A 56,465-nucleotide genomic window follows, 5' to 3' on the forward strand; every position below is an offset into this window, starting at 1 on the left:
AACGCGATGAAGCGCACATTTCAACCGAGCCGCCTGGTCCGTAAACGGCGCCATGGTTTCCGCGCCCGCAAAGCAACGGTCGGAGGCCGCAAAGTCTTGGCTGCCCGCCGTGCGCGTGGCCGCAACAAGCTCTCTGCCTAATATAGATAATCCGCTCACCCGGCCTTTTCCAAAAGGTGGATGGTGACGGAAAATGCAAATCTTCGCCCTGACGCTGAATATACGCGTCCGGTTACGGCTACCCGGCCTCCCCCTATCGAAGTGATTCGCAAGCGCCCGGACTTTCTGGCCGCGAATCGGGGCAAGCGATTCGTGACGCCGGGTTTCATTCTGCTCGCCCATAAACGCCGCGCGGAACACCCCGTCCCCTCCGACACCATTCGATATGGCATCACTGTCACCAAGAAAATCGGCAATGCCGTGACCCGCAACCGCATGAAGCGCCGGTTTCGCGCCTTGCTTGCCGAAATGCTTCCGCAATATGGTATAACCGGCGCGGACCACATCATGATTGGCCGCAAAGAGAACAAGGAACGGGATTTTTCTGCGATGAAAGCGGAACTTGAAAAAGCACTGAGACATCTGGCGAAAAAGCTCTGAAGCCCATGTTCAAAGCGGTTTTCATATTCTTTGTGCGCTGCTGGCAATGGGGGCCTTCGCGTATTTTGCCGCCCAGCTGCCGTTACAGCCCAAGCTGTTCCGCCTATGCGATCGAGGCGATCGAAAAATACGGTGTGATTAGGGGTAGCTGGCTTGGCACGAAACGGCTATTGCGCTGTCATCCGTGGGGGGGCTCTGGTTACGATCCGGTTCCTTGACCGAATCAGACGCCTGCTTACTTGGCCCGCTTATGTGGGTGTAGAAACGATTTTTAAGCCAGAATTTAGGAATTACAGTGGACGACAAGCGTAATATTATCATGGCGGTTTTGCTGACCGGCATCATCCTGTTTGGCTGGCCTGTCCTGATGGAAACATTTTTTCCTGACATGGCGAACAAGAATGAGGCGGTCGAGCAGGCAAAAACTTCCGACCAGGCTGAGGCACCGCTGGCAAATGGCGCTGCTGCCGATGGGTCCGGCCCTGCTGCATCCATGACGCCGGGGTCTGCCGCGTTTGGCGCCGATCGCGCCGCTGGCACCGTCCGCACGCTGCCGGTCGTTCTGGCCGAAACCCCGCGTGTGCCGATTGAAACGCCCCGCCTCAACGGAACGATCAACCTGAAAGGCGCGCGGATCGACGACCTGACGCTGACCGATCACCGCACAGGATTGGAAAAGGACAGCCCGCCTGTGCGCCTGTTCGCTCCGTCCGGTACGAAAAATGCCTATTTCAGCCGCTTTGGCTGGGCGGGTGACGGCGTTGCATTGCCGGATGACCAGACCGTATGGACAGCCGACAAGGCCAAGCTGACCCCGCAAAGCCCGGTCACGCTCAACTGGTCCAACGACAGCGGGCAGACTTTTGCGATCACCTTGTCGATTGACGAAAACTACCTGATTACCGCGGAGCAAAGCGTTACCAACCGCGGCGAAAATGCCATTGCGCTGAAACCCTATAGCCTTATCAACCGCACGCGCGACCTCAGCAACGTGCCCGCAGGAGAGGCGAGCAGCTGGACCATCCATATCGGTCCGGTCGGCGTTTTCGACGGCGCGGCCAATTATGATGTCGATTATGAAAATCTTGCCGGTGAAGACCCCGGATTTTTTACCAACATGTTCGGAACCTCGGCATCCGCCGGAACAAACAGCTTTGACAAGGATGTCAGCTGGCTTGGCTTCAGTGACAAATATTGGCTCGGCGCGATCATTCCGGTGAACAACCCCAAGGTTGTCGGCAAGTTCCGCAGCGGTTCGAACGACGTTTTCCAGGCAGAATTTGCCCGCGATAGCGCGCAGGTCATCGCTCCCGGTAAAGTACTGAAAACCACCACGCGCCTGTTCGCCGGTGCCAAGGAAACGGCGCTGCTCGACACTTACAAAGAACAATATGATATCACCCTGCTCGACCGTGCGATCGACTGGGGCTGGTTCTACTGGTTTGAAAAGCCTTTATTCTATCTGCTCAACTGGCTGTTCCAGCTTGTCGGCAATTTCGGCGTCGCGATCATCCTGATGACCTTTGTCGTGCGCGGCATCATGTTCCCGATTGCACAGAAGCAATTTGCCTCCATGGCACAAATGCGCGCTGTGCAGCCGAAAATGAAGAAGATCCAGGAAAAATATAAAGACGACAAGCAAAAGCAGCAGCAGGAAATCATGAAGCTGTACAAGGACGAGAAGGTCAATCCGCTCGCCGGTTGTTTGCCGATCTTCCTGCAAATCCCGATTTTCTTTGCGCTGTATAAAGTGTTGATGCTGTCGATCGAAATGCGGCACCAGCCGTTTATGTTGTGGATCCAGGATCTGTCTGCACCGGACCCGCTGACCCCGGTCAACCTGTTCGGATTGCTTCCGTTTGATCCGCCCAGCTTCCTTGCGGTTGGTATATTGCCAATCCTGATGGGTATTACGATGCACTTCCAGTTCAAGCTGAACCCGCAGCAGATGGACCCGATGCAGCAACAGATTTTCGGCCTGATGCCGTGGGTACTGGTGTTCATCATGGCGCCGTTTGCCGCCGGTCTGCAGCTCTATTGGACCGTGTCCAACGTCCTGACCATTATCCAGCAAAAGTGGCTCTATTCCCGCCATCCGCAGCTGAAGGAACAAATGGCCAAGGATGCCGAGGAAAAAGCCAAAAAGGCGGAAGAAGAAAAGGCGGCGAAAGCGAATTAGGGACGGGATTAACGGCACGGCTAGACAGGTCCTGCCGTTAGTCCTGAGCTTGTCGAGGGACGTTTCTCGTCCGATAGACGTGGTTCGACAGGCTCTCCACTAACGGGGCAAGACCCAAGGCAAGTTCAGGGCTAACGGCTTGGCTCTCCAGAGTGTATGCTGCCTTAGCTGCTGAATATACGGATCCATATTATGACACCACTGCACCCTAAAATATTCTCAGGCCCGATTTCTTTCCTGAAATCCGCGCCCCAGCTTCAATTCCTTCCGGAACCGACTGTGCCGGAAATTGCCTTTGCGGGCCGTTCCAATGTCGGGAAGTCCTCGCTCATCAATGCGCTGACCGGGCGCAACGGACTGGCGCGGACATCCAATACGCCGGGGCGGACACAGGAGCTGAATTTCTTTGATGTCGGCGACACGACCAATAGTCGACCGATTTTCCGGATTTGCGATATGCCCGGCTACGGCTTTGCCAAGGCCCCGGTTAAAACCGTTCAGAAATGGCGCTATCTGGTCAATGATTATTTGCGCGGACGGCAAGTATTAAAGCGCACATTCGTTCTGATCGACAGCCGTCACGGTATAAAGGATACCGATGAGGAAGTGTTGACCATGCTGGACAAGGCGGGCGTCAGCTATCGCATCGTCATGACAAAGGCCGACAAGGTAAAGGCCAGCGAACTGGAAGCGACCATGGAAAAAGTCCTCGCGGCCTCAAAAAAACATCCGGCGGCGCACCCCGATCTCATCATCACATCGTCCGAGAAGAAACAGGGAATTGACGAACTGCGCCTCGCGGTGCTGGAAGCGGTGCAGATTTAACCGCGCTCTCTTGCCTTTTATCGCCAATCCGGCAAAGGCTGGAATCTTCTGATTCCACGCGCTATCCGGAATGTTAAAATAACAAAAGGCCGAACATGAAACTGATAATCGGAAACAAAGCCTATTCCAGCTGGTCGATGCGCGGCTGGCTTGCCTGCAAACAATCCGGCCTCTCGTTCGAAGAACTCACTGTTCCACTCTATGGAGAAGATTGGGACGATATCCGGCTGGGTGAAAATTTTGCCCCCTCCGGCGGCAAGGTTCCGATCCTGTGGGACGGCGAGAGCGTGATCTGGGACAGCCTGGCCATTATCGACTGGCTTGCCGACAAAACCCACCGCGACCGTTTCTGGCCCAAGGATGAAACCGCGCGCGGCATGGCCCGGTCGATGGCGGCCGAAATGCACAGCGGATTTATGGCGCTGCGCAAACAATGCCCAATGAACACCCGCAAGCGGTATGAAGGCCTGCAATTCACGCCCGAAACTCTGCACGACGCCGCCCGGATCGTGCAGCTATGGGCACAGGCACGCGCGCGCTTTGGCAACGGAGGGCCGTTCCTGTTCGGCACTTTTGGCGCTGTCGATATCATGTATGCGCCCGTCATATCCCGCTTCCAGACTTATGGTCTGCACGTCCCCGGCTTTGCCGCGGCCTATATGGAAACCATGCTGCAACATGACTGGATGGTCCAGTGGATGGAATCCGCCCAGGAAGAACCATGGGTGATCGAGCGGCTGGAGCAGCCCTTTACGGAGTGAAGGTGCGTACATAATTGCAGCGTGACGAGTATAATGATGACCAAAAAATCCACCCTTGATCTGGCCAAAGAGCTGATCGCCTGTCCCAGTATCACGCCTGCAACCGGCTCCGTTTTTGACGTGATGGCGGCCATGCTGGAACCGCTGGGTTTTGAAGTGACACGCTTTATCGCCGGCGACAGGCCGGAGGATCAGGGGCCGGAAGATAGGGGAAGCGGCGGCGCAGTCGAAAATCTTTTCGCCATCCGGAAAGGGAAACCGGGTGCGCGCCATTTTGCCTTTGCCGGGCATCTGGACGTTGTTCCGCCGGGTGAAGGCTGGGCCAGCGATCCATTCGCGCCGGAAGTCAAAGGCGATCTGCTTTACGGGCGCGGCGCGGTGGACATGAAGGGCAGCATTGCCGCCTTTGTCAGCGCGCTTCATACTCTGCCCGATGATCTGGGCACGATCAGCCTTATCATCACCGGCGATGAGGAAGGCCCGGCCCGCTTTGGCACGGTCGCAATAATGGAGTTGATGAAAGAGCGCGGGATTACGCCGGACCTGTGCCTTGTCGGCGAACCCACCTCGGTCAACCGGCTGGGCGATATGATGAAAATCGGGCGGCGCGGCTCGGTCAATATGTGGATCACCGTCCGCGGCACACAGGGGCATGTCGCCTATCCCCACCTTGCCGATAATCCGATCACGAAACTGGGCAAGATTTTAAGCGAAATTGACGCGGTAGAGCTGGATCAGGGCACCGACTGGTTTCAGCCCAGCAATATCGAATTTACCGACATCCATGTCGGCAACCCCGCCCATAATGTCATCCCGGCCAAGGCGGAAGGTCGCTTGTCCATCCGGTTTAACGACCAGCATAGCGGCGATAGCCTGAGCGATATGGTGCGCGAAATTGTCGAGCGTAACGGCGGGGAACTGACCCCGATTATTTCCGGTGAGCCGTTTTTGACTCCGCCGGGCGAATTGTCGGAAATGGTTGTCGAAGCGATTACGCAGGTGACAGGCATCGCGCCGGAATTATCGACCACAGGCGGAACATCCGATGCGCGCTTCCTGTCGAGAATCATGCCGGTGGTGGAATTCGGCCTGTGCAATGCCACCATGCACAAGCTGGACGAGGCTGTTGCCATTGCCGACCTCGATCAGCTTTCGGACATTTACGCCAGGATATTACGCAAGGCGCTTGGGTAGTTTCCCCCTTATCACCGCCGACGACGCAGGATGATATAAAGCGCACCGGCTCCGCCATGACGGGGATGGGCGCGCCGGACTGCCGCTATATAGGGGGCATGGCGTGACGCCGCGAGCCAATCGGAAATCGCGGCCCGTATCGCACCCCGGCCCCCTTCGCGCCGCCGCTCGTCATCGCTCCGTGCCTTGCCGGTGATGAGCAGGATCGCGCGGTGGCCAGCGGCAATGCTGAGTTCCAGCGCGCTATCCAGCCGCCCGTGCGCCGATGTCAATGTATAGCCATGCAGGTCAATCGTCACATCCGGTTGCACCACGCCCTTGTTCAGGCGGCGGTCCCAATGACCATCAAGTCCGGCCTTTTCCGAAATAGCGCTTTGCTGATGAAGCGGAATGGCCTTGGCCGATGCTCCGCCGAAACTTTCCGCCGTGATTGGCCCGCGAACCTCTGGCAGCTTTTTCGCCACGGGTAAGGCTTTCACCCGGCTCACACGGGCCTGGTCGAGCGGTTTTACCGTCTCGATAACCTTTTGCCACAGTGCCTTTTCACCGGCGGTAAGAGGGCGATCAGCCATATAAGCACTCGTTCATTGTCTGGCCGGTCATTTCGGGGCAGATGCGGTCAATCTGGCGGCTGTGCCTTTGGGCAGGAAGAGCAGCGCCTGTCCGTTGGATGACATGCCGCCCGCAATCTGCGCCGCCTCTTCCCCCGCGCCCCAGAATGTATCGAAACGGTTTGCACCCTTTATCGCGCCGCCCGTGTCCTGCGCGATCCAAAGGCCGTCGGCAATATCATGCTCCATGTCGAGGAAGACCGGCGCGCCAAGCGGCACAAAATTACGGTCCACCGCCACCGATGTACGGCCCACAACCGGGTGGCCCATGGCACCTATCGGGCCGGGGCCGGTGAGTTCGCGAAAGAAGATATAGCTTTCATTTTCGCGCATGATTTTTTGCCCCTCTTCGGGGTTGGCGCGCAGCCATTCGTTAATGCCTTGCATATTGGCCTTGCCCTTTTCGAGCAGGCCGCGTTCGCGCATCACCCGGCCGATGGCGGTATAATCGCGGCCATTTTGCCCGTCATAGCCGATCCGCATAACCGAACCATCGGGCATGGCAATCCGGCCGCTGCCCTGAATCTGAAGAAAGAAGAAATCGATATAATCGGACGCCCAGGCCAGCTCCAGCCCCTTGCCCTGCAATGCGCCCTCGTCAATTTGGGCCCGATCTTCAAACGGGACCAGATTTTTGCCCTCGACCTTGCCGCGAATCTTTTTGTCCTTAAGCTCGTCAGAAAACTGGCCGAGATCCACGTCGACCAGATCGGGTGGCCGCCGGTAAACGGGAACCTGTGCTTCCGCCGTGCGGGTGCGTGAGCCGTTGATCTGGGGTTCGAAATAGCCGGTGGCAAAGGCTTTGCCATCGCCGATCCGCACCGATTCAAAATGGCTTTCAAAGAATCGCCGCGCATCATTGTCCGGCCAGCTTTGCGCCGCGTCACAGGCTGCCGCCCAATCAGCGCCCTGGGTAAGGCCGCTATTATCGGTGCGGCGGACGAGCGACGGACAACTGGTGCGAAAGGATTGCAGCCCGGCGGTTGCCTTGACACCATCTATAGCGAGCGACGCGATATCGGGGCCGGGCGCTATGCCTGCCTCTACTGCGCGTAGTGGTCCTGCCGGGGTTTCAGACGGGGTTTCCGCCGGTGCATCAGGAGAGCGGCTGCCAGCAGTTTCAACCGGATCAACCGATACAGCGCACGCACCCAGCAACAGCAGGGCACCCAATAGCCCTGCGGTTTTCGTTCCTGTTTTCGTTATTGCAGAGCCGCGCCACACCGTGCGGCTTACACTTCGTCAGTCTCGTCAAGGATCCAGTTCGGGTTGGAGCTGGAAAGGTCACGCACGAAGGTCCAGATATCATGCGTTTCCAACGCATCGGTGAGCGAGCCACCGATAAGCAGGCCATCCTTGTCCTTTACCACGGCCACGATATCCGCATCGAAGCGCATGGTGATCCGGCCGATCCGGCGGTCATAACTGGCGTCGACAATCCGCGCTTCCTCTATCCGGACGAGGCGGTTTTCCAGCATTTCGCCATTTTTCTCGCGCGCATCAATGGCCGCGACAAAGCTGTCATAGACATCATCGTCGCACAATTCTTTCAACTGTTCGCGATCGCCGGTCCAGAATGCTTCCAATATCATGCCATAGGCGGCTTTTGCGCCTTCCACGAATCGGCCCACATCGAAATTGCGGTCGGCATTGATAATCGCGCGCATGCCCGATTCGGCAGCGGCATCATAAACCATTGCCGGCTGTTGCACGGGAACGGATGACACAGGGGCGATGTCGGGAACGATATGGTCCCGGCTATCATCCCGTCCCGTATGGTCACGGGGGCGCTTATCCAAGCTATTCTCGGCATTTCGGGGCATATGCTCTTGTTCGTGGCCGGTGCGTTTTCCGAGCACGGAATAAAGGCGAAGGCCCAAAAAAGCCGCTACCATCGCTAGTAATACAATTTCGATAGTCACGATATCTCCAATATCTCAATTCTCTCATACATAGGGAGGAAACACGCCAGTTTCAAATGGCTTTCGGTATCTGGGTCAGGCTTTATCGCGCACCTGTCTGATATTCGGCCTGATATATGCCGGTATAGTGTGGCCAAGCCCTCTCCCCAGCCACGCTAAAGCTGGCTCAGGCAAGCGGAAAGACCATTGCCCTGCCCCCCATCCCCTGCTAGTCGCGCTGCAAACGGGGGCTGCAACGATTGTGGCATCTACCCTGACTTATGAACAGGTATAATTTTCCGAAAGGACGAGCCAAATGGTTGATGAAAACGGTAATGTCACAACTCCCGATCCGGCAGCAAATGGCGCGGATAACCAACCGCAAATTGGTATCATTTCGCAATATGTGAAAGATTTGTCGGTCGAAAACCCGAATGCCCCCGATGTTTACCAGTGGGAATCCCAGCCACAGATCGACGTGCAATTCAACATCGGCTCCAGCCCCGTTTCCGACGAAGTGCACGAGGTTGAACTGAAAATCAACGTGGTGGCCAAGGCGGACCAGGGCGTCGCGTTTCAGGTCGAGCTGCTCTATTGCGGCCTGATTGGCATGCGTAACGTCAACGATGAACAGGCCCATCCGTTCCTGTTTGCGGAAGCGCCGCGCATCTTATTCCCCTTTGCCCGTGCGATCATTTCCGACGCGGTTCGTGATGCCGGTTTCCAGCCATTGTTGCTGGAGCCGATCGATTTCACCGCGCTCTATATCCAGCAACGCGAGCAGCAGGCCGCAAGTGCCGCAGAACAGCCGGTTGGAAACGCCTGAGCCGCCATTCGTGGCAAGCCAGCCCGCGCGTTGTCCCGAAGCGCCGTTTGATAGATCAGGCGCGCGCGGGGCATCATGCGGGGATAGCGCAAGCGATCTTAATTTAACTCGTCCGAGGCAGGCATGAACCTGCTGAAATCCACCGGCACTATTGCGGGCCTGACTCTGGTCAGCCGCATATTCGGTTTTGTCCGTGACATCATGCTGGCACGTGTGCTGGGCGCGGGCGCGGCGGCGGACGCATGGCAACTGGCGTTCCAGCTTCCCAATATATTCCGCCGGCTCTTTGCCGAGGGCGCGTTTTCAGCCGCCTTCGTCCCGCTTTTCAATCGCAAGCTGGAAGAGGACGAAGGGCGGAGCGCGGCGCAGAATTTTGCCATTGATGTGCTGTCCGTGTTTGTGCCGATCCTGCTGGTGTTCACGGCTGTCATGATGCTTGCGATGCCGTGGATCGTCTGGTTCATCGATGATTTTGGCGAAGGGGGCCGGACAAGCGATTTTTCGATCAGTCTGGCGCGGATTACCTTTCCCTATCTCGGCCTGATCAGCGCGGCGACATTATTTGCGGCGATCCTGAACAGCGTCAGCCGCTTTGCCGCCGCTGCCGCCGCGCCGATCATGCTGAATATCTGTATGATCACCGCTCTTTTGATCGTGCTGGGGATTGACGGCGGCGCAGATCCGCAGCGGACGGCCTATTATATTGCCTTTGCCGTATCCATATCGGGTGTGCTGCAAATGCTGTGGCTTTATTTTTGGGCGCGCAAGGCTGGCTTCGCTTTCGCGATCAAAAAGCCGAAATTCACGCCCGATGTGAAAGAACTTGGTATCCTGATTCTGCCCGCGGTTTTCGGGGCAGGCATTTACCAGATCAGCCGTTTCATCGACCTGTTCTTCCTCGGCCGCCTGCCAGAGGGCAGCTTTGTTTACCTCGCCATGGGCGACCGGCTGAACCAGTTACCGCTGGGGATTATCGGCATCGCTTTGGGCACCGCGATCCTGCCCGCGCTCTCCCGCTTCATTGCCAAGGACGACCAGGGCGGCGCACAGCGCTTGCAAAGCAATGCCATCGAACTGGCGATGCTGCTGACTATCCCTGCGGCCATGGCCCTGTTTTTTGCCTCCGGGCCGCTGGTGACATCTTTTTATGTGGGCGGTAATTTTCATGCCCGTGACGGAGCGGCAACAGCAGGCGTGGTAAGCGCGCTTGTCATCGGCCTGCCCGCTTATGTTCTGGTCAAGGTCCTGATCCCCGGATTTTTCGCGCGCAAGGACACCAAAACGCCCGTTTATACGGCGGGTATATCGCTTATCATCAATATCATCCTCAACATCTTGCTGATCCCGATTTACGGCATAACCGGCCTTGCCTTTGCAGGCGCGATGGCGGCCTGGTCCAATTGCGCCATGCTTTATTTCATGCTCCACCGGCGCGGGCATTTTCATCTGGAATTATCGCTGCTGCTGCGTATGGGCCGCATCACCGTTTCAGCGGCTGGCATGGCGGTGGTGCTGGTTTACGGCGCACCTTTGGGCGAAGGATTTTATGACGGCAGCATCTGGCAGCGGATAGGCTCGATTACCGCTCTGGTCTGTGCTGGCGGTTTTGTGTATGCGGTGCTGGCATGGCTGACGGGCGCGATAGACCGCGACAAAATCGCCATGCTGACAAAGAAGAAAGCGGCCGAACAGGCGGCACAAGAAGGACAGTAAAACATGCGTATTGTTTCCGGCATCCAGCCGACGGGTAATCTCCACCTTGGCAATTATCTGGGCGCGATAAAGAACTGGGTGAAGTTGCAGCAGGAATCGGAATGCCTGTTCTTTCTGGCCGATCTGCACGCCATCACTGTGCACAATGATCCGGGTGAATTGTCTGCCAATTGCCGGAACATGGTTGCCGCCCTTGTCGCTGCGGGTGTGGACACGCAGAAATCCATCCTGTTCAACCAGGCCCGCGTGCCCGCTCATGCCGAGCTGGCATGGCTGCTGATCTGCAACACGCCGATGGGGTGGCTCGACCGGATGACCCAGTTCAAGGAGAAATCCGGCAAACACAAGCAGCGCTCGTCACTGGGGCTGCTTGCCTATCCGGTGCTGCAAGCGGCGGATGTGCTTATCTATCAGGCGACCCATGTGCCGGTGGGTGAGGATCAGAGACAGCATCTGGAACTGGCCCGCGATGTTGCTGCCAAGTTTAACAATGACACGGGGAGCGAGGTTTTTACCCAGCCCGAAGCATATTTTGGCGAAACCGCCGCGCGGATCATGTCTCTGCGCGATGGCACGGCGAAAATGTCGAAATCCGACCCGTCGGATCTCAGCCGCATCAACATGACCGATGATAATGACACTATCGCCAAGAAAATACAGAAGGCCCGCACCGATGCAGAGCCTTTGCCCGCCACGGTCGCAGAGCTGGAGGGCCGGGCAGAGGCCACCAATCTGGTCGGTATCTATGCCACGCTGGAAGACCGCTCGGTGCAATCCGTGCTCGACCAATATGCCGGACAGGGCTTTGGCAGCTTCAAACCGGAGCTGGCCGAGCTGGCCGTGGCGCATCTCTCCCCCATCCGGGACCGTTACGAGGCATTGCGCCAGGATACAGGCGCGATTGACGAGATTTTACGCGATGGCGGGGAACGTGCACGCAATCTGGCACAGCCGACTCTGGAAAAGGCTTATGCGGCTTTGGGCCTGCTGCGCGACTGATTTGTGAAGCCCGGTTAGCGGCGCCTATTCGCCAAAGGCGGCAAACACCTCTTGCAGCCAATACGGGTTCTCCATCGCGCGCAAGGCGTTTAGTGCGTTTTGCAGATCAAGACGGGAATAGACGACCGGGCCGTCGCTATGCGTGGACTTGGCCGTGAGCACGGAAACCAGATGCGCGCCCTTGGTATTTTCGCGCATCACCGCGATGTCCAGCTCCCGCATTCCGCGCCTGACACAGTTCAGGAACAAAGCGGCGACCAGTGCCCGCGCCACGCCCTTGCCATGATATTGATCGAGCACGGCTATCGCGAATTCGCCTGTCGTCTCATCCTCGCTTTGGCGGATCGCGTGGACAGCGCCCATTGCGGGTTGCCCCTCTATGCCAAGGTTGACCGCGCCCCAGCCGATATGGTTCACCCCGTCCACAGCGGTTAATTGCTCCACCAATGACTTCGGCGCCGCCTTGAAGCCCGAGAAAAAGCGCAAATAGCGCGACTGTTCGGACAATCCCATGATGCCGCGCTCTATCCGGTCATGATCGGACACGCTAAGCGGGCGCAGACAAAGCTGTATGGGGCGGCCATCCTCGATAATGTCCGTATCTATGACAATGGAATCGGGAACGCTCGTGCCGGGTGCGGTTTGCTGCGGAGATTCAGACATAGACTGGCCTTTCCAGTGGATGACGAATCGCCATGCTAGCCATATTTCCCCTGTGTTGACAGAGCTATTGCGGCTCTAATGACCGAACCGGATTCCGCACGGTGGCAAAGACACCGACACAAAAACCTGTTCCATGCCATCGAAACTATGCCACTATGCAACCAAAGGAACGTAATGATTCTGAGGAGAGAAGTTTATGGCCACCGCAATAAAAGAGTCCGGCAGCGCAGCACAGAGCGCCGCGGGCTTTACCAATCCCGACCCGGCAACGATTGACCGGCTGGAGGGCAAAGTCTCTGACGCCGAGTGGAAATTGCGCTGTGATCTGGCCGCGACCTACCGGCTGTGCGCCATGCATGCGTGGACCGATCTGGTCTTCACCCATATTTCCGTGCGCTTGCCGGACGAGGATGGGGAAGAACGTTTCCTCATCAACCCTTATGGTGTGATGTTTGACGAAATGACCGCATCCTCGCTGATCAAGATCGATATTCAGGGCAATATCAAACAGGATACGCCCTATTTCATCAATCCCGCCGGGTTTACCATCCACAGCGCCGTGCATAGCGCCCGCGAAGATGCTGGCTGCGTGATCCATGTCCACACGCCTTATGGCATCGCCGTGTCTGTCCAGAAAGAGGGCCTGCGCCGTTACACGCAATTTTCGATGCAGGTGCACGATGACCTTGCCTATCATGATTATGAAGGCATCGCGCTGGATCTTGATGAACGCGAGCGATTGATCGCCGATATTGGCGAGAAGAACCTCTTGATTCTGCGCAATCACGGCACGCTGACCATCGGCAAGAATTGCGCCGGGGCTTTCTTGCGGATGTATCTGCTGGAAAATGCCTGCAAGACCCAGATTCTGGCACAAGCCGTGGGCGACCAGGCCGCACTGCACGAAGAGCCGGAAACGATGGGCGCGCGGGTATTCCAGCAGGCATCGCCGCTGTTCATGCCCGGCATGGGGGACAATCTTGTCTGGCCCGGTTTGATGCGAAAATTGAAACGGACCAATCCCGGCCATGAACATTGATCGGGGTCATGGATAATAGCAGCGCCAGCTCCCGCCTTGCGTGATCTGACTTGCGCGCTGTCACATTTTCGCTAAACCGTCGCGATGGATATTATATCAATTCGCGGCGGCAAACGGCTGTCCGGCCCCATTCCGATTTCTGGTGCAAAAAACAGCGCTTTGACCTTGCTTCCCTGTGCGCTTTTGACTGACGAGCCGGTAACGCTGCGCAACCTTCCGCGGCTGGCCGATGTGGACAGTTTCGGTCATTTGCTCAACCAGCTTGGCGTATCGACGACGATCGAGGGCGCACGGCCCGAAGATTTCGGACGGGTGATGACGCTGAAAGCGGGCAAGATCACATCGACCGAAGCGCCTTATGACATTGTCCGCAAGATGCGCGCTTCTATCCTTGTGCTGGGGCCGCTGCTCGCCCGTGCGGGTGAGTGTCGGGTGTCGCTGCCGGGCGGCTGCGCGATTGGCAACCGTCCGATTGACCTGCACCTGAAAGCGATTGAAGCACTGGGCGCAACGATTGAAACCACCAGCGGTTATGTCACCGCGCGCCAGCCCGATGGCGGTCTTCCGGGCGGTGAGTTCACCTTCCCCGTCGTCTCTGTCGGTGCCACCGAAAACGCCCTGATGGCCGCCGTTCTGGCCAATGGCGACAGCCGCCTGAAAAACGCAGCGCGCGAGCCGGAGATTGTGGACCTGTGCAATATGCTGGTCGCGATGGGCGCAGAGATTGAGGGCATCGGAACGTCTGATCTTAGAATCCACGGTGTGCCCCGTCTGCACGGCTGCACCTACCGGGTAATGTCCGACCGGATCGAGGCGGGCAGCTATGCCTGCGCGGTGGGAATTACCGGCGGAGAGGTTGATCTGGTCAGCGCCAATGCCGACGAAATGGAAGCCACTTTGGCCGCATTGAAACAAGCTGGCCTGCATATCGAGCCTTATAACAAGGGCATCCGGGTCGCATCCGATGGCAAGCTGAAACCCCTGACGCTGGAAACCGCGCCCTATCCGGGGCTGGCCACCGACATGCAGGCGCAGTTCATGGCGATGCTGTGCATGGCCGATGGCGCCAGCGTGCTCACCGAAACGATTTTTGAAAACCGCTATATGCACGTTCCAGAGCTTAACCGCATGGGTGCGGATATCGAAACCAAGGGCCGCACCGCCGTCGTCCGCGGCGTCAAGAAATTGACGGGCGCGCCGGTCATGGCCACCGACCTGCGCGCTTCGATGAGCCTTGTGATAGCCGCGCTGGCCGCCGAAGGGGAAACCCAGTTGCAGCGCATCTATCATCTTGATCGAGGCTATGAACGGCTGGAAGAAAAACTGGCCGCCGTGGGCGCGGATATAGAACGCATCAGCGGCGATTAAGCGCCCAAGCTAACACTTATGGCAGCTTGCACATCCGGCATTTTTGCCGTGTAATCCATCCCATATAAGGGCCGGAATAACCGGCCATAAAATGGGAGAGTGCGTCTATGTTTTCAGGGCCGATAGAAGACCGTCTGGCTATCCGCGAATTACACGACAGCTATTGCGATGCTGTGCTGCGCACCGATCCCGATGACTGGGGCAGCTTGTGGACAGAGGATGCCGTCTGGTCTTTGATGGGCACGGAAGTCGTAGGCCGCGAGAATATCGTAAAGCTTTGGGTCGGCGCGATGGGCCAATTTGATTCCGTCAGCTTCCTTGGCATACCGGGCAGCCTGAACATCACAGGCGATACCGCTACGGGTCGCTATCAAACCCATGAAATACTGGTCGAAAATGGCGAACCGCGCGTTGCCGGTGGACGCTATGACGACGAGTTTGTCAAAATTGACGGCCATTGGTTCTATTCAAAACGGATATTCAATCTCGTGTCCCAAATGGGCGGGCAAAAGCTTTAGAAAGATATGAAATATGTCAAAAATACTGATTGCCGCGCATATTGATGTGGAACCGGCGCAGCGTGACGCCTGCCTGAAAACCGCGCAGCCATACATTGATGGCGCGCTGTCCCAGAACGGCTGTCTGCGTTATAGCTGGGCGGCGGATCTCAACCTGCCGGGCCGCATATTGGTGTTTGAGGAATGGACCGACGAAGACTCCCTTGCCCGGCATTTCAAGGGGGACCATTATTCCGGGATGCGGGATCATATCGCCGATTTCGGTTTGATAGATTCGACCAGCGCAAAATATCGCGTTGATGCCGAAAGCCCGGTTTATAATGCCGACGGCCTGCCCACACCCGCTTTTGGATGATGGCTAAACAGGATTTAAACAGATGAACAAACCGACCGCCCAATCCCTATTCCAGCCCGATATTTTGGCTGATCCATATGATTTTTACGAAGAACAGCGGGCGAAATCGCCGGTCTATCTGGATGAAGCCAGCGGGGCCTATATCGTCCTTGACTATGACTTGATTAGTGAAGCGGTGGGCCGTCTGGATGATTTTTCCAACAATTTCAACGCGCAGCTTTCTGGCGGTAAAAGCGCGGAAGAACTGGATAATGACGAAGAATTACAGGCCATCTTGTCAAAAGGCTATCCGCAGGTAGATACTTTGCTGACGGCGGACCCGCCGATCCATACCCGCTTTCGCAAGCTGGTAAATCTTGCCTTCTCGATGCCAAAGGTCAACAAGCTGGAAGACAGCATAAGGGATATGTCCAACGCCCTGATCGATGGCTTTATCGACAAGGGCGAATGCGAATTCATGGAGGAATATGCCGTCCCGATGCCGGTGCAGATCATTGCCGGGCAACTTGGGCTGGACCATGCCGATGCAGAGACCGTCAAACGATGGACCAACGCTTTTGTAGATCGCCTGTCCGGCATGATGACCCGTGAGCGGCAATTGGAAACCGCGTGCGAGGTGGTTGAATTTCAACTTGCCCTGAAAGCCAATATGGATGACCGCCGTAAAGAGGCGAAAAGCGACATTCTTTCCGATCTGGTCAATGCCCGGGTGGATGGTGAACGGCCGCTGGATGACGCGGAATCACTTTCCATTGTGCAACAGCTGATGGTGGCCGGAAACGAAACAACGACCGCCGCCCTGGGTGAGGGCGTGCGATTATTCGCCGAAAACCCGGACCAGTATAAAAAGATTCAGGATGACCCCTCGCTCATTCCCAATGCGGTCGAAGAAGTGCTGCGCATGTCGAGCGGATCTTCCGGCATCTGGCGAGTGATGCACCGTGATGCGGAGCTGGGCGGGGTCAAGCTGCCCAAGGGCGCGATGGTGATGATGCGCTATCATGCCGCCAACCGTGATCCGAAGCATTTTGAAAATCCCGACGAATTCCGCGTGGACCGCAAGAACGCGCGCACCCATCTGGCCTTTGGTAAAGGCATACATATGTGTGTCGGCAATATGTTGTCGCGCAAGGAAATGACCGTGTCATTCCAGCAATTTGCCAAACGGATGGATAATATCCGGATCAGGGAAGGCGCGGAGCTTGTCTATCCGCCCAACATGATGCTGCGCGGCCTGACAAGCCTTCCCATTCAATTTGATAAACGCTGAACACAGACAAGGGGGCCGATATATGGGCATGATGGACGGAAAGGTCGCGCTGATTTCCGGCGGAGCCGAAGGAATTGGCGGCACGGCGGGGCAACGCTTCGTCGAAGAGGGCGGCTCCGTCATGCTGGGCGATATCCAACTTGAAAAGGCGCAGGCCCATGCGGCGTCGCTGGGAGATCGTGCGGCGGCAGTGGAGCTTGATGTCCGTAATCTGGACCAGTGGGAAGCGGCGGTTGCGGCGACCAAGGCTAAATTCGGCAAGCTGACGACTTTGTTCAATGTTGCGGGCATCTCCGAACCGGGGCCGGTTGATACGGTGGATCTGGAAAGCTGGAACCGGACGATTGATATTAACCTGCACGGGACGTTTAACGGGTGCCGGGTGGGGCTTCCTGCTATCCTGGAAAGCGGTGAAGACGGCACCATCGTCAATATCGGTTCGATGCTGGCCATGCGTCCCGGATCGCAATTTGCGGCCTATAGCGCCAGCAAGGCCGCCGTCACGGCGCTCAGCAAATCCCTTGCCCTGCACTGCGCTGCGCAAAATTATCCGGTGCGCGTCAATACTGTCCATCCCGGCGCGATTGATACACCCATGTATCAGCGTTACCTTGCCGCCTATCCCGGCTCACACGAAGAAGCGGTGGAAGTGTTTAACCGCAACCATCCGATCAAGCGGGTCGGACTGGCCCGCGAAGTGGCCGATGCGATGCTGTGGCTCGCCAGTGACGCGAGCAGCTTCACGACTGCCAATGACATTACCGTCGATGGCGGGGGAAGTTACCGCGAATAGATTTGGGTCATTAACTACGCCCAGTTCCGTTAGTGCTGAGCCTGTCGAAGCACGTCTATAAGCTGGATGCCCCGCCTGAGAAACGCACTGCGACAAGCTCAGTGCTAACGGCTGTTCATTCAAATAAGTGAATCCGCCGGATAACTGCTGCTAATTTCCGTTGGTAGCGACAATATCGACAAGCGTGCCGCCGCCGGGATTCTTGCTAGCCGTGACCAGATAGACACCATCGTCGGACGCGCGTGTTCCGCCCAGCACATGCTTGTTGTCCTGCAACAGATATTCCGTGCTATAGCCGCTGCGCTTGGCCAGCGTGTAATAATAGTCCACGACATTCTTGATCGTGCCGCCGGTCGTAAAGCTGACCAGACGAATGTCACATGCGCCCGAATCGGCGCCTGCTGCTTCCCTGATATTGGCTTTGGGGTATATCGGGAATTCCGCCGGCATCCGGTTGGCCCAGCCCATGTCATAGCTGATTTTCCGGTCGCAAATGGCGTTTCCGCTTTGGGCATTCTGGGCCGCAGACTTGGCACCCAATGTAATGCCGTTCAATCCGGCGCAATTTTCACATTCATCATTGGCGGTCATCAGGCGCGGTTTCGGCGCGCTTAGCAACTTGCCCTTTATCTGGCCTGCCTGATTTACGACGGGCGGGACCATGCCGTTAACCGGACCGTTGGCGCGGCGAATCGCATTGCTGTTGGACTGGTCCGTCAGGTCGGGATCAACCATGATCGGCCCTTCCAGCGCTTCCCGCATCGCCGGATCCACGGTCAGGTTGTCATCCAGTTCCGCCAGCTCAGCGTCATTGTCCTTGTTGCTGCCACATGCGGCAAGGGTCAGCGGCAAAAGAGATGCCGTCATCGCCAGCAAAAGAGTGCGGGATAGCTGTACCATGCAAAATGCTCCGTGATTTTGAATGCGAAACTGCACCGGGAATAGTTAATTACCGGTTAGCAGCAATGGCTTAACCCGCCACTATCTGATTATCACCTGTCCCGTTTCGGGATGTTCAGCCAAAGCCGTCGCCGCCGCCCAGCTCTCCGAACCGGACGAGGCGGGATGTCAGTACAGCGGCCTGACGGTTGACGACCGCCTTTTTATAATCGGGATCGGTAATCATTTCCATGAAGGCGGCGCTGCTGGGATAGCGGGCAATAAAGGCGCTGTCCCATTTTTCATCCTGCGGCCCGATGACCATCGATTCCATCGCTCCGCGCCAGATGATCGTTCCGCCGACCCGCTGGAAAACCGGCCCGCTGGTCTTGCTATATTCCTTGTAAGCGCGTGCGCCGCTCCATCCGTTTGCCGCGTTGAGATGGTCTTCGGGATATTGCGCAGAATCGTAAAATTGCAAAAGATTGAGCATGTTGATCGGCACATCGCGGGGCAGCGCCTTGAATGCGTCAAAACTCTCCCGCGTCGGATCCAGATAGCGTTCTTCCGTCATGGTCATTCTCTCCCTTTGGCTTTTAGCCCTATTTTAGGTTCTATATTTTTCGGCCAAATATTTGATCTTTCATCAGCCTATTGAAATTTCTTTCTGTTTTCCAGCCATTGTTCCCGCGATTGGCCCCAATCGTCAACCCGCGCATCCTGATGCGGCTCCGGCAGCCGCGTTGGTCCGCGATTAGTGGAGCCAAGCCGCTCGGCAAGCCTGATCGAGGGCAGATTCTCCGGATCAATCGTGTGGCAGATGTCACTCCATCCCAGCACATCCACCGCGTAATTCATGCTCGCCACTGCCGCTTCCAGGGCATAGCCTTTGCCCGCATATTCCGGTGCCACGCCCCATCCAACCTCCGTCCCCGGCCAGCCTTCGGGATACCACGGCCCGATGCGGCCAATCCACTGTCCTCCATTTTCTTGGCCGCTATCTTTCAGGATGAGCGAGAACATGGCAAATCCGCGCACATGCCACGCGCCAACCATGGTGCACAAACTCCGCCAGCTTTCCGCCCGGCTTTTGGCTCCGCCCAGATAGGTCATGGTTTCCTTATCTGCCTCAAACGCTGCCCACCCTTCAAAATCTTCGCCATTGGGCGGACGCAGGATCAAGCGTTCGATTTCAATTCTAATGTCGCTGATATTCATCGCTTTTTCCCTCCATATTCCTGATCCGGTTTTTCCAGCCTCCATCCGGCCGGGGCAAAATGCTTGCAACGCAGGTGTTCTATGCATATACAACAGTTATGGCTAATCTAATCTCAATTCTCATTGGCTGTATAGCCCTCGTTCTCACTTTTGTCGGTCTGGTTCCGCTGCTCGGCTGGACCAACTGGCTGATACTGCCCTTTGCCGGTATCGGGGCTTTGTTCGGACTGATATCCTCGCGCACTAGCGGCCTGTATTTCTGCCTGATCGTCATGGCGATTAGCGCCCTGCGCCTGATGTTAGGCGGCGGAGTCATCTGACCGGACCGGTCAGGCCAAGGGCCCAACGCTAAATTTGATTGCCACCGCGTTAGCGCGGACCTAATCCCGCAGCATGACCGCACAAGGATCAACCAGCCGGTTGGGGCTTATCCAGGCATTGCTGGCCTGTGCGATCTGGGGCGTAATGCCCATATATTTCAAGCTGTTGCAAAGCGTCCCGGCGCTTGAAGTCGTGGCGCACCGGATCATCTGGTCCGTGCCGTTGCTGCTTATCATGCTTTATTTCCGCAAAAACCTGTCAGGCTTGCGCGCGTCATGGGCGGACCGCCAGATACGCCGCGCCATGCTGGCCAGTTCGGTTTTAATCGCGGCCAACTGGCTCGTCTATGTATGGGCGGTGCAGGAGGATCATATTCTTGCCGCCAGTCTCGGCTATTTTATCAGCCCTCTTGGCACCGTTTTCCTGGCCCGGATATTCCTTAAGGAGAAGCTGAGCCGCAACCAGTGGATTGCCGTTGCCATTGCAGGCGTCGGTGTATCGATTCTGGCAGCCGAAGCATGGCAGACATTGTGGATCAGCCTCGCGCTGGCTGGCTCATGGGGGCTATATGGGCTTGTTCGCAAAATCGCTGTCGTCGGTCCCGTTGTCGGGCTGACCATCGAAACCAGCTATTTGTTCCTGCCCTTCATATTACTGGTATTCTGGGTCGCGTTCGGTAATTCTCCGCCCGATGCCCGCACCCATTTTGGTGACAGTTTACCTATAGACATGCTGTTGCTCGGCGGGTCGCTGGTCACGGCGATTCCGTTGATGCTGTTTGCGGCGGCGGTCAAGAAAATGAACCTCAGCACCATCGGCTTGCTGCAATATCTGGCCCCGACATTGCAATTCCTGATCGCTACTTTTGTCTATCAGGAGCCGATGACCATGTCGCATATCGTCTGTTTTGGACTGATCTGGATCAGCCTGGCGCTGTTTTCCATCGACGCAATAAAGCGCGAAGCCGCGCGGAAAGCTGCTCTGGTCGTTTAAACTTTTTACGCCAGCACCCTTATCCCGCAATCCGCCAGCCCAGTTCCTGCCCGGCATGGAACGGAACCAGCCTTGCCGCGCCTGCCTCGATCTGATCCGGCACGCTGGTTATGGCGCGCTCCAGCGTCACCGTGCCTTCATTAAGCGGAAGGCCATAGAAATTGGGACCGTTTACAGAGGCAAAGCCTTCCAGCTTATCAAGCGCACCCTCTTCATCGAACACGCTGGCATAGCTTTCCAGCGCATAAGGCGAATTGAATATCCCCGCGCAGCCGCAATCCGATTCCTTGGCATGGATCTCGTGCGGCGCACTGTCGGTGCCGAGGAAATATTTCGCAGAACCGGATGTAGCCGCTTTACGCAAGGCCAGCCGGTGCCGCTCCCGCTTGGCGACGGGCAGGCAATAGGCATGCGGCCGAAGCCCGCCCTGAAACATCGCATTGCGGTTGATATGCAAATGCTGCGGCGTGATCGTCGCGCCGATATTGGGACCGGCACTGTCCACAAAAGCGGCTGCATCCGCCGTCGTGATATGTTCAAAAACAACCTTCAAGCCCGGCAGCCGGTCAACCAGCTTTATCAAAACCCGGTCGATAAACACGGCTTCCCGGTCAAATATATCGACATCGCTGCTGGTCACTTCGCCGTGGACCAATAGAGGCATGCCCAGTTCCTGCATCCGCTCCAGCACCGGCATGATATTGGCGATATCCGTCACCCCGTGGGCGCTGTTCGTGGTGGCATTGGCAGGATAAAGCTTGGCCGCGGTAAAGACACCGCTCTCAAAACCCTGTGCCATGTCATCCGCATCCGCCGTGTCGGTCAGGTAACAGGTCATTAGCGGCGTGAAGCCCGTATCAGGCCCCAGAACCGCCAATATACGATCGCGATAAGCCTGCGCGCTGGCCGTGTCCGTGACCGGCGGCGAAAGATTGGGCATGATTATGGCGCGCGCAAATTGCCGCGCGGTAAACGCGGCGACCGAGCGTAACATATCCCCGTCACGCAGGTGGACATGCCAGTCATCCGGTTGGCGAATGGTGATGGTGTCGGGCGAGACTGGCTGGGCTTGATTCATGGTTCGGGCTTTCTTTTGGCGCTGTGCATCCCTACCTAATCCTTATGACCGAAACCAGACTTAATCAGCGCGCGGTGATCCGCGTATCCGCAACCGAAGCCGGCAGGGAAGAGGGCGAGGATTGCCGCGATTTCCTGCAAGGGCTGGTGACACAGAATATAGCATCGGTGCAGGAGGACGCACCCCAATGGGCTGCGCTTTTGTCGGCGCAAGGCAAAGTGCTGTTCGATTTTTTCCTCTGGGCAGACGGGGACGATATCCTGATCGATGCCGAGAGGGAACATGCCGAAGCTTTGGTAAAGCGGCTGAAACTCTATCGCCTGCGCCGGAAAATCGCGATCGAGGTGGATCCGGCGACAACCGTTCACTGGTCCCTTGATGCAGCGGGCAAACCCGAAGACCCGCGGCTTGCCGGTCTGGGCCATCGCTGGCTGGAAGATGGGCACAATGACAGCTTGAGCGAAAATGGCGCCGATGAGGATTACCGGGCGCACCGGCTTTCTTTGGGTGTGACAGAGGGGCAGGCAGAACTGGGCAGCGACAAGACGTTATGGCTGGAATGTAATGCCGCAGAGCTCAACGGCGTAAGCTTTAGCAAAGGCTGTTATATCGGTCAGGAAAATACCGCGCGGATGAATTACCGGCAAAAGGTCAATCGCCGTCTGGTGGTCGTGCCACTGGAACAGGCCGATGAAAAACGCCAGCGAATCGCCTATCCGGACCTCGCCCTGTCGGTTGAGCATCGCCGGGTTGAGGATATTACCGGCCTGGACCTGCCCGACTGGTTGAGCGATGCGCTCTCAGCAGGGGCGCAATGACCCTGCGATAGCTTTAAACGCTTATCGCCTTGATGGCGCATTACGCTTATGGGCAAACCAGAAACCACCATTCCCGCGCGGGCGGGAGCGATGGTTTGAGGCGATATGATGTACCCAGAGCGGGTTTACGCCGCAGCGTCGCCCTCTTGAGTCTCTTTGGCTTTCACCGTCCGACGCTTGCGGACAACCGGCTTTTTCTTGGTTTCGCTATTATCATCCGCTTTGACATCGTCAGCGTCACTGTCGCTATCATCCGGCTGAATCGCAATCGCCGGCGGCAATATGCTGGCATCGAAGCCGTTTGATTCGCCGTTTACTTTTTCGGCTTTCTCCACCGTTTTACGCGGGCGGCGGGCACGGACAGGTTTTTTCACTGCCGGTGCTTCCTGCGCTTCTGCTGAATCATTTCCGTCAGAAGACGCATTTTCATCGCGCTGGTCTTCGTTGCCATGGCTTTCGTCATGCCGCTCTTCCCTTGCCTTGGGGCGACGGTCATTTTGCTGACGGTCATTCTGCTGGCGGGCACGCGGGCTGCGGTCCTGTCGTCCGCCATCATCCTGTTCGCTGTCATCGCCAGAATTGTCGTTCCGGTCGCCCTGTTGGCCCCGGTTTTCATCGCGGGCCTGGCGCTGCTCTTCACGGCGCGCCTGGGTATCTGCATGAACACGGAAATAATGGTCTGCGAATTGATGATAATATTCGGCATTGACGCGATCGCCATTGACCTGGGCATCCTGTGCCATTTTTTTGTATTTTTCCAGCATTTGGGCCGCATTGCCGCGTGCGCGGTTGTCGATCCGGTTGTCGCGGTCAACACCGCCGCGATTCCCCTGATTGCGGTTGCTGTTATTACTAGTGTTCCGGCCACGACGGCGGCCGGTCTGACGATTATTCATCAAATTCTGGGTGTCCTTATTACCGTTAATAAATTCGGTCTTTCCTAAAGTTTCGCCGCCACAAAGGCAGCCTTTGTGCCGTGGATTCAGTGATCCCCAGCAACCCAAAAAAGATAAAATGTTGCCGGACATCAGCAACATTATCAATATGGGAGTCGGCCAGAGATTTTAGGGGAAATGCCAGAAATCATCTGGGCCTGTTCCACCTTTAACCTGTTGCTGCGTCAAAACCAAGCAAATTCTATCAGGTTGCCGAATAGCGCAGAACCAAAATCCGGTCATTACCACCAAAATCCTGTTTACATTCAACGCTATAGCCGTTTTTTTCAGCCAATCGGGACACCATATCGGCCTGATTAAAACCGATTTCCAACAGCGCTGTGCCATTTTCAGCCAACAGATCATGCAGAGCCGGTATGATGATCCGGTAATCATCCATCCCCTGCGGACCGGCAAACAAGGCTGCGCGGGGTTCATATTCCGCCACTTCACGCGATAATTCGGCCTCTGTCGATACATAGGGCGGATTGGCCAGTATCAGATCGAAAGGCCCCGCACTTAAAGGCTCCCGATCAAAGGACTGGAGCAAAATTTGTGTCCAGTCCTGCGCTGTCCAATCCAGAAGCAAAAAGCGCGCCCGATCAGCCAGCCCCAGACGATCCGCATTATTATGGGCAACGCCAAGCGCCGCCGCGCTGGCGTCTATCCCGACCCCTTGCGCATACGGAAATTCTGACAGGGCCGAGAGCAGCAAAGCGCCGCTGCCCGTGCCAAGGTCAAGAATGTTTCGCGGCGGACGCTCCGCGCCGATTTCCACGGCGGTTTCAATCATGATTTCGCTGTCCGGGCGTGGGATCAGGACATCGGGTGAAACCTGAAATGGCAGGCTCCAGAACTCCCGCTCTCCCAATATATGCGCGATAGGCTCATGACCCTTGCGGCGCTCGACAAGGGCGGCAAAGGCATCTGGGACAGCCAATTTTGGCAGATTGAGCAACAGGTCCGAACGGCTGATCCCCAACGCATGCGCCATCAGCAATTCCGCATCAAGGCGCGAAGTTTCACTCACTGGTTCAAGGGCGCGGGCCGCCTCCCGCAAAACATTGGAAAGCCCCCACCCCTTGCCCCTCCCCTGAAGGGGAGGGGTTTCGTTATCGTGGTTATTACCCATCCAGGTTGGCGAGCCGACTGGCCTCATCCTCGGCGGTCAGGGCGTCTATCAACTCGCCAAGCGCGCTGCCTTCGATAATTTCCGGTAATTTGTGCAGCGTCAGGTTAATCCGGTGATCGGTCACGCGGCCTTGCGGGTAATTATAGGTTCTTATGCGCTCAGACCGGTCGCCTGAGCCGACCATGGATTTGCGCGCATCGGCTTCTTCGCTCGCTACCATGGCGCGTTCACGCTCGTAAAGCCGGGCGCTCAGCACTTTCAGCGCTTGCGCCTTGTTCTTGTGCTGCGATTTGCCGTCCTGACACTGGACCACCAGGCCGGTGGGCAAGTGGGTGATGCGAATCGCGCTGTCGGTCTTGTTCACATGCTGTCCGCCCGCGCCGCTGGCACGGTAGGTGTCGATACGCAGGTCTTCTGTGCGGATGTCGATATCGACCTCTTCCGGTTCCGGCAGAACCGCGACCGTGGCCGCAGAAGTGTGGATGCGCCCGCCACTTTCCGTTTCCGGCACGCGCTGCACCCGGTGGACGCCGGATTCGAATTTGAGCTTGGCGAACACGCCCTTGCCTGTGATGTTGGCGACGACTTCCTTGAACCCGCCGACTTCAGATGCGTTGGCAGAAATCATCTCGATCTTCCAGCCCTGATCCTCGGCAAAGCGGCTGTACATGCGGTAAAGGTCGCCAGCGAACAAAGCCGCTTCATCGCCGCCTGTTCCGGCGCGGATTTCCAGCATGGCCGGACGCTCGTCCGCCGCGTCCTTGGGCAGCAATTGCAGCGCCAGGGCATGTTCCGCCTGCGCCAGCGCCTTTTTGACATCATCGACTTCTTCCGCCGCCATGGCCTTCATCTCGGCATCATCACCGGCGAGCATTTCTTCCAGCCCGGCCTGTTCGTCACGCAGCCGTTTGACCTCGGCAGCGGCCTGCGCCACGGGCTCGATCTCGGCATATTCCTTGGACGTTTCGACAAATTTATCGCCGTCCAGATTGCCGGATGCCATCATCGCCTGAAGCTCGGCATAGCGCGCTTCGATTTGCGCAAGGCGTTGGGGAGAGAATCGGGTCATTGGTTTCGCCCTCCCGCTTTGCGGCCAGCCGCTGCCGTCGCCCCCGCGCAGGCGGGGGTCCAGCTAATTGAGTCCGCAGAAGAAGAAGCTGGATTCCCGCCTTCGCGGGAATGACGATGGTGTTTCGCTTGGCTCATGACTTCACAACCAGATCAGACGATGCTGCGGCCAATGTCTCCAGCACATTGCCGACAGCAATATATTCGTCCGTCGCTTCGGATGAGCGGGGCTGCGCGGTTATTTTTCCTTCGATCATATTCAACGATATAATCACTTTTGCAGCCGTTTTCACCGCTTTGTCATAGCGTTTGCGCGGCGATCCCGTGGCTATCATCTCGGCGGACAATCCATTCTCACGCAGTCTGGAAAGGATTTGATAGGCATGATTCATCGCTGCATTATCTTCGACGGCCAGTGCCACATCCGGTGTGGGACGCTCGGGCTCATCAATCAACATCCCCAACCGCTCAATCCCTGCAGCCCAGCCAACGGCAGGCGTTGCCGGCCCGCCCAGCGATTCGATCAGCCCGTCATAGCGGCCACCCGCCAGCACCGTGCCCTGCGCGCCCAACCGGTCGGTGACAAATTCAAAGGCCGTATGACGATAATAATCCAGCCCGCGCACAAGGCGGCTGTTGCGGGTCCACGCGACGCGGCAGGCATCAAGCCCCTCTGTCACCTGCGCGAAAAACTCTTTGGCCTCATTCGACAGATAAGCATCAATATCCGGCGCGCTGTCGGCGATCGGGCGGTCCTGCCGCTCTTTGCTGTCCAATATACGCAGCGGATTGCGTTCCAGCCGGTCCTGACTGTCGGGGGAAAGATCCGCCCTGTGCGCCTGAAAATGCTCGACTAGTGCATCGCGCCACGCATCGCGGCTTTGCGCATCGCCCAGGGTATTGAGTTGCAACGTCACGCCTTCGGATATGCCCAGCTCACGCAAAAGCTGGTCAGCGAAGCATAGAAGATCGACATCCGCAGCCGCTTCGCCGGCTCCGATAATTTCGGCATCCAGTTGATGAAACTGCCGGTAACGGCCCTTTTGCGGGCGTTCATAGCGGAATAGCGGACCGTGCGTGGAGATTTTCAGCGGCGCATGTTGCTGCCAGCCATTGGTCAGAAAAGCGCGCGCGATTCCGGCAGTAAATTCGGGGCGCAGGGTCAGGCTGTCTCCACCGCGATCCTCAAAACTATACATTTCCTTGGACACCACGTCGGTGGTTTCGCCCAGCGAGCGGGCAAATACAGCGGTCGGTTCAAAGACCGGCATCTGTACGCCCTTAAAGCCGTAAAGCCGCCGCACACGGTCAAACACGTCCACGACATGCTGGAACCGTTCCTGATCTTCGCCAAATATATCCTGTGTGCCGCGAACCGGCTGCGGCGTTTGTATTTTTGCCATGGATACCCTTTGTCTGTGCCTGTGGTGCCTGGTCTAGCCGGGCTATGCCTGAACATGCCAAGTGTTTTGCTGGACGCGCTTTAGCCGGTGATGCGCAAAAACGAAAGATACCTTGTTTTCCTGTGCTGAAATCTATTGCTTATATTGTCGTATTTCCTATCGGATCACTGGACGTTGCGGCTGAAAATCGCCATTCAGGACATTAAGACAGGTTACAGGGGATCAAGTTTACATGCGTCGGGTTGCATTTTTGGGGCTGGCATTGGCCCAGTTGCTTGTTGTCTTGTCATTCATTTCACCCCTCACAGCGGCTTCTGCTGCGATGCCGGACAATCTGAGCAAACCGGTCTATGTCGCTCATCAGGATACGATCCCCAAAGCGCAGGACATTCCCTATCCCGGGACCATGCGGCTAGAAGTAGATGCCCGCGATACCGTGCAGGGGGTTTTCCGCGTCACGCAGACCATTCCGGTGGCCAAAGCGGGGCGATTAACGCTGCTCTATCCCGAATGGCTGCCCGGCAATCATGCCCCGCGCGGAGAGATCGAGAAACTGGCAGGGCTGGAATTTACCGCGGGCGGACATGTGCTGGAATGGGTTCGCGATGATGTCGATGTCTATGCGTTTCACCTGACTGTGCCGGAGGGGGTTTCGCAAATCACCGCCAAATTCCAGTTTGTATCCGCGACAAACGCGACACAAGGCCGGATTGTCATGGCATCGTCCATGCTGAACCTTCGCTGGCATCAGGTCTCGCTTTATCCGGCTGGCTATTATGTCCGGCAAATCCCGGTGGAGGCCGCCGCGATCTATCCCGACGGTTGGCAAGCCGCCAGCGCGATGCGCCCCAAAGCGCAGCAGGACAAACGCGCCGCCATGACCCCGGGGATGAACTATGTGGCTTATCAAAAGACCGACTATGACACGCTGGTCGATAGTCCGGTTTTTGCGGGCAAATATTTTCAGAGCCACGCGCTTGGCCGCCGCGTTCACCTGAACATTGTTGCGGATGATGGCAAATTTCTCAAACCCGCAAAATCGCATATCGCCGCGCACAGCAAGCTGGTGCGAGAGGCCGAGGCTTTATTTGGCAGCCAGCCTTATGACCGCTATGATTTCCTGCTCGCGCTGACCGAGGAAATGGGCAGCATCGGCATAGAGCATCACCGCTCGTCGGAAAATGGCGTGAACCGCGAATATTTTACCGGATGGAAGGACGGTCCGGGCCGCCGCAATTTGCTTGCGCATGAAATGACCCATAGCTGGAATGGCAAATATCGCCGCCCGGCAGGCATGTGGACGCCGGATTTCCGTGAACCGATGCGTAGCGACCTGCTCTGGGTCTATGAAGGACAGACACAGTTTTGGGGCTATGTGCTGGGCGCACGGTCTGGGCTTTATTCCAAACAGGATACGCTGGACGCCCTAGCCACCATTGCCGCCAATATGACGCTTCAGGTCGGGCGGGAATGGCGACCGCTGGTCGACACAACGCACGATCCGGTCATCGCCGCCCGCCGCCCCAAGCCGTGGAGCAGCTGGCAGCGGCAGGAAGATTTTTATAATGATGGCCTGCTGATCTGGCTGGAGGTTGACGGGATTATCCGGCGCGAATCAGGCGGAGAAAAATCGCTGGAAGATTTTGCGAGGCGCTTTTTCAAAGGCAAGAACGGCGATTACGGCGTGGTGACTTATGAGCTGCGCGATGTGATCGAAACCCTGAACGCCGTGCAGCCATATGACTGGGCAGAATATGTCGACGAACGGGTTTACCGGCCTGTGGTTCACGCCCCCACAAACGGGCTAACACTGGGCGGCTATGAACTTGTCTATGACGACAAGCTGTCCGACTATATGAAGGCGAGCAACATACGCGGCAAACATTATGACCTGAGCCATTCGATCGGCATGGTGATAAGCGACAATGCCGTGATCAAATCCGTGATCTGGGACAGCCCGGCATTCAAGGCTGGATTGAAAACCGGGCTCGCCATTACCGCCGTCAATGGAAAGGCCTATAGCGTCGATATATTGATGCAAGAGATTGAGAATAACCGCGGGAAAACAAGTAAAATAGAGATTTTTGCAAAAAATGGTGACCCGTATAGTGATTTTTTGGTCGATTATTCCGATGGGCTTCGCTATCCGCATCTCAGAAAAATAACCGCTAAAAGTGCGGACGGAGTGGATGACAAAACTGAACGGGGTATTGATCGGCTCTTGCGGCCAAAAACCAAGTAATCAGGACCTGTAGAACATGGACATCACCAAAATTGCCATCGGCGACAATCCGCCGGAATCCCTGAACGTGATTATCGAAGTGCCCGTTGGCGGTGAACCGGTCAAATATGAATTTGACAAGGAATCCGGCGCGCTGTTCGTGGACCGCATATTGCACACGCCAATGCGCTACCCCGCAAATTACGGGTTTGTCCCGCACACCCTGTCCCCCGATGGTGACCCTCTGGACGCGCTGGTAGTGGCGCGCTCTCCATTCATGCCGGGCTGTGTGGTGCGTTGCCGCCCCATCGCGGTGCTGAACCTCGAAGACGAACATGGCGGCGATGAAAAATTGCTCTGCGTTCCGCTTGATGCGACGTTCCCCTATTACCGCGCGATTGGTGAAGGCGGAGATCTGCCCCAGATCGTGATGCAACAGATTGAACATTTCTTTACCCATTACAAAGATCTGGAGCCTGAAAAATGGGTCCGCGTCGGCAAATGGGGTAATGCAGAAGATGCCCGCCGCGTCATCCTCGAAGCAATCGAACTGGCAAAGTCGAAAAAGAAATGACCCGCTGTCTGGCCGCGACGCGTTCCTTGCGCTTTTGGACCGGTATAGCGTTGATCGCCGCTCTGGCATCCTGCGCTACCCCGGAAAGCAGGGTGCGCAGCGCGCTGGTCAGCGCCGGCCTGCCCAAAACGGTCGCCGCCTGTATGGCCGACCGGATTGTGGACCGGCTGTCCCCGCTCCAGCTTCGGAAACTGGACGGGCTGGGCAAGCTGCGTGACCGCAATGCAGGCGACATTACCATCAACGAATTTATCAAGCGGACCAAGGCGTTGCAGGACCCCGAAATCCTGGCCGTCGTGACCTCGTCCGGGGTTGTTTGCGCTTTTTAGCGATAGCCGCTGCGGCAGCGAAACTCCTGCGCTACGCCTGCATTGCGCCTGCATTACGTCTGCATTTCTGGCGCATATATAGCGGAAAAGGCCGGTTGCTCCGCAATAAGGGCGATTTGCAACTGCGCGAGTCCCGAATAGTGCATGAAAATTATCTTAAATCAGGGTGGAATTACCGCCCTGACTGTGCTTAAGCCCTTCGCAAGACTCGCTTAACCGATATATAGAAAGGCGTTGCATCGTCCCATGAATATCCATGAATATCAGGCCAAAGAACAACTCGCCAAATATGGCATCAACATCCCTGCCGGCCACGCCGCACTGAGTGTTGAAGAAGCCGTCTCAGCCGCTGAAAAGCTGCCTGGCCCTCTTTATGTGGTAAAGGCACAGATTCATGCCGGTGGTCGCGGTAAAGGCAAGTTCAAGGAATTGGGACCAGATGCAGGCGGCGGTGTCCGTTTGTCCAAATCGGTCGATGATGTACGCAATAACGCGACCGAAATGCTGGGCAACACCCTCGTCACCATCCAGACCGGCGAAGAAGGCAAGCAGGTCAACCGGCTTTATGTCACCGATGGCGTCGATATTGCCGAGGAATATTATCTTTCCATGCTGGTCGATCGTGCATCCGGCCGGATTGCGATCATCGTGTCCACCGAAGGCGGCATGGACATTGAGGAGGTGGCGCATAACACCCCTGAAAAAATCAAAACCATCACCATCGACCCTGCTCAGGGCTTTATGCCGCATCATGGCCGGTCCGTGGCATTTGCGCTGGGCCTTTCCGGCGACCTTAACAAACAGGCACAAAAGCTCGGCAAACAGCTTTATACCGCGTTCACCGACATGGACTGCGAAATGCTGGAAATTAACCCGCTGGTCGAAACCAAGGATGGCCAGCTCCTCGTACTCGATACCAAGATGAGCTTTGACGGCAACGCATTGATGCGCCACCCCGATCTGGTGGAACTGCGCGATGTGACCGAAGAGGATCCTGCCGAAGTCGAAGCGTCGAAACATGACCTCGCCTATATCAAGCTGGACGGCAATATCGGCTGTATGGTCAATGGTGCGGGTCTGGCCATGGCGACCATGGACATCATCAAACTCAACGGTGCGTTCCCCGCGAACTTCCTTGACGTAGGCGGCGGCGCAACCACTGAAAAAGTGACCGCAGCTTTCAAAATCATTCTTGCCGATCCGGCTGTTGAAGGCATTCTGGTCAATATTTTCGGCGGCATCATGAAATGCGACATCATTGCCGAAGGCATTGTCGCGGCCGCAAAAGAAGTGGACCTTTCGGTTCCTCTCGTCGTCCGTCTGGAAGGCACGAACGTCGCCAAGGGCAAGGAAATCCTGGCCAATAGCGGCCTGCCGATTGTTCCTGCCGATGACCTTGGCGATGCAGCGAAGAAAATTGTCGCACAGGTGAAAAAAGCGGCTTGAATCGGTCCCTTCCTCTATCGGGAAGGGGTCCAAGGGTGGTGGCGATACCGCGTTGAAATGCGCGCTTTGTCCACCGCTCGCCCCCTCTTTTGGGTAGAGAAATACACGACGATACCGCACCGCAAGTTCAGGAATATGGTGCATTAAAGTGGGGGTTTGACGTTTACGTGAACGTAATTTAAGGCGTTCGCAGAAATTTAAATGAAGGAAACAGCAATGAAAATCCTGGTGCCCGTAAAACGGGTGATAGATTATAACGTAAAACCACGCGTAAAGTCCGATGGCAGCGGTGTTGACCTCGCCAATGTGAAAATGTCGATGAACCCGTTTGACGAAATCTCCGTCGAAGAAGCGATTCGCCTGAAAGAAGCAGGCAAAGCAGAAGAAATCGTCGCGGTGTCGGTTGGCCCGCAAAAGGCGCAGGAAACCCTCCGCACCGCGCTTGCCATGGGTGCAGACCGCGCCATTCTGGTAATGACCGACGAAGAAGTCGAGCCGCTGGCCGTTGCCAAGATCCTTGCAAAAATTGTCGAAGAAGAAGCACCGCAGCTGGTGATTACCGGCAAACAGGCGATTGACGATGACAGCAACCAGACCGGACAGATGCTCGCAGCTCTGCTCGGATGGGGTCAGGGCACGTTCGCCAACACGGTAAATCTCGAAAGCGACAGCATCGAAGTGAAGCGCGAAATTGACGGCGGCCTGCAAACGGTCAAGCTGAACCTTCCCGCTGTGATTACCACCGACCTGCGGCTCAACGAACCGCGCTATGCGTCGCTGCCGAACATCATGAAGGCAAAGAAAAAGCCGCTCGATGAAAAAACGCCTGCCGATTACGGCGTCGATATCGCGCCGCGCCTCACCACCACCAACGTTTCCGAACCTCCTGTGCGTCAGGCCGGTGAAAAGGTTGAAGATGTGGATGCGCTGGTCGCCAAACTTAAAGCTGTGGGAGCCATATAATGAAAACGCTCGTACTTGTTGAACATGACAACACAAACATGAAAGACGCAACGCTGGCCGTTGTAACCGCCGCTTCGCAGCTTGGCGAAGTCCATGCTCTCGTCGTCGGCTCCGGCTGTGCCAGTGTTGGCGAAGAAGTTGCCAAGGTTGCCGGTGTCAGCACCGTGCATGTTGCGGATGACGCATCGCTTGCCAACCAGCTTGCCGAAAATGTCGCGCCTCTGGTCGTCAGCCTGATGGACAGCCATGACGCTTTCCTGGCGCCTGCCACCACCACCGGCAAGAATATCGCGCCGCGCGTCGCAGCCCTGCTCGACGTGATGCAGATTTCCGACATTCTCTCTGTCGAAAGCGAAGACACGTTCACCCGGCCTATTTACGCCGGCAACGCCATCGCCACCGTCAAAACATCGGATGCCAAGAAAGTCATCACCGTTCGCGGCACCGCTTTTGACAAGGCAGCCACCGAAGGCGGCTCAGCCACCATCGAAGCTGTCAGCGGCGCAAGCGATGCGGGTCTTTCCACCTTCGTCAGCGAAGAAATCGCCAAGTCCGAACGCCCGGAACTGACCAGCGCGAAAATCATCGTTTCCGGCGGCCGTGCACTGGGTTCTTCCGAGAAATTCGAAGAAGTCATCACCCCGCTGGCTGACAAGCTTGGCGCAGGTATCGGCGCTTCGCGTGCTGCGGTAGATGCGGGCTATGTCCCCAACGACTATCAGGTCGGCCAAACCGGCAAGATCGTCGCTCCGGAAGTCTACATCGCCATCGGCATCTCCGGCGCGATCCAGCATCTGGCGGGCATGAAGGATTCCAAAACCATCGTCGCCATCAACAAAGACGAAGACGCTCCGATCTTCCAGATCGCGGACATCGGACTGGTCGCGGATTTGTTCAACGCGGTTCCGGAATTGACGTCGAAGCTCTAACAACGACATAGCGCCCGCCGACTCCCTCGTCATGCTGAACTTGTTTCAGCATCCATCGGGAGGTTGGCGGGGAGTTTAAGATACAAAAAACCCCGGTGTGAAAACGCCGGGGTTTTTTGTTGTGCGTTTAATTAAAGCTGGAGCCGGATCAGCGGCGCTTTCCAGACTAGATAGCTGGATTCCCGCCTGCGCGGGAATGACGGTGAATTCTCAAACCGTAAAACTCTCCCCGCAGCCGCAGTCGCCTTTGGAATTGGGGTTTTTGAACACAAAGCCTGCGGTGAAATCGTCTTCCTGCCAGTCCATGGTGGAGCCGATCAGGTAGAGCACGCTGGGGCCATCGACGTAGAATGTGCCGCCCGGCGTTTCGATTTTTTCGTCAAACTTCACTTCTTCGGTTACATAATCGACCGAATAGGCGAGCCCCGAACAGCCTCTGCGCGGGGTGGACAGTTTTACGCCGATCACGTCTTCCGGCGCCCTGGCCATCAGGTCGGCTATGCGTTTTTCAGCCGCCGGTGTCAGGGTGATCGCTGCGGGTATCGCGCGTGTTTTGGTTTTTGTATCGGTCATAACTCATGCTCCAAATTCTCTCTCCCCTACAGGGGTGAGGGCTATAACATCCCCAGTTCCAGTTTCGCTTCGTCGCTCATCTTCTGGGGGTCCCATGGCGGGTCCCAGACGAGATTGACCTCCGCATGGCCGATGCCGGGGACGCTGCCGACCTGCATTTCAATTTCGCCGGGCATGGATTCGGCCACCGGGCAATGCGGCGTGGTTAGGGTCATCGTGATGATGGCGTGACTATCGGAAGTCACCTCTACCCCATAGATCAGGCCGAGATCATAGATATTCACCGGAATTTCGGGATCATATATGGATTTCAGCGTTTCTATCACCGCTTCATAAAGATCGCCGCCGACTTCCCCAGCGGGGGTTTCACTGGGCTTTTGCGCCAGAAATCCTTCCAGATAATCGCGCTTGCGGTTCAGCTTGCTGACATCGCTTTCCGCCTCGTAAGGGGAAGGCGCCATGACTTTTGTAGGCGTTTTTTCTGCCGTATCTTCCACAGCATCTTCGACTCTGGCCAGGCGCGGCTTTTCAACGCTGTCCACTTCTTCAACCAATATTTTGCGTTCTTCATTCATCGCTTGTTCCTACCCGAAAATCTTTCTGACCCGTTCCACACCCCGGACCAGGGCCGCGACATCCTCTGCGTCGCTATAAATGCCAAAGCTGGCCCGCGCGGTCGCCGGAACGCCAAGATGATCCATCAACGGCTGCGCGCAATGGTGACCGGCACGGATGGCGACGCCGCTTTCATCCAATATAGTGGCGATGTCATGCGGATGCACGTCTCCGACCGCAAAACTTAATATACCCATGCCATTGTCCGGACCGAACAGCCGCACACCGTCAATAGCGCCAAGCGCCTCGCGTGCGGTGGCCAATATGGCATTTTCATGGGCGGAAATCGCATCCAGCCCGATCATTTCGACATATTGGATCGCCGCGTCCAGCCCGACTACACCGGCAATATGCGGGGTCCCCGCCTCGAACCGGCCGGGCGGCGGTGCATAGGTCGTGCCGTCAAAGCTGACCCGGTCGATCATCGACCCGCCACCCTTCCACGGGGGCATGGCGTCAAGAATCTCGTATGGCGCCCAAAGCGCACCTATGCCGGTCGGGCCGTAAATCTTGTGCCCAGAAAACACGTAAAAGTCGCAGCCGATTTCCTGCACATCCACCGGCACCCGCGGTGCGGCCTGACAGCCATCAAGCAACAGCTTCGCCCCGACCTTATGCGCAATCTCCGCTGCGCGCTTTGCATCCAGTAACGAGCCCAGCACATTGGAAACATGCGCCAGCGCTACCAGCTTGTGCCGCTCGGTCAGCATGTCTTCCATGGCATCAAGGTCAATCTGGCCATCCGGCGTCAAAGGCGCCACATCAATATGCGCGCCCACCCGCTCGGCCAGCAATTGCCACGGCACGATATTGCTATGATGCTCGAGTAGCGACAGCATGATCCGGTCGTCTTTACCGATATTGGCCTGGCCCCAGCTTTGCGCGACCAGATTGATGCTGTCCGTCGCGCCGCTGGTAAATATAATCTCATTCTCGCTTGCCGCATTCAGGAACCCGGCTAGCCGTCCTCGCGCCGCTTCATAGGCCAGCGTCATATTGGCGGAGCGTTCATATACGCCGCGGTGGACGGTCGCATAATCGGGGCCGTAAGCACGGGCAATGGCATCAAGAACCGGCTGCGCCTTTTGCGCGGTCGCAGCGGTATCCAGATAATGCCACCCCTCCGGTATGCCGGGGAAATCGGAACGGTGATATGCCGACCCGTCCCATTTGATCGCGCCGCCTTCATTTTCCCAGCGCGGTATCGGAAGGGTCATGGAAGAGGGTGCCTCACTCATAACAGATTCTCCAATAGATTCAGCGCCTTGTGTTCAGCGGTTTCGCGCTCCGCATCATCTTCCATGCTGACAAATGCATCGGCAATAAACGCATGGAGCATCAATTTACGCGCCTGTTCCGGCGGCAACCCGCGTGACGCCATGTAGAACAGCGCCTGCTTATCCAGTTCGCCAACGGTTGCGCCATGGGCACATTTCACATCATCGGCAAAAATTTCCAGCTCCGGCTTTGCGTTGGCGGTCGCCGTGCGGTCGAGCAGCATGGCCTTTACAGACTGCGCCGCATCGGTTTTTTGTGCATTACGAGCGACATTCACTTTACCAAGAAAGCTGCCGGTGGCTTTCTCTGCCAGGACGGAGCGGACCACCTGATTGGATGTCCCGTTAGGCTCGGCATGGATGACTTCGGTAACGATTTCCAGCGTCTGCGAACCGCTTCCCAATATCGCACCGCCCAGTTCAAAATGCGCGCCTTTGCCAAGCGTTGCCTTGACCTGGACACGGCCATAGCCGGCAGCACTTACCAGCATATGCAATGCAAATGCCGCGTTGTCGCCGATGGTTATATCAAGATCGACTATGCCTACGCCATCTTTGGTGCCATCCAGAATGGGCAGCTCGAAAATCTGGCGGGAAAGCTTTTCACCTGCTGGCACGACAATCTTTTCCGGTCCCGCCAGCTTGGGCCAGACCGGTTCGAGCGCTTTCAGGTCACCGTAGCGCCAAGCCTCGTCACGCCAGGTCGGAAGGGGTAAGATCGCACTCATGCGGCCACCGCCTCATAACCTTCTTCTTCCAGCTCAAGAGCCAGTTCCGGTCCGCCGGTTTTTACAATCCGGCCCGCGACAAGCACATGGACAAAGTCCGGCTTCACGATTTCCAGCAAGCGCTGATAATGGGTGATGAGCAGCACGGCCTTGTCGGGTTTACGCATGATCGTATTGATACCCGAACCCACCACGCGCAGCGCGTCGATGTCCAGACCGCTATCGGTTTCGTCGAGAACCGCCAGCTTGGGATCGATAATGCCCATCTGCACCATCTCGTTCCGCTTTTTCTCGCCGCCGGAAAAACCGACATTGACCGCCCGTTTGAGCATATCCATGTCCATTTGCAGCAAGCCCGCTTTCTCCTTGGCCAGCTTGATAAATTCCGCGCCGGATAACGGCTCTTCGCCGCGTGCCTTGCGCTGGCTGTTCACGCTTTCGCGCAGGAATTGCAGGTTGGATACGCCGGGAATCTCGACCGGATACTGAAAGCCCAGAAAAACACCGGCCGCAGCCCGTTCATGCGGGTCGAGGGCCAGCAGGTCCTGCCCGTCAAAAGTCACGCTGCCCTCTGTCACTTCATAGCCGGGCCTTCCGCACAGCGTGTAGGACAGCGTCGATTTGCCCGAACCGTTCGGCCCCATGATCGCATGGATTTCACCCGCGTTCAGTTCGAGCGAAAGCCCTTTGAGGATTTCTGTATCGCCAACCTTGGCGTGGAGGTTTTCAATTTTCAGCATGTTTCTTTTCTTTTGGTTGAATCACATATTTTGCACTGGTACCGGGTGAACCGCTTTTCAGCCCGTCACCCGACCGAACCTTCCAGCGAGATCGCCAGCAATTTCTGCGCTTCGACGGCGAATTCCATCGGCAGTTGTTTCAGTACATCTTTCGCAAAGCCGTTGACGATCAGGGAGACCGCTTCTTCCTCGTCCAGCCCGCGTTGCTGGGCATAGAACATCTGGTCGTCGCTGATCTTGCTGGTCGTCGCTTCATGCTCGATCTGTGCGGTCGGGTTTTTCACCTCGATATAGGGCACGGTATGCGCGCCGCTTTTGTCGCCCAGCAACAGCGAGTCACACTGGGTAAAGTTTCGCACATTTTCGGCGTTCGGACCGACCCGCACCAGACCGCGATATGTGTTGTCGCTATGGCCCGCGCTGATGCCTTTCGAGATGATGGTCGAACGGCTGTTCTTGCCATTGTGGATCATCTTGGTGCCGGTATCGGCCTGTTGATAATTGTTAGTCAGCGCGACCGAGTAAAATTCGCCAACGCTGTTTTCACCGTTCAGCACACAGCTAGGATATTTCCACGTCACGGCGCTGCCGGTTTCTACCTGGGTCCAGCTGATTTTGCTGTTCTTGCCCTGGCACAGCCCGCGCTTGGTGACGAAATTATAGATGCCGCCCTTGCCATTTTCGTCGCCGGGATACCAGTTCTGGACGGTGCTATATTTAATCTCCGCATCATCCATCGCGATCAGTTCGACCACCGCAGCATGAAGCTGGTTCTCATCGCGCATCGGTGCGGTACAGCCTTCCAGATAGCTGACATAGCTGCCCTCTTCGGCGATAATCAACGTGCGCTCGAACTGGCCCGTATTTTCGGCATTGATCCGGAAATAGGTGGAAAGCTCCATCGGGCAGCGCACACCTTTGGGAATGTAAACAAACGTCCCGTCGCTAAACACCGCGCAATTGAGCGTGGCGAAATAATTGTCCTTCATCGGCACCACTTTGCCAAGATGCTTGCGGACCAGATCGGGATATTCCTTGATCGCTTCCGAGATCGAGCGGAAAATAACGCCCGCCTGCTCCAATTCATCGCGGAATGTTGTAGCGACCGAAACGCTGTCAAACACCGCATCGACGGCAACCTTGCGCGCGCCCTCGACACCGGCCAGAACTTTCTGTTCCTCGATGGGAATGCCCAGTTTTTCGTAAACCCGCAAGATTTCGGGATCGACTTCGTCCAGACTATTGAGCTTTGGCTTCGCCTTGGGCTCGGCATAATAATAGGCGTCCTGATAATCGATCATAGGAATATCAAGCTTTGCCCAGTCGGGAGCTTCCATTTTTTCCCACATGCGAAAGGCTTTCAGCCGCCATTCGAGCATCCATTCCGGTTCACCCTTTTTATCGGAAATGAACCGGACCGTATCTTCGTTCAGACCTTTGGGTGCGAAATCCTGTTCAATATCGGATGACCAGCCAAATTCATAAGTGCTGGCACTATCCACCGCGGCCTGTGCCTCGGCATTCATCGCCGTCCGCTCATCCCGCTCTTGAATCTCTGTTTTCACTGCTTCGCTCATAACGCTTGTTCCATGGTTTTAATTTCTTCGGCCACTGGCATTTGTGCCAGACTTGCCAGGCTAACATCCTCCAACGCCTTACGGATTGTCTGGTTGAGAACACCCCAGTGCGGTTTGACGGTGCAGCCATCTTCCAGCTTGCAGTCGTGACTGCCCTCGACCAGACAGCTGGTAATTGCCAGCGGCCCTTCAACCGCCTCAACAATATCGGCAAGGCTGATGGATGACGGGGGGCGCGCCAACCGGATCCCGCCGCCAATGCCGCGGGTCGATTCGAGCAGCCCGGCTGCGGACAGGCGGCTGACCAGTTTTTGCGCCGTGGGCAGTGGCACACCGGTTTCCTGTGACAGCGTCGATGCGTTCAGCTTGCTGCCTGCCAGACGCGCAGCACCACAGTGCCGCGAAGCAGCGGACATCAATACTACAGCATAATCGGCAAGGCTGGAAAGCCGCATAAAATCTCTCACACTTCCTGTGATTCTTTAAATAGGACTTAATTAGTCGCATTTAAAGGGGAATGCAACCAGAGCCATAGGGTTTCCTACCCTTTTTCAGGGCATGAACCCTATAATAGCGCGCTTTCCTGCGCTTTGTAGTCAGGTCTCGGAGGTCAGTGTAGGGATATTGCCCTTCAAAAGCTTGCGCTGGTCGATCAACTTGGCCGTTTCTCCCTCGGCCACTCGCAATTTGGTCGGCGTCGTTCCGGCAAAGAATTTAATCTCGCGAATCATGTGTGACTGGTCATAAAACGCATCTTCCAGTGCCAGCAGCTCGGCCTCATTATGTTCGGCATAGGCGCGCGCGGCCCGTAATGCGCGGTATTTGCGCGCCAGATATTTGGGCGCCATTCCATAAAGCTTGTTGACCGTGCGGAGCACTTGGCGGGAGCTTTGCTGCGACCGCTCCATCAGCGCGCTGACCGGCGGGGAAGGTTCGGAAGACAGCCAGGCATCGACCATTTTCGTGAACTGCTCGATCTCTGGTTTAATATTGGGCAGCGCCTTGCGGAAAAACCCGTCCGCCCAATCCGTCATTTCGCTCACATCATTACAAGCGCGTAAAACCTCAAGATTCTTGTTGATTTCATCGGTGAATATTTTCTGGGCTGGCACGGCCTTGTCCGTAAAATCCGCCGCCGATCTGTTCGTCAGCGCGGCCCAGCCTCTTGGCAACAGGCCGAATCCGAACATGCGAAATGGACCCTGAAGATCGAAACTCATCGCACCGGTGGACGGACCAACCAGCATGGCGCCTTTGGCGGGATAGGATTTCCCGTCGGCAAAGCCCAAATCCCCTGTGCCTTCCAGAAGAAACCGTAACTGTGCAATGGCCGCGCGCTCATTATCGGCAAACCGGGGATGCTCGACCTCAAACAGATAATAGACGGAAACGAGATCCCGTACGTCCTCTGCAGGTGCAAAATATCTCAGACTGACCAAAGCGAACCCCTTAATCCGGATCAAGGAGAACCGGACTGCCCTATTACAATACTACATATAACCGATTTGTGCTGAAATAAAAACTGGTCTGGCTAATTAATTAAGTAGGCAGCAGTAATATATCCCGTCCGCAGAAGTTCTACGGACGGGATGTTTAGGGTCGCAAGGGATTAATGCCCTTAAAGCCAGACATAAATATTGGATAAAAAGGACATATTCCCGGTGATTATTGACTTTTTCGGCCAATCCGGGAAAATTTCGCTGTTTATCTGCTTTCGGCAATCCAGCCATCCACCCGCTCTTCCAGGATATCCAGCGGAACCGGCCCGCTTTTCAAAACGACATCGTGGAAATCGCCCATGGTGAATTTGTCCCCAAGTTGTTGTTGGGCCTTGCTCCGCAATTCCATGATTTTAAGCTTGCCAATCATATAGGCGGTCGCCTGTCCCGGATACACGATATAGCGCTCAATCGCCTTGCGGATATCACCTTCCGGATTGGGTGTGTTGTCGACCAGATATTGTATCGCTTCCTCGCGGCTCCAGCGCTTGTGATGGATGCCGGTATCAACCACCAGCCGGCACGCGCGCCAAAGTTCCATGCCAAGCCGGCCAAAATCCGAATAGGGATCGGTATAAAAACCCATATCCTTGCCCAGCTCCTCGGTATAAAGGCCCCAGCCTTCCGTATAGGCGGTAAAGCCGCCAAACTTCCGAAAAGCAGGAAGGTCGCCCAGCTCGGTCTGGATCGCCCGCTGCAAATGGTGTCCCGGAAGGGCTTCATGATAAGCCAAAGCCTCCAGCTCGGTTTTTGACATGCTCTTCAGGTCATAAAGATTCACATAATAAGTGCCCGGCCGGGATCCGTCGGGCGCAGGGCTCTGATAAAAGGCCTTGCCCGCAGATTTTTCTCGAAATGCTTCCACGGCTTTGATGGTCCATGGCGCCTCTGGCAAAGTGTTGAAATAGCCTGGCAGCGCTTTTTCCATCGTTGTCAGCTTTTCATTGGCATCCGCTAAATAGGCTTCGCGGCTGGTATAGAAATACTGGTCACTGGTCCGCAGATGCTTAAAGAAATCCTGCAAACTGCCTTCAAATCCGACCTGTGCCATAATCTGGCGCATCTCGCCGTGGATACGCGCGACATTATCAAGGCCGATCTGGTGAATCTCCTCTGCGGTCAGGTCGGTTGTGGTGTAATATTTCAGCCGCTCTGCATAATAAGCCGCGCCGTCCTTGAGCCGCCAGATACCATCGCCATCAACGGCCATTTTCTGCTGCCGCTCCATCTCGGCGATCAGCTTTTTATAGGCAGGCGCCATGCTGGCTTTCATCGCCTGACCACCCCGTGCAATCAGGTCGGCTTTTTCCGCGTCGGAAATCGAAAGCGCGTTCACCTTCTTTTTCAGATCCGCGTAAAGGGGCGAATCCGCACCCTGTTCAAACGGTGCGCCGCTAATCACATTTTTGGCATCGCTTATGACATAGGGGAAAACCCAGTCGGGAACCATGATACCGTCATCCGCCCGCTCCGCCGATTGCGCGATAAGCACGTCGAGAAAAGGACCCGATGCAGCCAGACGGCTGACATAGGCTTCGGCATCCGCTTTGGTGACAACGCGGTGGATATTGATCATGAACGCCGGAAGCTGGCTCTGCGCTCCGTTCATCTGGTCAAAAATATAGCTGTTCCGCCGGAACGGAAATGCCTCTTTGGAACGATCGGCCTGAGCCTGAAACAGCCGGTAACTAAGCTGGTCCATCTCATCGAGCCGGTTCATGTCAAACCCAGCTTCCATTTCGGCAAGCGCAGCCTGATCGCGTTCATATTCCCTGATCGCAGCCGCGTCGCTGGGATCATCCAGCTTGCCGTAATCCGCGTCATTTATCCCGCGATAGGCCTTTGTCATAGGCGAATGAGCGAGTTCCATCTGGTCATATTCTTCAAAAAAACTGGCCAGACGGGCATCGATATCACTCTCTGCTGCGGCTGGCGCTGCGGTTTCCGATTGCGAGGCAGCTGGAACATTGCTGGCACTGGCAACCTCTCCATCACTGGTGGAGCAAGCCGCAAGAAATGCAGTGGTGGCGAGGAGAATATATTTTGTCATCTAATTTCCCTTTGTCGTTGCCCGGTAGGCTTATTTATTTTTCCGGCCTTCAATCAGCCCGTCGACCAGTAACGGATCGGCAAGCGTGGAAGTGTCCCCCAGATTTCCATAATCATTTTCCGCAATCTTACGCAAAATCCGGCGCATGATCTTGCCGGAGCGGGTTTTGGGAAGCCCGGCGGTGAAATGCAGATGGTCGGGCGTCGCAATCGGCCCGATTTCACTACGGATATGGGCCTTGAGCTTGGTGATCAGTTCATCATCCACGATCTCACCGGCGTTCAGCGTCACATAGCAGTAAATGCCCTGCCCCTTGATATCGTGCGGATAGCCCACCACAGCCGCTTCCGCGACCAATGGGTGGGAAACAAGCGCGCTTTCCACCTCGGCAGTGCCCATCCGGTGGCCTGAGACGTTGATGACATCATCGACCCGCCCGGTAATCCAGTAATAATCATCTTCATCCCGGCGGCAGCCGTCGCCGGTAAAATATTTGCCCTTATAGGTTGAAAAATAGGTTTGGATGAAGCGTTCATGATCGCCATAAACCGTCCGCGCCTGACCCGGCCAGCTGGCGATGATGCACAAATTACCCTCGGCCGCACCCTCAAGCACATTGCCGTCATTATCCACAAGTTGAGGCTGGATACCGAAAAACGGCTTGCCCGCACTACCGGGCTTCATATTATGGGCACCGGGCAGCGTGGTAATCATCGTCCCGCCCGTTTCTGTCTGCCACCAGGTATCGACAATCGGTGACTTGCCTTCACCGACGACCTCATAATACCAGCGCCATGCTTCCGGGTTAATCGGTTCACCCACCGTGCCGAGCAGGCGGATCGAGCTGCGGTCATGGGCTTTGACCGGCGCATCCCCTTCCCGCATCAAGGCACGGATCGCTGTCGGTGCGGTATAGAAAATATTGACCTTGTGCTTTTCAACCACTTCCCAGAAACGGCCATGGTCTGGATAGTTCGGAACGCCTTCAAACATGACTTCGGTCGCGCCGTTGATAAGCGGACCGTAAACGATATAGCTGTGTCCGGTGACCCAGCCGATATCCGCAGAGCACCAGAATATCTCGCCCGGTTTATAATCGAAAATATAGTGGAACGTGGATGTCACCCACACCCCGTAACCGCCCGTGGTGTGGAGCACGCCTTTAGGCTTTCCGGTCGAACCGGACGTATAAAGCACGAACAAGGGATCTTCGGCATTCATCGGCTCGCACGGACATTCGGCCGGCACATCGGCCGCGACTTCATGATACCAGTGATCGCGCCCTTCAAGCATCGGAATATCGCTGCCCGAATGGTTTATAACCAGGACGGCATCAACATCCGCACCTTCTTTTTCCAGCGCGGCATCCACGTTGTTTTTCAGCGGAACAGCTTTCCCGCTGCGCCGCCCCGCATCGGCACAGATTACGAAACGACTTTCACAATCCTCTATCCGTCCGGCCAGCGCATCGGGCGAAAAACCGCCAAAGACTACGCTATGAATGGCACCGATCCGCGCACAGGCCAGCATCGCCACCGCACCCTCAACAATCATCGGCATATAAATCGTGACCCGGTCGCCCTTTTTAACGCCCAGTTTCTTTAGCGCCCCTGCCATACGGATAACCTCCGCCAGCAATTCGGCATAGGTCAGCGTCCGGCCTTCGTCCTTTGGATCATCCGGTTCAAAGATCAGAGCCGTGACATCGCCGCGACCGGCCTCGACATGGCGGTCCAGCGCATTGTAGCAAAGGTTGAGCTCGCCATCTTCAAACCATTTAATATCCACCGGGTCATAAGACCAGTTCGAGATGATGGACGGAGTCTTTATCCAGTCCAGCCGCTTAGCTTCCTCTGCCCAAAAACTGTCCGGATTAGATATGCTCTCGTCATAAAGCCGCTGATAATCCGATGCACTGCAATGCGTGTTGCTGGTTGCCTTGCTATCGGGCTTAATCATTTCGTTCATTTTGCTCTCCGTCTGAGTCATATCTATTAATTAAATCTACTAGCAGAGAAAACCCGCGCAAGACTAGCAATGATGTTTATGGAAAAACGTTACGGTCTTTGAGGCTTCCGGTCAGGCTATTGCACTGCTGCGAAATCAACTATAGTTTCCGCAAATAAAAGCTAGGGGGGAATATAATGCGCAAAGCGGTTTACGTTGCGGCCTGCACAATAGCATTGGCCGTTTCAGGGTGCAGTAAAGAAAACAGCTCTGATTCCACCAGTGTCAAAGTGGTCAATACTGAATATCCCGAAGAGGTTTTCTGGGGCGACACCCATTTGCATACCGATAACAGCGTCGATGCCTTTGGCTTTGGCAACCGGCTTGATGCAGAAGCGGCGCTGCGCTTTGCCAGCGGGGAGGAAGTCACCGCAACCAAGGGCGCGAAGGCGAAGCTTGACCGTCCGCTCGATTTTCTGGTGATTGCCGATCACAGCGATGCCATTGGCGCGACAAAGGCGATTTACGAAGCGCCGCGCATTGCCTTGCTCGGTAACAAGCTCCTGCTGCGCTGGCATGACATGATGCACGAAAGCGAGGATGGCAGCCTGCGTGTCACCGCGGAACTGATCGATGGCGCCGCAACGGGCAGTCTGCCCGAGTCCATGACCGATCCCGAAGCGCAGAAAGAACGCACCAGTGATTTGTGGAAAGCGCATGGCAAGATTGTCGAGCGCTATAACAAGCCCGGCAAGTTCACCGCCTTCATGGGCTTTGAATATACATCCATGCCGCAAGGCGATAACCTTCACCGCGTCGTCATGTATCGTGACGGAACCGACAAGACGGACCGGACCCTTCCCTTTGGCGCGCTCACATCGCAGGATCCCGAAAAGCTTTGGGCTTATATGGATGCCTATGAAAAGGATACGGGCGGCAAGGTGCTGGCCATTCCGCATAATAGCAACGTGTCCAATGGCCGCATGTTCGCGATGAACAAATATGACGGCAGCCCGATTGATGCCGCCTATATCAAGACCCGTGCGCTGCGCGAGCCGCTGGTCGAGGTCACACAGATCAAGGGCGATAGCGAGGCCCATCCGTTCCTTTCCCCCAATGATGAATTTGCTAATTTCGGCGTGGAAGGCTGGGACGAATGCAATCTGAGCTGCACCCGCGACATGGCAGAAGAAAGCTATGGCGGCAGCTATGCGCGCGAAGCATTGAAACGGGGGCTGGAGCTGACACTTGCGATCGGGGCCAATCCTTTCAAATTCGGCATGATCGGGTCAACCGACAGCCATACCTCGCTCGCCACGGCAGACGAGTATAATTTCTTTGGCAAGCACACAGGCAATGAAGCCAATGTTAGGGACCGCGCCCTGTCACCGCAAAATCTTGGCACGCGCGAAGGCCGTTTTGGCTGGCATTACCTGTCGAGCGGCTATGCCGCCGTTTGGGCGACAAGCAACAGCCGTGAAGCGATTTTTGACGCCATGATGCGCCGCGAAGTTTACGCAACGACCGGCCCGCGTATGAAGGTGCGTTTCTTTGGCGGCTTTGATTTCACCAAGGACGATCTCGATAATATGGTCAAAACCGGCTATGCGAAGGGCGTTCCGATGGGCGGAGACCTGACCGCCCGGAATATGGAAACGAGCAGCGCCAAGTCACCCAATTTCCTGATCTCTGCGCTGATGGACCCGGACAGCGCCTCTCTTGACCGTATTCAGGTCATCAAGGGATGGGTTGATGCCAGCGGGAAATCCCATGAGAAAATCTATAATGTCAGCTGGAGCCACCCGGACAATCGCTCGCTCGGCGCGGATGGCAAGCTGACTAAGGTTGGTAATAGTGTCGATCTGACCAAAGGCACATGGAACAATGATATCGGCGCGCCGCAACTGGTTACATGGTGGCAGGACCCGGATTTCGATGCAAGGCAGCATGCGTTTTACTATGTCCGGGTGCTCGAAATACCGACGCCGACATGGCCGGTTTACGACGCCCTGAAATATGGCCTGATATTGCCGGATGAGGTCACCAAAATCCAGCAGGAGCGCGCCTATACATCGCCGATATGGTTCACACCAGCCGCGCCAAAGACGACCACGATCAGCTAATGGCCCTGACCCGCATATCGCACATATTATCGGGAGCATCGCATCAATGAATCAGCTGAAAGAACCGCTAATCCATTTTCTCGGCGGATCGCTGTTGGTGTTCGGCTTTTTCTGGGCGATCGGAATGGACCGCGATACTGCCGATTATGAGATCAACATCACCGATACCGATATTGAGCGGTTAAAGGCCGGATGGGTGCAGAATTTCCGCCGCGCGCCCAGTGAAGGCGAGCTGGACGGATTGATCGATCAGGAAATTAAAGAGGAAATCTATTATAGGGAGGCTTTGCGGCTGGGCCTTGATCGCAACGACCCGCTTATCCGCCGTCGGCTCTATACCAAGCTGCGGTTTCTTGATGGTCAGGAGGATGCCCTTGCCGATCCGTCAGATGCTGTCCTGCAAAAATGGATGGATGACCATCCGGGTAAATATGCACCCGCACCTATTTACGATCTGGAGCAAATTTACCTTGGCCAGAACGATATGATGGATGCACAGGCCATTGCCGCAGCGCTGGATGACCTGAATCAGCGGCGGCTATTGCCCGAAACTGTCGGACAACCAATCGCCCTTCCCGCAAGATTCAGCCAGGCCGATAGCTCTGAAATCTCGCGCCAGTTTGGGGACAAGTTTGCAGACAGCCTAAGCACAATTGATGACGGTGCATGGCAGGGGCCGATCCCATCCGGTTTTGGCCAGCATCTTGTGAAAATATCGGCACGAATATCCGGCAAAGCCCCCACTCTGGATGATGTTCGCCAAGCGGTGACGAACGACTGGCGCGCGGCGCAGACCGCCAAAATGGAAAGCGCTTCCTTTACGAAATATCGCTCGCAATATGACGTCAATGTGGTTGGCCGCGAATGAGGGGGCATGTCCTCGCCATTCTGTGCTTTATCGGCTTGTTGTTTCCGGAAACCGCCCGCGCCGATGAACTGCGCCCGGCCTATATAGAGCTGAACCAGATATCCCAAAATGAATGGGAGCTGCTCTGGAAAGCGTCTGCCAACTCCCTGTTGGGTCATCAGGGGGAAGTCATCATCCCGGATATATGCGAACCCGGCGGAGCAGCCGATCGCCGCTTTGTTGCCGGCAATGTCCTGACACGTCAGAGCCTTGACTGCACCGGTCCTCTCGCCGGGAAAAGTCTGGGGCTTAAGGGGCTGGAGCTATCCACAACCGATGCGCTGGTGCGTATTTCCCCGCTTGGCGAAGACACCCAGACATTGCGCCTGACCCCCAATGCCGCGACAACCACAATCGCGCAGAAAGACGCCATCGCCAATGTCGCGTGGACCTATACCGTCATCGGAGTGGAACATATCGTTTTTGGCTTTGACCACCTGTTGTTCGTGCTCGCGCTTGTCCTGTTGCTGAAAGGTGGCTGGCTGGTCGCCAAGACAGTGACCGCTTTCACAGTCGCGCACTCTATCACGCTGATCGGGTCAACCCTGGGTTATCTGTCCCTGCCCTCGCAGCCGGTGGAAGCGATTATTGCCTTGTCGATTGTTTTTCTGGCGGTTGAAATTGTCAAAGCGCAAAGGAGCGATAATCCGGAGATATTGCGCCTGTCAGAACGGTTTCCATGGATTGTCGCGTTTCTGTTCGGCCTGCTTCACGGGTTCGGCTTTGCCGGGGCGCTGGCCGAAATCGGGTTGCCGCAGGATGCGATTCCTATGGCATTGCTGACCTTTAACCTTGGGGTTGAAATCGGGCAGCTCATAATCGTCGCAGTCGCCTTTGCTATGCTCGCCCTTATCCGACGTTTTCAGCAATCATGGGTGCAACCAACAAAAGCCGCGACATCCTACGCCATCGGGATCATCGCGACTTACTGGTTTATCGAGCGGATGGTGGCCTGATCCGGCATTACATTTAGGCTACTCCCACCCACCTACCGCCATCTCCGCACAGGCGGGAATGACGATAGATGGTGAGGAGAAAACTATCCCGCTGGCGGTCTGTGTGCGTCCGCTGACCAGTCTTGCCGTGCAGCCCATTGCTCAAGCGTTTCAAACTCCACTTCGGGCAGGCGCTGCTGCATGAAGTCGGTGTTGACTTCGAACGGTTTGGTTTCCGCTTTGTTATTATATTCATAAAATGCGGTGATGCCGGCAGCGAAAGTTTCGCGCTTCTCATCCGGTATATCGTCACCAAATGCCCCGACCAGCAAATCGCCAAATTCCTTTGGAGTGCAAGGATCATATTTGATTTCGCGGCCAAATACTTTTGACAATGTTTCGGCAACCTGAGGCGGTTTCAAACGCTGCGGACCACCGATGTTCAGCCATGATCCTTCGAAGTCGGGGCGATCCATAGCCGCAACCATGCATTTGCCGACATCGTCCAAGCTGATCCAGTTGGCTTCCAGATCCGGTTTATGCGGATAAACATAGCGGCTTTCATCAACGATGAACGGGCGCGCCCAGTTGGTCAAAAGATTGTCCATGAAAAGCACGGAGCCGAAAACGGTTGCGGGCATGCCGGATCGGAAAATCTCGTTCACGGCAATTGTATTATTGCCATAGGTGAAAGGGTCACCGGGACGTTCGGGGATCCAGCTCGACGTGTTCCAGATAAAACGCTTTGCACCCGCTTTATTGACGGCAGCGGCAACGCGGCCAACCATCGTCGCCCGGTCCTCACGCGCCTGTAAGGGATGGGTATAGAAAACAGCGTCCGACCCTTCAAAGGCCGGGACCCAGGTTGCTTCATCCTGAAGGTCAAAGATGCGCGCTTCATCAGCGACATTGCTTCCGCCCAGATCCGGGCTTTCACTGCGTGAAAGGGCACGGACTTTGTGCCCCGCTGCTGCTAATTGGCGAATTTGTGCCAATCCCTGACGTCCGGTTGCGCCTACCACAGATACCAATGCCATTCTCTCACTCTCCTTTTTTATTTAGTGAGGAACGCTAGTTGCCCAGCCCCGGTGGGCCAATGCTTCATTTTATCATATCATTTTTGCTAGGCAGAATCTTTCAAACGCTCCTGCCAGCGCTGCATCCCGGCTATCCAGCGTTCCGGATCGCTGCCCTTTTGCTTGATATAATCTGCGACTTTCGGATGCGGCAGGATCAGGAAACGCTCTTCCTCAATCCCATCCAGAACACTTTGCGCGACGGCTTCTGCAGAAAGCATTCCGTCTGCGGCAACCGTAGAAGTGTCAATATCCGCCGTCATCGCCGTTTCAACGCCCTGCGGACAGACGACCGACACTTTCAGCCCCTCGCCCCCATATGTAATCGCGAGCCATTCGGCAAAGCTGACCGCCGCATGTTTCGTCACGGAATAAGGCGCCGCCCCGATTTGTGCGAGCAGACCGGCCGCTGAGGCCGTGCTGACAATATAGCCGCCCCCGCGTTCCAGCATTAAGGGGACCAGCACCCGCGCAGCGCGGATATGCGCCAGGACATTGATCTCCCAGATTTTCTGCCATCCGTCGTCGGGAACCTCGACGCCGCCCTCCATGATAATTCCGGCATTGGACACAAACAGGTCTATCGGGCCGATATCCTTCTCGACAGTTTCGATCAGGGAGCGGATATCCGCTTCTACAGACACATCGGTTTGCACAGCCGTTCCGCCAATATCCACGGCAACGGCCTGCGCCCCGACCATGTCGCGGTCAGCGCAAACGACATGCTTCGCCCCTGCATCAGCAAAACGCCGGGCCATAGCCGCGCCAATCCCGCTCGCACCTCCGGTAATGACGATGATTTTATCTTTGATATCCATGTGGCAATGTCCTGTCGTTGCGGATTTGGTAGTTCCTGATGTCAGTGAATCTTAAGGCAGCCGGACTAAAATGGACAGCCTGCTTAATTGATAGCTAAGCGCCCGAAACGGGTTTAACCTGTTTGAAACAGCGGCTACCTATCTCTTATGGTAAAGTCCGCGAAATAACCTCCCGGCGATTGAGACCATTATGACGACAGAAAAAAACTATATTACCGCAGACGCCTTATTGGCGGATTCCTTTCGTCTGGGCATGCAAATATTGGAGAGCGATTTTCGTCCCACGCATATTGTCGGTATATGGAGGGGCGGCGCGCCGGTGGGCATTGCTGTGCAAGAAATTCTGGAATTTCATGGCGTTCCTACGGATCATATCGCCATCCGGACCTCCTCTTACTCCGGTATTGATAAACAGGAACGGTCGGTAAAGGTTTTTGCCCTCGGCTATCTGGTCGATACACTGAACCCCGGTGATAGCCTGCTGATCGTCGATGATGTGTATGACAGCGGCCGGAGCATTGAAGCGTTCCTGAAAGAACTGCGGGAGCGATGCCGCCATAACATGCCGGACAATGTCCGGGTTGCCACCATCTATTACAAACCGTCACGCAACAGGACCGGTTCGCGGCCGGATTTCGTGGTACGCGAAACTGAAGACTGGCTCATTTTTCCCCACGAGCTGAACGGGCTTACCCAAGAAGAAATATACCAGCACAAACCCGACGCCGCGATTATTTTCGGTGAGGAGGATAGGAAATCCTAGCCTTTACCGGTAACCGCAAGACATAATGTTAATCGCTGAACAAAGGGACGAAATGACAAGCAAACAGGATGATCTCAAAGCAAAGTCCGATCCTGTATTGGTCACGGGCGCGGCGGGGTTTATCGGCCATGCACTGTCCCGCAAATTGATAGAGCGCGGTGAGCATGTCATCGGCATTGATAATCTGAACGATTATTATGACCCCGGGTTAAAGGCCGCCCGGCTTGATAACCTGCGCGGCTTGCGGGGGTTCCGGTTTGCGGAAATGGATGTCTCCGATAACGAAGGAATCCTTAAACTGGTGCAGGATGAAGCCGTGAAACGCATCGTCCATCTCGCCGCCCAAGCCGGGGTGCGCTATAGTATCGAAAACCCGTTTGCTTATCAAAAGTCGAACCTGCAAGGCCATTTGAGCCTGCTCGAGGCCAGCCGTCACGCCCCCGGGTTCCAGCATCTGGTCTATGCGTCTTCCAGTTCGGTTTATGGTGACAAACCCATGGGCGGCAAAGGTTTTACCGAGGAAGAACCCGCCATGGACCCGGTGTCGCTTTATGCGGCCACCAAACGCTCATGCGAATTGATGAGCGCATCCTATGCGAGACTATATGGGTTTCCTCAAACCGGCCTGCGTTTTTTCACGGTATATGGACCGTGGGGGCGCCCGGATATGGCCTATTTCAGTTTCACCAGAAAGATCCTCGCGGGAGAGGCTATCGAAGTTTACGGCGAAGGCAAAATGGCCCGTGACTTTACCTATATCGACGATATTGTCGATGGCATCATCGGCGCGCTCGACAATCCACCTCAGCCGGGCGATCACCGCGTTTTGAATATCGGTGACAGCCGGCCCGTTGGCCTTAAGGAAATGATCGAAACACTGGAGCAGGCACTGGGAATGGAAGCCCGGAAGATCATGCGCCCCATGCAGCCCGGCGATGTTACCGCAACCTATGCCGATGTGTCCAAACTGCACGCGCTTACCGGCTATGAACCAAAGGTCATGCTGGAAGACGGACTTAAGCGGTTTGTCAGCTGGTACCGTGACTTTTACGGTAATTTGCCGCCCGAATAAAAGGTCTATTCGTTAAGTTCCCGGCGATGGGAACCGCGCATCACCTGCTCTGCAACAATGCGGAGCTGTGTATTCACGCCTTCATCCGCACAAACACCGCCCCGGAATATCCCGCCAGATGCGTTGATGCCGACACCCAGCGGTGTGGGCCAGCCGCGCAGCGCATGGACAATCGAACGCATCGCCGCCAAAGTGGAACCGGTCGCCTGCCACCCGTAAGCGGTGGCGATCAGCCCAACCGGCAGGCCGTCAAGATACACCCGCTCATCGGCAGCCGTTTCCTCGATATAGTCAACGGCATTTTTCACCAGTCCAGAGATGGTGCCATGATAGCCGGGACTAGCCAATATAATGCCGTCGGCGCGCCGGACCGCATCTACCAGATACTTGCCCGTTTCGTTCAATCCTGCGGGATCGGACAGATAGTGCGGCAAAGCGCAAAGCTTTTCCGACCCGAATAGCTGAGTCTCCGCACCCGCATCCGATGCCGCCTTTAGCGCGATGGCCAAGGCCTGCTCGGTTGAGGAGTCCGGGTTGGTTGTGCCGCCAATGCCCAGTATGAACGGTCTGTCTTCGCTTTTTGCCATGGGGTTCCTTAACAAGCCTTTTCAAACAATTGCAACGGCCAACAAGGAAAGGGTACAGCCTTCCAACATGTTTTAATTGACCGGTTAAGACCGATTCTATATCGCCCCTGATAATCATATTGCTATTTGTCAGATATATCGAAGGATGACACCCATGCGTAATTTTACCGAAGAACAACATATGTTCCGCGATGCCTATCGGCGTTTTCTGGCCGATGAAGTGGCACCGCATATGGATAAATTCCGCGAGGCGGGGATTGTTGACCGCGAGATTTTCAAAAAAGCGGGTGATATGGGCTTCCTGATGATCTGGCCGGACGAGAAATATGGCGGGATGGGCGACGATGATTTCCGCTATGAACAGATCATCATCGAGGAAACCGCCAGAGCGGGTTGTTCCGAATGGTATAATACCCTGCACAGCCGCTTGGTCGGAACCTATTTCAAGAATATCGGAAATGACGAACAGCGCGCGCGTTTTCTGCCCAAATGTGTGAGCGGGGAAACCATTCTGGCCGTGGCGATGACAGAACCGGGCGCGGGTAGCGATTTGTCTGGCATGAAAACCACTGCCAAAGACATGGGCGATCATTGGCTGCTCAACGGGTCCAAAACCTTTATCTCGAACGGCATTAACGCCGATGTCGTGATTGTCGCTGCCAAAATCGCCGGAGTGGATGACAGGCATTCGATGGTGCTGCTGATTGCCGAACGCGGCATGGAAGGGTTCGATCGCGGCCAGAATCTGGATAAAATCGGTCTGCACGCGCAAGATACGGCAGAACTGTTCTTTAACAATGTCAAGATTCCCAAGGAAAACCAGCTCGGCACAGCGGGCAAAGGCTTTATCCACTTGATGGAAGGGCTGGCCGAAGAACGGTTGATCGCCATGGTCGGCTATGCAGCCACAGCTCGCCGCGCTTTTGACATTACGCGCGATTATGTCATGGAACGGGACGTCTTTGGCAAGAAGCTGTCCGATATGCAGAACACGCAGTTCAAAATGGCAGAGATGGATGCCAAGATCGACATGCTGCAGGTCTATGTCGATCACTGCGTCGCGGTTCATAATCAGGGCGGGCTAACAGCCAATATGGCAGCCAAGGGCAAGATGCTGGGCAGCGAGATCGAATGGGAAATGGCCGATCTGGGTCTGCAACTTCATGGCGGATCGGGCTATATGAAGGAATATGAAATCAGCCGCATCTTCACCGATGCCCGGATGAGCCGGATCTATGCCGGTAGTAGCGAGATCATGCGCTATATCGTTGGCCGTGATGTCTTTAGCCAGAAGTATCAAAGCATCCTTGAATAGGGATCTGATCGGTATAGGTTAGGTTAAAAGGGCATTCAGGCTAAGCTGAGTCGCCCGCCCTTAATTTACGTTTACGTAAACTGCTTGACTGTGGTGCAGCGCAGCAATAATATTGTCTTATCAAGCTGCTACCGCCCATGTGAACGCGAAAAGGAAGTCCTATGACCGAAGCCTATATCTATGATGCCGTGCGCAGCCCCCGCGGCAAAGGCCGCAGTGACGGCAGTCTGCACGAAATAACTTCTCTTGATCTGGCGGCCCAGGTGCTTGCATCCATTAATGACCGCAACGAACTGGACGGCCATGAGGTTGAGGATATTGCCTATGGCTGTGTCACTCCGGTCGGTGAGCAAGGCGCGGTTATCAGCCGGATGGCGGCGCTGAAAGCCGGATTTGCGGACACCACCTCCGCCATTCAGGTCAACCGTTTCTGCGGTTCCGGTCTGGAAGCGGTGAACATCGCGGCGGGCAAAATCAAATCCGGAGAGGCCGATCTTGCGATTGGCGGCGGCGTCGAATCCATGTCACGCGTGCCCATGGGTAGTGACGGGCTTGGCGGCATGGCGGACCCTTCGCTGGTCTTTCAGGAATATTTTGTACCGCAAGGCATTTCAGCCGACCTGATCGCGACCAAATATGGCTATAGCCGCGATGATGTGGACGCCTATGCAGTGGAGAGCCAGAAACGCGCTGCCAAAAGCTGGGAAGAAAAGCGCTTTGCCAAATCAATCCTTCCGATCCGGGACGTGATTGGCGAAATCGTGCTGGACCATGACGAGCTGATGCGTCCCGAAACCGATATGCAGTCATTGGGCGCGCTTCAACCCGCGTTCCAGATGATGGGCGAACATATGCCCGGCTTTAACGATGTCGCGATCCTGAAACATCCCGATGTCGAGAAAATCAACCATGTCCACCATGCCGGTAACAGCTCCGGAATTGTCGATGGTGCGGCAGCGGTCTTGATCGGAAACGAAGAAGTGGGCGCGAAATATGGCCTGAAACCACGGGCGCGGATCGTATCCATGGCCGCGATTGGATCAGAGCCGACCATCATGCTCACCGGCCCCGAATTTGCCGCGCAAAAAGCATTGAAACGGGCCGGCATGGAAGTCAGCGACATTGACCTGTGGGAATTGAACGAGGCGTTTGCCGCGGTTGTCCTGCGTTTCATGGACGCGATGAATGTCGATCATGGCGATATAAACGTGAACGGCGGTGCCATTGCGATGGGCCATCCTTTGGGTGCGACCGGCGCGATGATCCTTGGCACGGCTCTGGACGAGCTGGAACGCACAAACAAGCAAACCTCCTTGTCAACGCTGTGCATCGGCGGCGGCATGGGCATTGCCACGATTATCGAGCGGGTAAACTGAACGGTGCGATAGCCCCGGTTGTCGTCATCCCATATCTAGCAGGACAAAATCCATGACCTATGAATCACTCACCGTCGAAATTGATAATGACGGCATTGCTCTTGTCACCATTGACCTTCCCGGCCAGACGATGAACGTCTGGAACCAGGACCTGATGACGGACTTTGCGAAATTTGTTGATGACCTGATTGCCAATGAAGCCATAAAAGGCGCGGTGATTACATCTGGCAAGGCTTCCGGTTTCCTGGCCGGTGCAGATCTTAACATGCTGGGTTCATCCAAAGCCGAAACAATGAAAGAGGCTTTTGATCAGGCTTGGGCGCTGAACGGCCTTTTGCGGAAAATGGAAACCGGCGGCCATAGCGCGAAAGACCTGCTGAAAGGCAGCGCCCACGCAAAGCCTGTGGCCTGTGCGATCAACGGGCTTGCCCTGGGCGGCGGTTTGGAACTGGCTCTGGCTTGCCATTACCGTGTCTGTGCCGACAATCCGAAACTGCAACTCGGCCTTCCCGAAGTGCAGCTTGGCCTGTTACCGGGCGGCGGCGGAACACAGCGTTTGCCGCGC

58 protein-coding genes (1 of these 58 running past the window's edge) are annotated in these 56,465 nt (G+C 56.0%); 33 read left to right on the forward strand and 25 right to left on the reverse strand.

Annotation, left to right across the window (positions count from 1 at the left end; genetic code table 11):
* Positions 1–6 precede the first annotated feature (6 nt).
* The 7 genes from rpmH (at position 7) to dapE (ending at position 5,559) form a co-directional block, all read left to right on the forward strand.
* A complete protein-coding gene (gene rpmH / locus VIN76_RS06900; protein ID WP_332041160.1) occupies positions 7–141 on the forward strand; it encodes a 50S ribosomal protein L34 in 135 nt (44 codons plus the stop codon).
* Between the two features lie 39 nt (positions 142–180).
* Positions 181–600 carry a ribonuclease P protein component gene (gene rnpA / locus VIN76_RS06905; RefSeq protein WP_332041098.1) on the forward strand — a complete coding sequence of 140 codons (420 nt, stop codon included), beginning with the start codon at positions 181–183 and terminating at the stop codon, positions 598–600.
* Positions 601–605: 5 nt separating this feature from the next.
* Positions 606–818: a membrane protein insertion efficiency factor YidD gene (gene yidD / locus VIN76_RS06910; RefSeq protein ID WP_332041099.1), complete on the forward strand. Its 213-nt coding sequence runs from the start codon at positions 606–608 to the stop codon at positions 816–818.
* A 77-nt stretch (positions 819–895) separates the two neighbouring features.
* Positions 896–2,779, forward strand: a complete 1,884-nt coding sequence (yidC, locus tag VIN76_RS06915; protein WP_332041100.1) for a membrane protein insertase YidC — start codon at positions 896–898, stop codon at positions 2,777–2,779.
* A 192-nt stretch (positions 2,780–2,971) separates the two neighbouring features.
* Positions 2,972–3,604, forward strand: a complete 633-nt coding sequence (yihA, locus tag VIN76_RS06920) for a ribosome biogenesis GTP-binding protein YihA/YsxC (protein ID WP_332041101.1) — start codon at positions 2,972–2,974, stop codon at positions 3,602–3,604.
* Positions 3,605–3,699: 95 nt separating this feature from the next.
* Entirely contained in the window at positions 3,700–4,365 is a 666-nt protein-coding gene (locus VIN76_RS06925) for a glutathione S-transferase family protein (RefSeq protein WP_332041102.1), read from the forward strand.
* A gap of 33 nt (positions 4,366–4,398) precedes the next feature.
* Positions 4,399–5,559, forward strand: coding sequence for a succinyl-diaminopimelate desuccinylase (dapE, locus tag VIN76_RS06930; protein WP_414696300.1), 1,161 nt, complete (start codon positions 4,399–4,401; stop codon positions 5,557–5,559).
* Positions 5,560–5,570: 11 nt separating this feature from the next.
* Here dapE and VIN76_RS06935 read toward each other — a convergent pair whose 3' ends face one another.
* From VIN76_RS06935 to VIN76_RS06945, 3 genes are read right to left on the reverse strand one after another with little or no spacing between them, the layout of a single operon-like run.
* The gene (locus VIN76_RS06935) at positions 5,571–6,131 is read right to left on the reverse strand and encodes a Smr/MutS family protein (protein ID WP_332041103.1); all 561 of its coding nucleotides are present in this window, start codon (positions 6,129–6,131) and stop codon (positions 5,571–5,573) included.
* A 27-nt stretch (positions 6,132–6,158) separates the two neighbouring features.
* Positions 6,159–7,343 (reverse strand): murein transglycosylase A, encoded by a 1,185-nt coding sequence (locus VIN76_RS06940; RefSeq protein ID WP_332041104.1) that lies wholly within the window; start codon positions 7,341–7,343, stop codon positions 6,159–6,161.
* 59 nt (positions 7,344–7,402) lie between these two features.
* A complete protein-coding gene (locus tag VIN76_RS06945) occupies positions 7,403–8,092 on the reverse strand; it encodes a Tim44/TimA family putative adaptor protein (protein WP_332041105.1) in 690 nt (229 codons plus the stop codon).
* A 295-nt stretch (positions 8,093–8,387) separates the two neighbouring features.
* Here VIN76_RS06945 and secB point away from each other — a divergent pair, with 295 nt between their 5' ends.
* From secB to trpS, 3 genes are all read left to right on the forward strand, one after another.
* On the forward strand, positions 8,388–8,897 hold the full coding sequence (gene secB, locus VIN76_RS06950; protein ID WP_332041106.1) for a protein-export chaperone SecB: 510 nt from the start codon (positions 8,388–8,390) through the stop codon (positions 8,895–8,897).
* 123 nt (positions 8,898–9,020) lie between these two features.
* Positions 9,021–10,610, forward strand: a complete 1,590-nt coding sequence (gene murJ, locus VIN76_RS06955; protein ID WP_332041107.1) for a murein biosynthesis integral membrane protein MurJ — start codon at positions 9,021–9,023, stop codon at positions 10,608–10,610.
* A gap of 3 nt (positions 10,611–10,613) precedes the next feature.
* The gene (gene trpS, locus VIN76_RS06960; protein WP_332041108.1) at positions 10,614–11,609 is read left to right on the forward strand and encodes a tryptophan--tRNA ligase; all 996 of its coding nucleotides are present in this window, start codon (positions 10,614–10,616) and stop codon (positions 11,607–11,609) included.
* Between the two features lie 24 nt (positions 11,610–11,633).
* Here the strand turns inward: trpS and VIN76_RS06965 are convergent, their stop codons facing one another.
* A complete protein-coding gene (locus tag VIN76_RS06965; RefSeq protein ID WP_332041109.1) occupies positions 11,634–12,272 on the reverse strand; it encodes a GNAT family N-acetyltransferase in 639 nt (212 codons plus the stop codon).
* Between the two features lie 196 nt (positions 12,273–12,468).
* Here VIN76_RS06965 and VIN76_RS06970 point away from each other — a divergent pair, with 196 nt between their 5' ends.
* The 6 genes from VIN76_RS06970 to VIN76_RS06995 all read left to right on the forward strand — a co-directional run bounded on the left by VIN76_RS06970 (position 12,469) and on the right by VIN76_RS06995 (position 17,615).
* On the forward strand, positions 12,469–13,311 hold the full coding sequence (locus VIN76_RS06970; protein ID WP_332041110.1) for a class II aldolase/adducin family protein: 843 nt from the start codon (positions 12,469–12,471) through the stop codon (positions 13,309–13,311).
* Positions 13,312–13,395: 84 nt separating this feature from the next.
* Positions 13,396–14,679 carry a UDP-N-acetylglucosamine 1-carboxyvinyltransferase gene (gene murA / locus VIN76_RS06975; protein WP_332041111.1) on the forward strand — a complete coding sequence of 428 codons (1,284 nt, stop codon included), beginning with the start codon at positions 13,396–13,398 and terminating at the stop codon, positions 14,677–14,679.
* Between the two features lie 107 nt (positions 14,680–14,786).
* Positions 14,787–15,197, forward strand: a complete 411-nt coding sequence (locus VIN76_RS06980; RefSeq protein WP_332041112.1) for a nuclear transport factor 2 family protein — start codon at positions 14,787–14,789, stop codon at positions 15,195–15,197.
* A gap of 13 nt (positions 15,198–15,210) precedes the next feature.
* Complete coding sequence (locus tag VIN76_RS06985) at positions 15,211–15,552, forward strand: putative quinol monooxygenase (protein ID WP_332041113.1); 342 nt, start codon at positions 15,211–15,213, stop codon at positions 15,550–15,552.
* A gap of 22 nt (positions 15,553–15,574) precedes the next feature.
* Positions 15,575–16,822, forward strand: coding sequence for a cytochrome P450 (locus tag VIN76_RS06990; RefSeq protein WP_332041114.1), 1,248 nt, complete (start codon positions 15,575–15,577; stop codon positions 16,820–16,822).
* Between the two features lie 28 nt (positions 16,823–16,850).
* Positions 16,851–17,615, forward strand: coding sequence for an SDR family NAD(P)-dependent oxidoreductase (locus VIN76_RS06995; protein WP_332041115.1), 765 nt, complete (start codon positions 16,851–16,853; stop codon positions 17,613–17,615).
* A 150-nt stretch (positions 17,616–17,765) separates the two neighbouring features.
* On the opposite strand, the gene VIN76_RS07000 is transcribed toward VIN76_RS06995, so the two are convergent.
* The 3 genes from VIN76_RS07000 to VIN76_RS07010 all read right to left on the reverse strand — a co-directional run bounded on the left by VIN76_RS07000 (position 17,766) and on the right by VIN76_RS07010 (position 19,712).
* Positions 17,766–18,515 (reverse strand): hypothetical protein, encoded by a 750-nt coding sequence (locus tag VIN76_RS07000; RefSeq protein WP_332041116.1) that lies wholly within the window; start codon positions 18,513–18,515, stop codon positions 17,766–17,768.
* Positions 18,516–18,630: 115 nt separating this feature from the next.
* Entirely contained in the window at positions 18,631–19,074 is a 444-nt protein-coding gene (locus VIN76_RS07005; RefSeq protein ID WP_332041117.1) for a DUF1330 domain-containing protein, read from the reverse strand.
* A 71-nt stretch (positions 19,075–19,145) separates the two neighbouring features.
* Positions 19,146–19,712 carry a GNAT family N-acetyltransferase gene (locus tag VIN76_RS07010; protein ID WP_332041118.1) on the reverse strand — a complete coding sequence of 189 codons (567 nt, stop codon included), beginning with the start codon at positions 19,710–19,712 and terminating at the stop codon, positions 19,146–19,148.
* Between the two features lie 98 nt (positions 19,713–19,810).
* On the opposite strand from VIN76_RS07010, the gene VIN76_RS07015 reads away from it, so the two are divergent.
* Positions 19,811–20,032 (forward strand): hypothetical protein, encoded by a 222-nt coding sequence (locus VIN76_RS07015; RefSeq protein WP_332041119.1) that lies wholly within the window; start codon positions 19,811–19,813, stop codon positions 20,030–20,032.
* Between the two features lie 73 nt (positions 20,033–20,105).
* Complete coding sequence (gene rarD, locus VIN76_RS07020) at positions 20,106–21,026, forward strand: EamA family transporter RarD (RefSeq protein WP_332041120.1); 921 nt, start codon at positions 20,106–20,108, stop codon at positions 21,024–21,026.
* A 19-nt stretch (positions 21,027–21,045) separates the two neighbouring features.
* Here rarD and pyrC read toward each other — a convergent pair whose 3' ends face one another.
* The gene (gene pyrC / locus VIN76_RS07025; RefSeq protein ID WP_332041121.1) at positions 21,046–22,104 is read right to left on the reverse strand and encodes a dihydroorotase; all 1,059 of its coding nucleotides are present in this window, start codon (positions 22,102–22,104) and stop codon (positions 21,046–21,048) included.
* 44 nt (positions 22,105–22,148) lie between these two features.
* On the opposite strand from pyrC, the gene VIN76_RS07030 reads away from it, so the two are divergent.
* Positions 22,149–22,922 carry a folate-binding protein gene (locus VIN76_RS07030; RefSeq protein WP_332041122.1) on the forward strand — a complete coding sequence of 258 codons (774 nt, stop codon included), beginning with the start codon at positions 22,149–22,151 and terminating at the stop codon, positions 22,920–22,922.
* A gap of 125 nt (positions 22,923–23,047) precedes the next feature.
* Here the strand turns inward: VIN76_RS07030 and VIN76_RS07035 are convergent, their stop codons facing one another.
* From VIN76_RS07035 to hisS, 4 genes are all read right to left on the reverse strand, one after another.
* Positions 23,048–23,818, reverse strand: a complete 771-nt coding sequence (locus tag VIN76_RS07035; RefSeq protein ID WP_332041123.1) for a DUF4167 domain-containing protein — start codon at positions 23,816–23,818, stop codon at positions 23,048–23,050.
* A 244-nt stretch (positions 23,819–24,062) separates the two neighbouring features.
* A complete protein-coding gene (gene prmC, locus VIN76_RS07040) occupies positions 24,063–24,989 on the reverse strand; it encodes a peptide chain release factor N(5)-glutamine methyltransferase (RefSeq protein WP_332041124.1) in 927 nt (308 codons plus the stop codon).
* On the reverse strand, positions 24,982–26,058 hold the full coding sequence (prfA, locus tag VIN76_RS07045; protein ID WP_332041125.1) for a peptide chain release factor 1: 1,077 nt from the start codon (positions 26,056–26,058) through the stop codon (positions 24,982–24,984). The genes prmC and prfA overlap by 8 nt, the downstream gene beginning before the upstream one ends.
* 133 nt (positions 26,059–26,191) lie before the next feature.
* A complete protein-coding gene (gene hisS, locus VIN76_RS07050) occupies positions 26,192–27,460 on the reverse strand; it encodes a histidine--tRNA ligase (protein WP_332041126.1) in 1,269 nt (422 codons plus the stop codon).
* 232 nt (positions 27,461–27,692) lie between these two features.
* Between hisS and VIN76_RS07055 the strand changes: the two genes are divergently transcribed.
* From VIN76_RS07055 to VIN76_RS07080, 6 genes are all read left to right on the forward strand, one after another.
* Positions 27,693–29,702 (forward strand): peptidase M61, encoded by a 2,010-nt coding sequence (locus VIN76_RS07055; protein ID WP_332041127.1) that lies wholly within the window; start codon positions 27,693–27,695, stop codon positions 29,700–29,702.
* A 16-nt stretch (positions 29,703–29,718) separates the two neighbouring features.
* Positions 29,719–30,255 carry an inorganic diphosphatase gene (gene ppa, locus VIN76_RS07060; protein WP_332041128.1) on the forward strand — a complete coding sequence of 179 codons (537 nt, stop codon included), beginning with the start codon at positions 29,719–29,721 and terminating at the stop codon, positions 30,253–30,255.
* Complete coding sequence (locus VIN76_RS07065) at positions 30,252–30,584, forward strand: hypothetical protein (RefSeq protein ID WP_332041129.1); 333 nt, start codon at positions 30,252–30,254, stop codon at positions 30,582–30,584. The genes ppa and VIN76_RS07065 overlap by 4 nt, the downstream gene beginning before the upstream one ends.
* 246 nt (positions 30,585–30,830) lie before the next feature.
* Positions 30,831–32,030, forward strand: a complete 1,200-nt coding sequence (sucC, locus tag VIN76_RS07070; RefSeq protein WP_332041130.1) for an ADP-forming succinate--CoA ligase subunit beta — start codon at positions 30,831–30,833, stop codon at positions 32,028–32,030.
* 216 nt (positions 32,031–32,246) lie between these two features.
* The gene (locus tag VIN76_RS07075) at positions 32,247–32,993 is read left to right on the forward strand and encodes an electron transfer flavoprotein subunit beta/FixA family protein (RefSeq protein WP_332041131.1); all 747 of its coding nucleotides are present in this window, start codon (positions 32,247–32,249) and stop codon (positions 32,991–32,993) included.
* A complete protein-coding gene (locus tag VIN76_RS07080; protein ID WP_332041132.1) occupies positions 32,993–33,922 on the forward strand; it encodes an electron transfer flavoprotein subunit alpha/FixB family protein in 930 nt (309 codons plus the stop codon). The genes VIN76_RS07075 and VIN76_RS07080 overlap by 1 nt, the downstream gene beginning before the upstream one ends.
* A 210-nt stretch (positions 33,923–34,132) precedes the next feature.
* Here VIN76_RS07080 and VIN76_RS07085 read toward each other — a convergent pair whose 3' ends face one another.
* From VIN76_RS07085 to acs, 10 genes are all read right to left on the reverse strand, one after another.
* Positions 34,133–34,495, reverse strand: coding sequence for an iron-sulfur cluster assembly accessory protein (locus VIN76_RS07085; protein WP_332041133.1), 363 nt, complete (start codon positions 34,493–34,495; stop codon positions 34,133–34,135).
* A gap of 41 nt (positions 34,496–34,536) precedes the next feature.
* Positions 34,537–35,070, reverse strand: coding sequence for an SUF system Fe-S cluster assembly protein (locus VIN76_RS07090; protein ID WP_332041134.1), 534 nt, complete (start codon positions 35,068–35,070; stop codon positions 34,537–34,539).
* Between the two features lie 9 nt (positions 35,071–35,079).
* Positions 35,080–36,348, reverse strand: coding sequence for a cysteine desulfurase (locus tag VIN76_RS07095; protein WP_332041135.1), 1,269 nt, complete (start codon positions 36,346–36,348; stop codon positions 35,080–35,082).
* A complete protein-coding gene (locus VIN76_RS07100) occupies positions 36,345–37,115 on the reverse strand; it encodes a SufD family Fe-S cluster assembly protein (protein ID WP_332041136.1) in 771 nt (256 codons plus the stop codon). The genes VIN76_RS07095 and VIN76_RS07100 overlap by 4 nt, the downstream gene beginning before the upstream one ends.
* Positions 37,112–37,855: a Fe-S cluster assembly ATPase SufC gene (gene sufC, locus VIN76_RS07105; RefSeq protein ID WP_332041137.1), complete on the reverse strand. Its 744-nt coding sequence runs from the start codon at positions 37,853–37,855 to the stop codon at positions 37,112–37,114. The genes VIN76_RS07100 and sufC overlap by 4 nt, the downstream gene beginning before the upstream one ends.
* Before the next feature lie 65 nt (positions 37,856–37,920).
* A complete protein-coding gene (gene sufB, locus VIN76_RS07110) occupies positions 37,921–39,381 on the reverse strand; it encodes a Fe-S cluster assembly protein SufB (protein ID WP_332041162.1) in 1,461 nt (486 codons plus the stop codon).
* A gap of 47 nt (positions 39,382–39,428) precedes the next feature.
* Positions 39,429–39,887: an SUF system Fe-S cluster assembly regulator gene (locus tag VIN76_RS07115; RefSeq protein ID WP_332041163.1), complete on the reverse strand. Its 459-nt coding sequence runs from the start codon at positions 39,885–39,887 to the stop codon at positions 39,429–39,431.
* A 141-nt stretch (positions 39,888–40,028) separates the two neighbouring features.
* Entirely contained in the window at positions 40,029–40,871 is an 843-nt protein-coding gene (locus VIN76_RS07120) for a DUF6597 domain-containing transcriptional factor (protein WP_332041138.1), read from the reverse strand.
* A gap of 265 nt (positions 40,872–41,136) precedes the next feature.
* On the reverse strand, positions 41,137–42,981 hold the full coding sequence (locus VIN76_RS07125; protein WP_332041139.1) for a DUF885 domain-containing protein: 1,845 nt from the start codon (positions 42,979–42,981) through the stop codon (positions 41,137–41,139).
* Between the two features lie 30 nt (positions 42,982–43,011).
* A complete protein-coding gene (gene acs, locus VIN76_RS07130; RefSeq protein ID WP_332041140.1) occupies positions 43,012–44,949 on the reverse strand; it encodes an acetate--CoA ligase in 1,938 nt (645 codons plus the stop codon).
* 176 nt (positions 44,950–45,125) lie between these two features.
* On the opposite strand from acs, the gene VIN76_RS07135 reads away from it, so the two are divergent.
* Genes VIN76_RS07135 through VIN76_RS07145 form a run of 3 tightly spaced genes read left to right on the forward strand, consistent with a single transcriptional unit; the run spans position 45,126 to position 48,914 of the window.
* The gene (locus VIN76_RS07135; protein WP_332041141.1) at positions 45,126–47,051 is read left to right on the forward strand and encodes a DUF3604 domain-containing protein; all 1,926 of its coding nucleotides are present in this window, start codon (positions 45,126–45,128) and stop codon (positions 47,049–47,051) included.
* A 46-nt stretch (positions 47,052–47,097) separates the two neighbouring features.
* Positions 47,098–47,919 carry a peptidylprolyl isomerase gene (locus VIN76_RS07140; RefSeq protein WP_332041142.1) on the forward strand — a complete coding sequence of 274 codons (822 nt, stop codon included), beginning with the start codon at positions 47,098–47,100 and terminating at the stop codon, positions 47,917–47,919.
* Complete coding sequence (locus VIN76_RS07145) at positions 47,916–48,914, forward strand: HupE/UreJ family protein (RefSeq protein ID WP_332041143.1); 999 nt, start codon at positions 47,916–47,918, stop codon at positions 48,912–48,914. Before VIN76_RS07140 ends, VIN76_RS07145 begins: the two co-directional genes overlap by 4 nt.
* A gap of 83 nt (positions 48,915–48,997) precedes the next feature.
* Here VIN76_RS07145 and VIN76_RS07150 read toward each other — a convergent pair whose 3' ends face one another.
* The gene (locus tag VIN76_RS07150; protein ID WP_332041144.1) at positions 48,998–49,930 is read right to left on the reverse strand and encodes an SDR family oxidoreductase; all 933 of its coding nucleotides are present in this window, start codon (positions 49,928–49,930) and stop codon (positions 48,998–49,000) included.
* An 86-nt stretch (positions 49,931–50,016) separates the two neighbouring features.
* Positions 50,017–50,787 (reverse strand): SDR family oxidoreductase, encoded by a 771-nt coding sequence (locus tag VIN76_RS07155; RefSeq protein ID WP_332041145.1) that lies wholly within the window; start codon positions 50,785–50,787, stop codon positions 50,017–50,019.
* A 190-nt stretch (positions 50,788–50,977) separates the two neighbouring features.
* On the opposite strand from VIN76_RS07155, the gene VIN76_RS07160 reads away from it, so the two are divergent.
* Positions 50,978–51,550 (forward strand): phosphoribosyltransferase, encoded by a 573-nt coding sequence (locus VIN76_RS07160; RefSeq protein WP_332041146.1) that lies wholly within the window; start codon positions 50,978–50,980, stop codon positions 51,548–51,550.
* Between the two features lie 52 nt (positions 51,551–51,602).
* On the forward strand, positions 51,603–52,622 hold the full coding sequence (locus VIN76_RS07165) for an NAD-dependent epimerase/dehydratase family protein (RefSeq protein ID WP_332041147.1): 1,020 nt from the start codon (positions 51,603–51,605) through the stop codon (positions 52,620–52,622).
* Between the two features lie 5 nt (positions 52,623–52,627).
* Here VIN76_RS07165 and VIN76_RS07170 read toward each other — a convergent pair whose 3' ends face one another.
* Entirely contained in the window at positions 52,628–53,209 is a 582-nt protein-coding gene (locus VIN76_RS07170) for an NADPH-dependent FMN reductase (RefSeq protein WP_332041148.1), read from the reverse strand.
* Between the two features lie 154 nt (positions 53,210–53,363).
* Between VIN76_RS07170 and VIN76_RS07175 the strand changes: the two genes are divergently transcribed.
* From VIN76_RS07175 to VIN76_RS07185, 3 genes are all read left to right on the forward strand, one after another.
* On the forward strand, positions 53,364–54,524 hold the full coding sequence (locus tag VIN76_RS07175) for an acyl-CoA dehydrogenase family protein (protein WP_332041149.1): 1,161 nt from the start codon (positions 53,364–53,366) through the stop codon (positions 54,522–54,524).
* A gap of 161 nt (positions 54,525–54,685) precedes the next feature.
* Positions 54,686–55,900, forward strand: coding sequence for an acetyl-CoA C-acetyltransferase (locus tag VIN76_RS07180; protein ID WP_332041150.1), 1,215 nt, complete (start codon positions 54,686–54,688; stop codon positions 55,898–55,900).
* Positions 55,901–55,952: 52 nt separating this feature from the next.
* On the forward strand, positions 55,953–56,465 hold the 5' portion of the coding sequence (locus VIN76_RS07185) for a 3-hydroxyacyl-CoA dehydrogenase NAD-binding domain-containing protein (RefSeq protein ID WP_332041151.1). Its footprint extends 1,677 nt past the window's final position; only the first 513 of its 2,190 coding nucleotides appear in the window; it begins with the start codon at positions 55,953–55,955; the stop codon falls past the right edge of the window.

It is taken from the genome of Parasphingorhabdus sp., assembly GCF_036568145.1.
Classification (GTDB): domain Bacteria; phylum Pseudomonadota; class Alphaproteobacteria; order Sphingomonadales; family Sphingomonadaceae; genus Parasphingorhabdus.

Excerpts from the sequence above, each read along its gene's own strand:
- VIN76_RS07145 (WP_332041143.1), top strand. The coding sequence starts at position 47,916 with ATGAGGGGGCATGTCCTCGCCATTCTGTGCTTTATCGGCTTGTTGTTT.
- murJ (WP_332041107.1), top strand. The coding sequence starts at position 9,021 with ATGAACCTGCTGAAATCCACCGGCACTATTGCGGGCCTGACTCTGGTC.
- VIN76_RS07010 (WP_332041118.1), bottom strand. The coding sequence starts at position 19,712 with ATGAATATCAGCGACATTAGAATTGAAATCGAACGCTTGATCCTGCGT.
- VIN76_RS07175 (WP_332041149.1), top strand. The coding sequence starts at position 53,364 with ATGCGTAATTTTACCGAAGAACAACATATGTTCCGCGATGCCTATCGG.
- trpS (WP_332041108.1), top strand. The coding sequence starts at position 10,614 with ATGCGTATTGTTTCCGGCATCCAGCCGACGGGTAATCTCCACCTTGGC.
- VIN76_RS07000 (WP_332041116.1), bottom strand. The coding sequence starts at position 18,515 with ATGGTACAGCTATCCCGCACTCTTTTGCTGGCGATGACGGCATCTCTT.
- VIN76_RS07095 (WP_332041135.1), bottom strand. The coding sequence starts at position 36,348 with ATGAGTGAGGCACCCTCTTCCATGACCCTTCCGATACCGCGCTGGGAA.
- prmC (WP_332041124.1), bottom strand. The coding sequence starts at position 24,989 with ATGGGTAATAACCACGATAACGAAACCCCTCCCCTTCAGGGGAGGGGC.
- murA (WP_332041111.1), top strand. The coding sequence starts at position 13,396 with ATGGATATTATATCAATTCGCGGCGGCAAACGGCTGTCCGGCCCCATT.
- VIN76_RS07085 (WP_332041133.1), bottom strand. The coding sequence starts at position 34,495 with ATGACCGATACAAAAACCAAAACACGCGCGATACCCGCAGCGATCACC.
- VIN76_RS07155 (WP_332041145.1), bottom strand. The coding sequence starts at position 50,787 with ATGGATATCAAAGATAAAATCATCGTCATTACCGGAGGTGCGAGCGGG.
- VIN76_RS06980 (WP_332041112.1), top strand. The coding sequence starts at position 14,787 with ATGTTTTCAGGGCCGATAGAAGACCGTCTGGCTATCCGCGAATTACAC.
- rpmH (WP_332041160.1), top strand. The coding sequence starts at position 7 with ATGAAGCGCACATTTCAACCGAGCCGCCTGGTCCGTAAACGGCGCCAT.
- sufC (WP_332041137.1), bottom strand. The coding sequence starts at position 37,855 with ATGCTGAAAATTGAAAACCTCCACGCCAAGGTTGGCGATACAGAAATC.
- ppa (WP_332041128.1), top strand. The coding sequence starts at position 29,719 with ATGGACATCACCAAAATTGCCATCGGCGACAATCCGCCGGAATCCCTG.
- VIN76_RS07165 (WP_332041147.1), top strand. The coding sequence starts at position 51,603 with ATGACAAGCAAACAGGATGATCTCAAAGCAAAGTCCGATCCTGTATTG.
- VIN76_RS06965 (WP_332041109.1), bottom strand. The coding sequence starts at position 12,272 with ATGTCTGAATCTCCGCAGCAAACCGCACCCGGCACGAGCGTTCCCGAT.
- VIN76_RS06995 (WP_332041115.1), top strand. The coding sequence starts at position 16,851 with ATGATGGACGGAAAGGTCGCGCTGATTTCCGGCGGAGCCGAAGGAATT.
- yihA (WP_332041101.1), top strand. The coding sequence starts at position 2,972 with ATGACACCACTGCACCCTAAAATATTCTCAGGCCCGATTTCTTTCCTG.
- VIN76_RS07100 (WP_332041136.1), bottom strand. The coding sequence starts at position 37,115 with ATGAGTGCGATCTTACCCCTTCCGACCTGGCGTGACGAGGCTTGGCGC.
- hisS (WP_332041126.1), bottom strand. The coding sequence starts at position 27,460 with ATGGCAAAAATACAAACGCCGCAGCCGGTTCGCGGCACACAGGATATA.
- VIN76_RS06935 (WP_332041103.1), bottom strand. The coding sequence starts at position 6,131 with ATGGCTGATCGCCCTCTTACCGCCGGTGAAAAGGCACTGTGGCAAAAG.
- VIN76_RS07160 (WP_332041146.1), top strand. The coding sequence starts at position 50,978 with ATGACGACAGAAAAAAACTATATTACCGCAGACGCCTTATTGGCGGAT.
- sufB (WP_332041162.1), bottom strand. The coding sequence starts at position 39,381 with ATGAATGCCGAGGCACAGGCCGCGGTGGATAGTGCCAGCACTTATGAA.
- VIN76_RS07150 (WP_332041144.1), bottom strand. The coding sequence starts at position 49,930 with ATGGCATTGGTATCTGTGGTAGGCGCAACCGGACGTCAGGGATTGGCA.
- VIN76_RS07005 (WP_332041117.1), bottom strand. The coding sequence starts at position 19,074 with ATGACCATGACGGAAGAACGCTATCTGGATCCGACGCGGGAGAGTTTT.
- VIN76_RS07080 (WP_332041132.1), top strand. The coding sequence starts at position 32,993 with ATGAAAACGCTCGTACTTGTTGAACATGACAACACAAACATGAAAGAC.
- VIN76_RS06970 (WP_332041110.1), top strand. The coding sequence starts at position 12,469 with ATGGCCACCGCAATAAAAGAGTCCGGCAGCGCAGCACAGAGCGCCGCG.
- VIN76_RS07125 (WP_332041139.1), bottom strand. The coding sequence starts at position 42,981 with ATGACAAAATATATTCTCCTCGCCACCACTGCATTTCTTGCGGCTTGC.
- VIN76_RS07035 (WP_332041123.1), bottom strand. The coding sequence starts at position 23,818 with ATGAATAATCGTCAGACCGGCCGCCGTCGTGGCCGGAACACTAGTAAT.
- pyrC (WP_332041121.1), bottom strand. The coding sequence starts at position 22,104 with ATGAATCAAGCCCAGCCAGTCTCGCCCGACACCATCACCATTCGCCAA.
- VIN76_RS07090 (WP_332041134.1), bottom strand. The coding sequence starts at position 35,070 with ATGAATGAAGAACGCAAAATATTGGTTGAAGAAGTGGACAGCGTTGAA.
- VIN76_RS07075 (WP_332041131.1), top strand. The coding sequence starts at position 32,247 with ATGAAAATCCTGGTGCCCGTAAAACGGGTGATAGATTATAACGTAAAA.
- VIN76_RS07030 (WP_332041122.1), top strand. The coding sequence starts at position 22,149 with ATGACCGAAACCAGACTTAATCAGCGCGCGGTGATCCGCGTATCCGCA.
- VIN76_RS06925 (WP_332041102.1), top strand. The coding sequence starts at position 3,700 with ATGAAACTGATAATCGGAAACAAAGCCTATTCCAGCTGGTCGATGCGC.
- acs (WP_332041140.1), bottom strand. The coding sequence starts at position 44,949 with ATGAACGAAATGATTAAGCCCGATAGCAAGGCAACCAGCAACACGCAT.
- VIN76_RS06990 (WP_332041114.1), top strand. The coding sequence starts at position 15,575 with ATGAACAAACCGACCGCCCAATCCCTATTCCAGCCCGATATTTTGGCT.
- rarD (WP_332041120.1), top strand. The coding sequence starts at position 20,106 with ATGACCGCACAAGGATCAACCAGCCGGTTGGGGCTTATCCAGGCATTG.
- VIN76_RS07115 (WP_332041163.1), bottom strand. The coding sequence starts at position 39,887 with ATGCGGCTTTCCAGCCTTGCCGATTATGCTGTAGTATTGATGTCCGCT.
- VIN76_RS07015 (WP_332041119.1), top strand. The coding sequence starts at position 19,811 with ATGGCTAATCTAATCTCAATTCTCATTGGCTGTATAGCCCTCGTTCTC.
- VIN76_RS07135 (WP_332041141.1), top strand. The coding sequence starts at position 45,126 with ATGCGCAAAGCGGTTTACGTTGCGGCCTGCACAATAGCATTGGCCGTT.
- VIN76_RS06985 (WP_332041113.1), top strand. The coding sequence starts at position 15,211 with ATGTCAAAAATACTGATTGCCGCGCATATTGATGTGGAACCGGCGCAG.
- secB (WP_332041106.1), top strand. The coding sequence starts at position 8,388 with ATGGTTGATGAAAACGGTAATGTCACAACTCCCGATCCGGCAGCAAAT.
- VIN76_RS07065 (WP_332041129.1), top strand. The coding sequence starts at position 30,252 with ATGACCCGCTGTCTGGCCGCGACGCGTTCCTTGCGCTTTTGGACCGGT.
- VIN76_RS07180 (WP_332041150.1), top strand. The coding sequence starts at position 54,686 with ATGACCGAAGCCTATATCTATGATGCCGTGCGCAGCCCCCGCGGCAAA.
- dapE (WP_414696300.1), top strand. The coding sequence starts at position 4,399 with ATGATGACCAAAAAATCCACCCTTGATCTGGCCAAAGAGCTGATCGCC.
- rnpA (WP_332041098.1), top strand. The coding sequence starts at position 181 with ATGGTGACGGAAAATGCAAATCTTCGCCCTGACGCTGAATATACGCGT.
- yidD (WP_332041099.1), top strand. The coding sequence starts at position 606 with ATGTTCAAAGCGGTTTTCATATTCTTTGTGCGCTGCTGGCAATGGGGG.
- VIN76_RS07055 (WP_332041127.1), top strand. The coding sequence starts at position 27,693 with ATGCGTCGGGTTGCATTTTTGGGGCTGGCATTGGCCCAGTTGCTTGTT.
- sucC (WP_332041130.1), top strand. The coding sequence starts at position 30,831 with ATGAATATCCATGAATATCAGGCCAAAGAACAACTCGCCAAATATGGC.
- VIN76_RS07140 (WP_332041142.1), top strand. The coding sequence starts at position 47,098 with ATGAATCAGCTGAAAGAACCGCTAATCCATTTTCTCGGCGGATCGCTG.
- prfA (WP_332041125.1), bottom strand. The coding sequence starts at position 26,058 with ATGACCCGATTCTCTCCCCAACGCCTTGCGCAAATCGAAGCGCGCTAT.
- VIN76_RS07170 (WP_332041148.1), bottom strand. The coding sequence starts at position 53,209 with ATGGCAAAAAGCGAAGACAGACCGTTCATACTGGGCATTGGCGGCACA.